This is a genomic window from Sphingobium sp. (genome assembly GCF_032153725.1).
Lineage (GTDB): Bacteria > Pseudomonadota > Alphaproteobacteria > Sphingomonadales > Sphingomonadaceae > Sphingobium.
Genome location: NZ_JALDYQ010000020.1, coordinates 1 through 56934, shown reverse-complemented (window position 1 = coordinate 56934; position 56934 = coordinate 1). Strand labels below are relative to the sequence as shown.

At 61.6% G+C, this 56934-nt stretch carries 53 protein-coding genes and 1 pseudogene (1 of these 54 only partly in view); 29 read left to right on the top strand and 25 right to left on the bottom strand.

Features of this window, described 5'->3' with window-relative positions; translation table 11 throughout:
• The 4 genes in view from RUH75_RS08970 to RUH75_RS08955 are tightly spaced (at most 48 nt apart) and all read left to right on the top strand, a layout consistent with a single transcriptional unit that may run on beyond the window.
• A protein-coding gene (locus RUH75_RS08970; RefSeq protein ID WP_313804687.1) for an acyl-CoA dehydrogenase crosses the window boundary here: on the top strand, window positions 1–587 show its 3' end. Its footprint begins 601 nt before the window's first position; 587 of the gene's 1188 nt are visible here — the last part of the coding sequence; its start codon lies off the left edge, out of view; the stop codon is at window positions 585–587.
• 19 nt (window positions 588–606) lie between these two features.
• Entirely contained in the window at window positions 607–1737 is a 1131-nt protein-coding gene (locus RUH75_RS08965) for an acyl-CoA dehydrogenase family protein (protein ID WP_313804685.1), read from the top strand.
• A 19-nt stretch (window positions 1738–1756) separates the two neighbouring features.
• The gene (locus tag RUH75_RS08960; RefSeq protein WP_313804683.1) at window positions 1757–2248 is read left to right on the top strand and encodes an acetyl-CoA carboxylase biotin carboxyl carrier protein; all 492 of its coding nucleotides are present in this window, start codon (window positions 1757–1759) and stop codon (window positions 2246–2248) included.
• Between the two features lie 48 nt (window positions 2249–2296).
• Window positions 2297–3757 (top strand): pyruvate carboxylase, encoded by a 1461-nt coding sequence (locus tag RUH75_RS08955; RefSeq protein ID WP_313804680.1) that lies wholly within the window; start codon window positions 2297–2299, stop codon window positions 3755–3757.
• 61 nt (window positions 3758–3818) lie between these two features.
• On the opposite strand, the gene RUH75_RS08950 is transcribed toward RUH75_RS08955, so the two are convergent.
• Window positions 3819–4568, bottom strand: coding sequence for a glucose 1-dehydrogenase (locus RUH75_RS08950; protein WP_313804677.1), 750 nt, complete (start codon window positions 4566–4568; stop codon window positions 3819–3821).
• Between the two features lie 185 nt (window positions 4569–4753).
• Here RUH75_RS08950 and RUH75_RS08945 point away from each other — a divergent pair, with 185 nt between their 5' ends.
• Window positions 4754–5986 (top strand): cytochrome P450, encoded by a 1233-nt coding sequence (locus RUH75_RS08945; protein WP_313804674.1) that lies wholly within the window; start codon window positions 4754–4756, stop codon window positions 5984–5986.
• Window positions 5987–6116: 130 nt separating this feature from the next.
• On the opposite strand, the gene RUH75_RS08940 is transcribed toward RUH75_RS08945, so the two are convergent.
• Complete coding sequence (locus RUH75_RS08940) at window positions 6117–6872, bottom strand: TetR/AcrR family transcriptional regulator (RefSeq protein WP_313804671.1); 756 nt, start codon at window positions 6870–6872, stop codon at window positions 6117–6119.
• A gap of 364 nt (window positions 6873–7236) precedes the next feature.
• Between RUH75_RS08940 and RUH75_RS08935 the strand changes: the two genes are divergently transcribed.
• The 10 genes from RUH75_RS08935 to bioB all read left to right on the top strand — a co-directional run bounded on the left by RUH75_RS08935 (window position 7237) and on the right by bioB (window position 17576).
• Complete coding sequence (locus RUH75_RS08935; RefSeq protein WP_313804668.1) at window positions 7237–7614, top strand: nuclear transport factor 2 family protein; 378 nt, start codon at window positions 7237–7239, stop codon at window positions 7612–7614.
• A gap of 40 nt (window positions 7615–7654) precedes the next feature.
• Window positions 7655–8746, top strand: coding sequence for an LLM class flavin-dependent oxidoreductase (locus RUH75_RS08930; protein ID WP_313804666.1), 1092 nt, complete (start codon window positions 7655–7657; stop codon window positions 8744–8746).
• 3 nt (window positions 8747–8749) lie between these two features.
• Window positions 8750–9496: a glucose 1-dehydrogenase gene (locus RUH75_RS08925; protein ID WP_313804664.1), complete on the top strand. Its 747-nt coding sequence runs from the start codon at window positions 8750–8752 to the stop codon at window positions 9494–9496.
• 91 nt (window positions 9497–9587) lie between these two features.
• Window positions 9588–12098: a TonB-dependent receptor domain-containing protein gene (locus tag RUH75_RS08920; protein ID WP_313804662.1), complete on the top strand. Its 2511-nt coding sequence runs from the start codon at window positions 9588–9590 to the stop codon at window positions 12096–12098.
• A 56-nt stretch (window positions 12099–12154) separates the two neighbouring features.
• On the top strand, window positions 12155–12619 hold the full coding sequence (locus RUH75_RS08915; protein WP_313804660.1) for a biotin/lipoyl-containing protein: 465 nt from the start codon (window positions 12155–12157) through the stop codon (window positions 12617–12619).
• The gene (locus tag RUH75_RS08910) at window positions 12619–13986 is read left to right on the top strand and encodes an acetyl-CoA carboxylase biotin carboxylase subunit (protein WP_313804657.1); all 1368 of its coding nucleotides are present in this window, start codon (window positions 12619–12621) and stop codon (window positions 13984–13986) included. Before RUH75_RS08915 ends, RUH75_RS08910 begins: the two co-directional genes overlap by 1 nt.
• Window positions 13983–14399 carry a hypothetical protein gene (locus RUH75_RS08905; protein ID WP_313804654.1) on the top strand — a complete coding sequence of 139 codons (417 nt, stop codon included), beginning with the start codon at window positions 13983–13985 and terminating at the stop codon, window positions 14397–14399. The genes RUH75_RS08910 and RUH75_RS08905 overlap by 4 nt, the downstream gene beginning before the upstream one ends.
• The gene (locus tag RUH75_RS08900; RefSeq protein WP_313804651.1) at window positions 14399–15820 is read left to right on the top strand and encodes a 3-hydroxyacyl-CoA dehydrogenase NAD-binding domain-containing protein; all 1422 of its coding nucleotides are present in this window, start codon (window positions 14399–14401) and stop codon (window positions 15818–15820) included. Before RUH75_RS08905 ends, RUH75_RS08900 begins: the two co-directional genes overlap by 1 nt.
• Complete coding sequence (locus tag RUH75_RS08895) at window positions 15817–16599, top strand: enoyl-CoA hydratase-related protein (protein ID WP_313804648.1); 783 nt, start codon at window positions 15817–15819, stop codon at window positions 16597–16599. Before RUH75_RS08900 ends, RUH75_RS08895 begins: the two co-directional genes overlap by 4 nt.
• Window positions 16596–17576 carry a biotin synthase BioB gene (bioB, locus tag RUH75_RS08890; protein ID WP_313804645.1) on the top strand — a complete coding sequence of 327 codons (981 nt, stop codon included), beginning with the start codon at window positions 16596–16598 and terminating at the stop codon, window positions 17574–17576. Before RUH75_RS08895 ends, bioB begins: the two co-directional genes overlap by 4 nt.
• A 202-nt stretch (window positions 17577–17778) precedes the next feature.
• On the opposite strand, the gene RUH75_RS08885 is transcribed toward bioB, so the two are convergent.
• The 9 genes from RUH75_RS08885 to RUH75_RS08845 all read right to left on the bottom strand — a co-directional run bounded on the left by RUH75_RS08885 (window position 17779) and on the right by RUH75_RS08845 (window position 24247).
• Complete coding sequence (locus RUH75_RS08885; RefSeq protein WP_313804642.1) at window positions 17779–18570, bottom strand: enoyl-CoA hydratase/isomerase family protein; 792 nt, start codon at window positions 18568–18570, stop codon at window positions 17779–17781.
• Between the two features lie 15 nt (window positions 18571–18585).
• Window positions 18586–19224 carry a 3-oxoacid CoA-transferase subunit B gene (locus RUH75_RS08880; protein WP_313804639.1) on the bottom strand — a complete coding sequence of 213 codons (639 nt, stop codon included), beginning with the start codon at window positions 19222–19224 and terminating at the stop codon, window positions 18586–18588.
• A gap of 14 nt (window positions 19225–19238) precedes the next feature.
• Window positions 19239–19919: a 3-oxoacid CoA-transferase subunit A gene (locus RUH75_RS08875; protein ID WP_313804636.1), complete on the bottom strand. Its 681-nt coding sequence runs from the start codon at window positions 19917–19919 to the stop codon at window positions 19239–19241.
• A gap of 66 nt (window positions 19920–19985) precedes the next feature.
• Window positions 19986–20462, bottom strand: a complete 477-nt coding sequence (locus tag RUH75_RS08870; RefSeq protein ID WP_313804633.1) for a flavin reductase family protein — start codon at window positions 20460–20462, stop codon at window positions 19986–19988.
• A gap of 209 nt (window positions 20463–20671) precedes the next feature.
• Window positions 20672–20935, bottom strand: coding sequence for a hypothetical protein (locus RUH75_RS08865; protein ID WP_313804630.1), 264 nt, complete (start codon window positions 20933–20935; stop codon window positions 20672–20674).
• Between the two features lie 169 nt (window positions 20936–21104).
• On the bottom strand, window positions 21105–22232 hold the full coding sequence (locus RUH75_RS08860; RefSeq protein ID WP_313804627.1) for a cytochrome P450: 1128 nt from the start codon (window positions 22230–22232) through the stop codon (window positions 21105–21107).
• 89 nt (window positions 22233–22321) lie between these two features.
• Window positions 22322–22735 carry a DUF3830 family protein gene (locus RUH75_RS08855; protein WP_313804624.1) on the bottom strand — a complete coding sequence of 138 codons (414 nt, stop codon included), beginning with the start codon at window positions 22733–22735 and terminating at the stop codon, window positions 22322–22324.
• A gap of 14 nt (window positions 22736–22749) precedes the next feature.
• Entirely contained in the window at window positions 22750–23106 is a 357-nt protein-coding gene (locus tag RUH75_RS08850; RefSeq protein WP_313804621.1) for a RidA family protein, read from the bottom strand.
• A 19-nt stretch (window positions 23107–23125) separates the two neighbouring features.
• Window positions 23126–24247 (bottom strand): hypothetical protein, encoded by a 1122-nt coding sequence (locus RUH75_RS08845; protein WP_313804618.1) that lies wholly within the window; start codon window positions 24245–24247, stop codon window positions 23126–23128.
• 142 nt (window positions 24248–24389) lie between these two features.
• Between RUH75_RS08845 and RUH75_RS08840 the strand changes: the two genes are divergently transcribed.
• The 3 genes from RUH75_RS08840 to RUH75_RS08830 are packed head-to-tail and all read left to right on the top strand — an operon-like array spanning window position 24390 to window position 29955.
• Window positions 24390–27752, top strand: coding sequence for an indolepyruvate ferredoxin oxidoreductase family protein (locus RUH75_RS08840; protein ID WP_313804615.1), 3363 nt, complete (start codon window positions 24390–24392; stop codon window positions 27750–27752).
• Window positions 27753–27799: 47 nt separating this feature from the next.
• A complete protein-coding gene (locus RUH75_RS08835; RefSeq protein WP_313804612.1) occupies window positions 27800–29206 on the top strand; it encodes a peptide MFS transporter in 1407 nt (468 codons plus the stop codon).
• Window positions 29203–29955 (top strand): creatininase family protein, encoded by a 753-nt coding sequence (locus RUH75_RS08830; RefSeq protein WP_313804609.1) that lies wholly within the window; start codon window positions 29203–29205, stop codon window positions 29953–29955. Before RUH75_RS08835 ends, RUH75_RS08830 begins: the two co-directional genes overlap by 4 nt.
• 2 nt (window positions 29956–29957) lie before the next feature.
• On the opposite strand, the gene RUH75_RS08825 is transcribed toward RUH75_RS08830, so the two are convergent.
• On the bottom strand, window positions 29958–30641 hold the full coding sequence (locus tag RUH75_RS08825; RefSeq protein WP_313804606.1) for an XRE family transcriptional regulator: 684 nt from the start codon (window positions 30639–30641) through the stop codon (window positions 29958–29960).
• A gap of 219 nt (window positions 30642–30860) precedes the next feature.
• Here RUH75_RS08825 and RUH75_RS08820 point away from each other — a divergent pair, with 219 nt between their 5' ends.
• The 7 genes and pseudogenes from RUH75_RS08820 to RUH75_RS08790 form a co-directional block, all read left to right on the top strand.
• Window positions 30861–32048, top strand: coding sequence for an FAD-binding oxidoreductase (locus RUH75_RS08820; protein ID WP_313804603.1), 1188 nt, complete (start codon window positions 30861–30863; stop codon window positions 32046–32048).
• Between the two features lie 31 nt (window positions 32049–32079).
• Complete coding sequence (locus RUH75_RS08815) at window positions 32080–34278, top strand: TonB-dependent receptor (protein ID WP_313804600.1); 2199 nt, start codon at window positions 32080–32082, stop codon at window positions 34276–34278.
• Window positions 34279–34507: 229 nt separating this feature from the next.
• The gene (locus tag RUH75_RS08810) at window positions 34508–36766 is read left to right on the top strand and encodes an alpha/beta fold hydrolase (protein WP_313804597.1); all 2259 of its coding nucleotides are present in this window, start codon (window positions 34508–34510) and stop codon (window positions 36764–36766) included.
• Entirely contained in the window at window positions 36763–38808 is a 2046-nt protein-coding gene (locus RUH75_RS08805; RefSeq protein ID WP_313804594.1) for a serine hydrolase domain-containing protein, read from the top strand. Before RUH75_RS08810 ends, RUH75_RS08805 begins: the two co-directional genes overlap by 4 nt.
• Window positions 38721–40457, top strand: a complete 1737-nt coding sequence (locus tag RUH75_RS08800; protein ID WP_313804591.1) for an alpha/beta hydrolase — start codon at window positions 38721–38723, stop codon at window positions 40455–40457. The genes RUH75_RS08805 and RUH75_RS08800 overlap by 88 nt, the downstream gene beginning before the upstream one ends.
• 88 nt (window positions 40458–40545) lie before the next feature.
• Window positions 40546–41790 carry a diaminopropionate ammonia-lyase gene (locus RUH75_RS08795; RefSeq protein ID WP_313804588.1) on the top strand — a complete coding sequence of 415 codons (1245 nt, stop codon included), beginning with the start codon at window positions 40546–40548 and terminating at the stop codon, window positions 41788–41790.
• A gap of 101 nt (window positions 41791–41891) precedes the next feature.
• Window positions 41892–42776: pseudogene (locus RUH75_RS08790) on the top strand (transketolase); the annotation flags it as partial.
• A 90-nt stretch (window positions 42777–42866) separates the two neighbouring features.
• Here the strand turns inward: RUH75_RS08790 and RUH75_RS08785 are convergent.
• From RUH75_RS08785 to RUH75_RS08765, 5 genes are all read right to left on the bottom strand, one after another.
• The gene (locus RUH75_RS08785; protein WP_313804585.1) at window positions 42867–45254 is read right to left on the bottom strand and encodes a TonB-dependent receptor; all 2388 of its coding nucleotides are present in this window, start codon (window positions 45252–45254) and stop codon (window positions 42867–42869) included.
• A 316-nt stretch (window positions 45255–45570) separates the two neighbouring features.
• On the bottom strand, window positions 45571–46302 hold the full coding sequence (locus RUH75_RS08780) for a TetR/AcrR family transcriptional regulator (protein ID WP_313804582.1): 732 nt from the start codon (window positions 46300–46302) through the stop codon (window positions 45571–45573).
• 177 nt (window positions 46303–46479) lie between these two features.
• A complete protein-coding gene (locus RUH75_RS08775) occupies window positions 46480–47187 on the bottom strand; it encodes a VOC family protein (RefSeq protein WP_313804579.1) in 708 nt (235 codons plus the stop codon).
• The gene (locus RUH75_RS08770; protein WP_313804576.1) at window positions 47184–47867 is read right to left on the bottom strand and encodes a glutathione S-transferase N-terminal domain-containing protein; all 684 of its coding nucleotides are present in this window, start codon (window positions 47865–47867) and stop codon (window positions 47184–47186) included. The genes RUH75_RS08775 and RUH75_RS08770 overlap by 4 nt, the downstream gene beginning before the upstream one ends.
• A 203-nt stretch (window positions 47868–48070) precedes the next feature.
• On the bottom strand, window positions 48071–48472 hold the full coding sequence (locus tag RUH75_RS08765) for a nuclear transport factor 2 family protein (RefSeq protein WP_313804573.1): 402 nt from the start codon (window positions 48470–48472) through the stop codon (window positions 48071–48073).
• Window positions 48473–48617: 145 nt separating this feature from the next.
• Between RUH75_RS08765 and RUH75_RS08760 the strand changes: the two genes are divergently transcribed.
• The gene (locus RUH75_RS08760) at window positions 48618–49112 is read left to right on the top strand and encodes a MarR family transcriptional regulator (protein WP_313804570.1); all 495 of its coding nucleotides are present in this window, start codon (window positions 48618–48620) and stop codon (window positions 49110–49112) included.
• Here RUH75_RS08760 and RUH75_RS08755 read toward each other — a convergent pair.
• From RUH75_RS08755 to RUH75_RS08740, 4 genes are all read right to left on the bottom strand, one after another.
• On the bottom strand, window positions 49077–49535 hold the full coding sequence (locus RUH75_RS08755) for a hypothetical protein (protein ID WP_313804567.1): 459 nt from the start codon (window positions 49533–49535) through the stop codon (window positions 49077–49079). The two genes, RUH75_RS08760 and RUH75_RS08755, sit on opposite strands and share 36 nt — an antisense overlap.
• A gap of 78 nt (window positions 49536–49613) precedes the next feature.
• Window positions 49614–49919: a polysaccharide deacetylase family protein gene (locus RUH75_RS08750; protein ID WP_409592343.1), complete on the bottom strand. Its 306-nt coding sequence runs from the start codon at window positions 49917–49919 to the stop codon at window positions 49614–49616.
• Between the two features lie 31 nt (window positions 49920–49950).
• The gene (locus RUH75_RS08745) at window positions 49951–50079 is read right to left on the bottom strand and encodes a hypothetical protein (protein WP_313804564.1); all 129 of its coding nucleotides are present in this window, start codon (window positions 50077–50079) and stop codon (window positions 49951–49953) included.
• 176 nt (window positions 50080–50255) lie between these two features.
• Window positions 50256–50834 (bottom strand): helix-turn-helix domain-containing protein, encoded by a 579-nt coding sequence (locus RUH75_RS08740; protein ID WP_313804561.1) that lies wholly within the window; start codon window positions 50832–50834, stop codon window positions 50256–50258.
• Between the two features lie 117 nt (window positions 50835–50951).
• Here RUH75_RS08740 and RUH75_RS08735 point away from each other — a divergent pair, with 117 nt between their 5' ends.
• The 3 genes from RUH75_RS08735 to RUH75_RS08725 are packed head-to-tail and all read left to right on the top strand — an operon-like array spanning window position 50952 to window position 53344.
• Window positions 50952–51587, top strand: a complete 636-nt coding sequence (locus RUH75_RS08735; protein WP_313804559.1) for an NAD(P)-binding domain-containing protein — start codon at window positions 50952–50954, stop codon at window positions 51585–51587.
• A 51-nt stretch (window positions 51588–51638) separates the two neighbouring features.
• Complete coding sequence (locus tag RUH75_RS08730) at window positions 51639–52607, top strand: SDR family oxidoreductase (RefSeq protein ID WP_313804557.1); 969 nt, start codon at window positions 51639–51641, stop codon at window positions 52605–52607.
• A gap of 47 nt (window positions 52608–52654) precedes the next feature.
• Window positions 52655–53344, top strand: coding sequence for an NADPH-dependent F420 reductase (locus RUH75_RS08725; protein WP_313804731.1), 690 nt, complete (start codon window positions 52655–52657; stop codon window positions 53342–53344).
• A 283-nt stretch (window positions 53345–53627) separates the two neighbouring features.
• On the opposite strand, the gene RUH75_RS08720 is transcribed toward RUH75_RS08725, so the two are convergent.
• From RUH75_RS08720 to lnt, 4 genes are all read right to left on the bottom strand, one after another.
• A complete protein-coding gene (locus RUH75_RS08720; protein ID WP_313804554.1) occupies window positions 53628–54371 on the bottom strand; it encodes a tRNA (guanine(46)-N(7))-methyltransferase TrmB in 744 nt (247 codons plus the stop codon).
• A gap of 167 nt (window positions 54372–54538) precedes the next feature.
• Window positions 54539–54727, bottom strand: coding sequence for a hypothetical protein (locus RUH75_RS08715; protein WP_313804551.1), 189 nt, complete (start codon window positions 54725–54727; stop codon window positions 54539–54541).
• 168 nt (window positions 54728–54895) lie between these two features.
• Complete coding sequence (metK, locus tag RUH75_RS08710; RefSeq protein WP_313804548.1) at window positions 54896–56104, bottom strand: methionine adenosyltransferase; 1209 nt, start codon at window positions 56102–56104, stop codon at window positions 54896–54898.
• A 58-nt stretch (window positions 56105–56162) separates the two neighbouring features.
• The coding region (gene lnt, locus RUH75_RS08705) for an apolipoprotein N-acyltransferase (RefSeq protein ID WP_313804545.1) at window positions 56163–56934 on the bottom strand (772 nt) is incomplete at its 5' end.

The following is a 56934-nucleotide window of genomic DNA, read 5'->3' as shown; positions in this document are numbered from 1 at the left end:
CGATCCGTCCGCTGCGCCAGATTTCCGGCGAATGCGAGTTCAACGAAACCTTTTTCGACGATGTCGAGGTGCCAGCGGAGAATATCGTCGGCGATGTCAATGACGGCTGGCGGATCGCGATGACGACGCTGGCCTATGAACGCGGTCCTGAGGACGGCCTTGCCCGTCAGGTCCGCTTCAAACAGGAACTCGACAAGCTGCTCGGCATGCTTGATACGCAGGCCGGTCATCATCGCAGCATCGACAATGCGGCGATCCGGCAGAAGCTGGCCCGCTCGATCACCGAGGTGGAGGTGATGCGCCTCAACGCGCTGCGCACCTTCAGCAAATATCTGAACGGGGAGGATCGCGGTCCCGACGCCTCGATCATCAAGCTCTACTGGAGCCACGCAGCCCAGAATATGTATGAAAATGCCATGGATGCGCTGGGGCCGACCGCCCCGATCGCGGGCGGCGACCCGTTGAGCGCGGCGGGCGGTCGCTTCCAGCTCAGCTATCTCCAGTCCAAGGCCTTCACCATCTATTCCGGTTCGTCGGAAATCCAGCGCAACATCATTGGCGAGCGCATGCTCGGCCTGCCACGCTAAGGGGGGAGGGCGGCGACCCATGAATTTCGGCTTTGACGAAGACCAGAAAAGCCTGGGCGACACGGTCGCGCAGATGCTGGGTGATTTTCCCGCGCTGACCGCTCCTGATCCAGCTGACGCCAGGGATGCGGCGGTGTGGAGCGGTCTTGCCGAACTCGGCCTGTTCGCGCTGCTGGTGCCTGAAGAGCATGGCGGCGCCGGGTTGGCGCTGGTCGACGTGGCGCTGGCGGTGGAGGCATTGGGGGCAGGGCTGGCGCCTTTCACCGTCGCCACCACGCTGATCGCCACGGACCTGATCGTGCGCTATGGCACGGATCGCCAGAAAAGCGCCTGGCTGCCTCGGATCGCGGCGGGCCAGCTCAGAATAGCCGTCGCCATGCTGGAACAGGGGCGGGGTTATGATCCTGCCGATGTCGAAACCAGCGTCAGCGGCAATATGATCGGCGGCAGGAAGATATTGGTGCCCGATGCCGTCGATGCCGACCTGTTCCTGACGCTGGCGCTGGTCGATGCCGAGCCGGCACTGGTCATGGTGGAACGCAATGCGCGCGGCGTGGCGCTGCGTCCCCATGCGGACATCGATCCGTCCAGCGGCTTTTGCGAATTGATCCTGGAGGGAGCATCACTGACCGATTGCGCGATCATCGGGCATAAATTCTCCGATGCGCCGGTTCAGCGACTCATTGATCTGGGCGCGGCCCTGCATGCGGGGATGATGATGGGCATTGCCGCGCGCATGCTCGACACGTCGGTCGACTATGCGCGGACCCGCGTGCAGTTCGGCCAGCCGATCGGCGCCTTCCAGTCGATCAAGCATCGCTGCGCCGACATGGCCGTGGCGGTCGAGGCCGGGCGTTCCGCAGCTTATTATGCCGTCTGGGCCGTATCGGAGGATGCCCCCGACCATGCCCGCGCCAGTTCAATGGCCAAGGCCTACTGCGGCGAGATCGCCCGCCGCGCCTGTAATGAGGCGATCCAGATCCATGGCGGCATGGGTTTCACCTGGGAATTGGGCCTGCACCGGTTCCTGCGCCGCAGCAAGGTGATCGAACATGCTTTCGGTGACGAGGCATGGCATTATGAGCGCGTGATTGCCGACACGCTGGCGGGCCAGGCGAACGCCAGCGATCATGGACGGGCCGCGGCATGACGGAGATGGTGACAGGACTATGAGCGAACAGCTTGCACGCGACATCGCCCTGTTGGCCGAGCTGTTCAAGTCCGGCGGCTGGAGCGAGATACGGGTCGAAGGAGAGGGGATCAGCCTGCTGCTGTCCACCAATCCCGACACCGCGCCGCTGGGCGGGCATGGACCGGCGGTGGCCCCGACCGTTAGCACGCCCCCGCCCGCTGCTGCGCAGCCAAAGGCCGTTGCCGCCGATGCAGCAGCCGCGCCGACTGCTGGCGATGTGAACCCCGATTGGGCGCCGGTGGTCGCGCCCAATCTCGGCACCTTCTACCGCTCGCCCAAACCCGGCGCGCCCAGCTTCGTCGAGGTCGGGCAACGGGTGGAGGCCGATACCGAAGTCTGTCTGATCGAAGTGATGAAGCTGTTCACCTCGGTCAAGGCGGGGATAGCGGGGACGGTCAGGCATATTGCGGCGGCGGATGCTGCTCTGGTCGAGGGCGGACAGATACTGCTCTACATCGAACGCGATTGATTGGGATGCGCGCTGTCGCCGACAGCCGCAGCCGGGAGAGGCAAAGACATGGCGCATATAGAATTTCTCGACGAAACAATGCGGGACGGTCAGCAGAGCCTGTGGGGCCTGCGGATGCGGGCGGGCATGGCCCTGCCGGTATCACCGCTGCTGGACCGCACCGGTTTCACGACGATCGATCTGACGGGCGGCGGCATGTTGGATGTGCTGACCCGCTATTGCCAGGAAAATTATTGGGAGGGGCTGGACCTGCTGGTCGAATCCATGCCGCGCACGCCGCTTCGCGCCGGGCTTCGCGCCAATGCCAATGTGACCTTCAGCGTCAGCCCGCGCGCGCTGATGGACCTGTGGGTCCGCCGCCTGTGCGCCCATGGCGTGCGCTCCTTCTGGATATATGACGTGTTGTTCGGCATGGATAACATGCTGCGGCTGGCCAAGGTCGCGAAGGAAGCGGATGCGAAGGTCGCGGCGGCGATCATGTTCGCTTTGTCGCCGGTCCATACCGACGCCTATTATGCCGAAAAGGTGCGGCTGCTCGCGGCCAGCCCGGACGTCGATTCCATCCTGCTCTACGATACGGCGGGCGTGCTGGAGAAGGAACGGCTCCAGACGCTGATGCCCGGCATCGTCGCGGCGGCCAATGGCAAGCCGATCGAATTCCACGCCAACAACCTGCTGGGGCAGACGGCCAAGGCCTATCTGGATGCGGTGGAACTGGGCGTGTCGGTGCTGCACACCGCCAGCAAACCAATGGCCAACGGTCCCTCCGTCCCGGCGACCGAAACCATGGTGCGCAATATCGAGCTGAAGGGGCACAGCCATTCGCTCGACACCAGCCTGTTCCAGCCGGTGGCCGACCATTTCCGCGCCGTGGGCAAGGCGGCGGGCTATCTGGTCGATCAATATGCCGAATATGATATTTTCTCGATCGAGCATCAGATTCCGGGCGGGATGATGGGCACTTTCAAGGCGCAACTCGAAATGCACAAGATGATGGACCGGCTGCCCGATGTGCTGGCGGAGGTTGCGGCGGTGCGCCGTGATCTGGGCTATCCGGGCATGGCGACGCCGTTCAGCCAGCTGGTCGGCATTCAGGCGGTGCTCAACATCGTCACCGGCCAGCGCTATGGCACGGTGCCGGACGAGGTGGTGCAATATGCCGCCGGTTTCTATGGCGATACGGTCGCGCCGGTGGACCCCAATGTGATGGACCGCATCATGGCGAGCGCGCGGGCGAAGGAAGTGCTCGACAATCCGCCCGCCGACCCGTCTCTGGAAGATCTGAAGAAACAATATGACACGGATGACGAGGACGAACTGATCCTGCGCGCCACGGTGCCGCAGGCGGACATCGACAAGATGCGCGCCGCCGGTCCGGTGCGGCGGGACTATCCGCTGCTGTCCTCGCCCGAACTGGAGCAGGTCCGCAAGCTGATGACCGTCGCCACCATGCCGGTGGTGGAGATTCAGTCGGCGGGTCTGAACATCAGTCTTCGTCGAGAAGGCTGATATCTTCCTGTAATTATATTTCGGCCCGGTGATGGAAACCCCATCATCGGGCCGAACTGATTCAAAGCGCGGTCAGCCCGCCGTCGATGATATGCTCGGTGCCGGTGATGAAGCTGGCCTCATCCGAGGCGAGGAACACGACCAGATTGGACACATCCTCGACTTCCCCGACCCGTTTGATCGGCACCGATCCGCTGGCGATCCTGATCTGCTCCTCGTCCAGCGCCTGCGTCATCATCGGCGTGCGGATATAGCCGGGATGGACCGAATTGGCGCGGATATTCTGCCCGCCAAATTCGATCGCGGTCTGCTTGGTGATGCCGCGAACGGCGAATTTGCTGGCGGCATAGGCGACGTTCGGCGTGCCGTAGATCGCGACGATGCCGGAAATGGATGATATGTTCACGATGGAACCGCCGCCGCCCCTGATCATCGAGGGGATGACATGCTTCGTCCCCAGAAAGACCGAGGTCTGGTTGATGGCGCAGACTTTCTCGAAATCGGCTTCCGACAGGTCGGTCGCCAGCGCGCCGGGGCCGATGATGCCCGCATTGTTGACCAGCACCGTGACGGGACCGAAGCGGGCCTCCGCCGTTTCGACCACGTTGCGCCAGTCGGCTTCGCAGGCGACGTCGTGCCGGATGAAGAGCGCGTTTTCCCCCAGCTCCTCCGCCAGCGCCTGCCCGGCCTCCTGGTTGATGTCGGTGAAGATCGTTTTGGCGCCCTCGCGGACGAAGCGGCGGGCATGGGCCAGGCCCATCCCCTGCGACGCGCCGGTGATGATGGCGACCTTGCCCTCGAGTCGGTGCATTTCACTCTCCATATTTTGTGATGTTAATTCGGAATATTTCACCTAAAACTTCAAAATAATCAAGAAAACGGACATTATTTCGAAAAAATCCGACGATTTATCTTTTATTGGAGATGCTGTTCCGATAAAAGCTGAGCCGACAAAAGCGCGAGCGCGAAGATCGGCGCCGCATATGAGAGGTGGCAATGGAAATCGGCATAACGCAGGCTGTGGATCAGAATGTCGCGCGACCGGACAATGTGCCGGCCGATCGTGTCTTCGACTTCGATATTTACCGCGACGTGCCCGAGGGGACGGATTTCCACCGCAGTTGGCGTGCCCTGATGGATGTGGTGCCCTATCCCCTGATGTGGACCCCGCATAATGGCGGGCATTGGGTCGCGATGCGCGGCGACGTGTCCGATGTGGTGATGTCGCAATCCGATCGCTTTTCCAACCATACCGTGCTGGTGCCCAAGGATACGGCGGGCGAGGCCTATCGGCTCATTCCGCTGTCGCTCGATCCGCCGGAGCATCAGCCATTTCGCAAGCTGCTGAACGACAATCTCGGTCCCAAGCCGCTCAAGGCCGTCGAGCAGAAGATCACCGACCTGACCGTCAGTCTGATCGAGGGGTTCCGGGGCAAGGGTCGTTGCGACTTCATGCATGAATTTGCCGAGCAATTGCCGGTCCAGATCTTCATGCATATCGTCGACCTGCCGCTGGCCGACCTGCCCAAGCTCAAGCATCTGGCCGACCAGTTCACCCGTCCCGATGGATCGCTGACCTATCCCGAAGTCGCGCAAATGTTCCGCGACTATCTGATTCCCGTCATCACCGCACGGCGGGGCGGCGATGGTCAGGACATGATCAGCCGCATGGTCAACGGCACGGTCGGCGGTCGCGAACTGACCGATGTGGAGGCGCAGAATATCTGCATGCAGGTGTTGGTTGGCGGTCTGGACACGGTGGTCAATCTGCTCAGCTTCACCATGTCCTATCTGGCGGAGGATCATGACCTGCGCCGGGCGCTGGCAGCCGATCCGTCGCGTATCGATGACGCGCTGCTGGAATTCCTGCGCCGCTTTCCGGTGGTGTCCTCCTCGCGCGAAGTCCGCCACGACGTCGATTTCGAAGGCGTCCGGCTGAAGGCGGGCGACATGGTGATGGCGCCCACCATCGTCGTGACGCTGGATGACGCCTATAATGACGATCCACTCGAATTCCGGCTCGGCCGCGCCGGGCGCAGGCATTCGACTTTCGGCAAGGGATCGCACACCTGTCCGGGCGCGCATCTTGCGCGGATGGAGATGAAGATCGTGCTGCGCGAATGGTTTGCGCGCATTCCCGAATTCCGTCTGGCCGACGAAGCTGGCCTGCGCTTCACCAACGGGATCGTCGGCAGCGTCAAACCCTTCATTCTTGAATGGGACGAGTGAGCAAAACCATCGGGTCATTCACCCTGACGACCGATGCCACGGGGTACGCGCCGCGGGCGTGGACGGCGGGGAAGGTGTCGGAGCGTTCCTCGACAGACGCCCGCCGGATTATCGCGATGCCTGATCCGCGTCAGCCGCGTCCGGCCCCTTCATTCTCCAGCATGCTCAGCAGGCGTTCGGCCATTTCCGTCCCTGCCTTGGTCAGGTTGCGCGGGCGCCGATAGAGCAGCCAGGTGATGATCACCTGGTTGACGCCGCCGACCAGCAGCGCCGCCGTTTCATAGGGATCGCGGTCGGCCGCGAGCTTTCCTTCGCTGATGCCCTGCCGGACGAGGAACAGGATGACCCGCGAGAAATCGTCGATGCTGCGATGCAACTCGGTTTCGCTGACGAACACGCTGGGCCAGATTTCCAGATAGAGCAGCCGCGCCCATTCCGCATGTTCGCGGGCATAATCGGCCGACATGGACAGATACAGCATCAACCGCTCACGCGCCGTTTCCTTGCCGGCGACGGCGTTGCGGTAGCTTTCGAAAAATTCGGCGAGGTGGGACAGCGGCACGTCATAGGCCAGGTCCTCCTTGCTCTTATAATATTCATAGAGGGTGGAAGTCGAAATCCCGGCTTCGGCGGCAACATCGGCAATGCGCGTGCGGGAAATGCCGTCGCGGGCAAAGACGCGCAGGGCGGCTGCGAGGATCTGCTGCTCGGTCCGCTTGCTGCGGTCCTGCTTGCGCTCGGTTGCCCGCTTTGGCCTGTGCGAGATTTCGTCGAGCAGTGCGTCCCAGTCGGAAAGTGGGGGGTGCGCCGTTCGCTCATCCGCCTGCGTGGAAAGCGGTTCCGGTAAATCCGAAAGATTCTTGGTTTTGCCTTTTGTTGCCATCATGTCTTGTCCGCGCAGAGGAGAGCAGAATTCCTGATCCAGAGAATTGAAAAAACTGTTTAGCAGCACCTTACGTGCCGACCAAGTATCGATTTTTTAATAGGCGATGGCAAGAGATGACAGAAAAATCCCATAATTCTGACGTTTCTTGGACGGCAGCGCATATTTTTCCGACAAAAAGTCGAAAAAATATTGACGGGGAAGAGAGCAAGTAGTAGCTCAGAATCATCGAGAAAAGACGGCCGCATTTCGCAAGGCGGCGCAGGACTCGGGAGAGAGTGATGGCGATCAAAGGCCGTTTTTGCGACATCGCGTTCGATCTTTCGCGATTGAGTCGACTCCAATATCGTTCGAAGGTCCGGGTCTGATGGCAGATGTGGCGGCCGCTGCTGAGCGCCTGATCCGGGCCTATAATGCCAAGGATTTCGAAACGCTGGAAGCGTTGATCGCGCCGGACCTCGATTTCGCGCATTATAATCGGGATTTCGCCATGAACAGCCGGGAAGCCCTGCTGGAGGTGCTGCGCGGCTTTGCCTCGACCTATGCGCCGGACCGCCATTTCGAGGCGCCCGAACGGGTGACGGTGGCGGGTGATATTGTCGTGCGGGAGGCATGGTATGCCGGTACCGCGGCGATCGACCTTCCGGGCTTCGGTGCGGCGGGCGAGGCGTTCCGGTTCAAATTCTGTAGCGTCATGCGGTTCGATGATGCGGGCCTGCTGGTCGAGTGGAAGGATCACGGCTGAGCGGCCGCAAGGCGCGGGCCGATAGGATAAGAGAGGTGAGATGATGCAGATTGGGATGTTCCAGACCCCGTTCGTGCGCCCCGAACGAACACCCAAGCAGGTGTTCGATTGGGCCGTGCGACAGGCGGTCCATGCCGACAGGATCGGCTTCAGCGAATATTGGGTGGGTGAGCATGCGACGCTGAACTGGGAGGGGATTCCCAGCCCCGAACTGGTGATCGCCGCCGCCGCCGCGCAGACCCAGCAGATCAAGTTCGGGCCGCTCGCGCATCTTCTACCCTATCATCATCCGGCCACGCTGGCGATCCAGACGGCCTGGCTCAGCCAGATACTGGAGGGGCGCTATATGCTGGGCGTGGCGACCGGCGCCTATCCGACCGACGCGGCGCTGCGCGGCATCACCGACATGTCGAAAAACCATGCGATGATGCTGGAGGCGATCGACATCATGGAACGGGTGTGGAAGGCCGAACCCTTCCAGATGGAGGGCGAATATTGGAAGGCGGGCTTCCCGGAGAATAATCCCAAAAAGCCGCTGCGCGACGTCCGCCCCTGGGGCGGGGAGATGCAGATGGCGATGACGGGCCTCAGCGCGCCGTCGCCGTCGATCGCCTTCGCCGGGACGCATGGTTTCATCCCGGCGTCGGTCTATGCCGGCAATGATTTCCTGCGCAGCCATTTCGCGACCTATCGCGAGAAGATGGAGGAGGCCGGGCGTCCTTCAGACCGCTCCATGCATAGGGTGGTCCGCGACGTCATCGTGGCGGACACCGATGCCGAAGCGCGCAAGCTGGCGATCGAGGGCGGCATCGACCATGCCTGGTCCGAATATATCAAGCCGACCTATGAGCGGTTCGGCGTCCTTCCCGGCCTGCTCCACGATCCGTCGATGGACCCGGCCGATGTCGATGCCGCCTATCTGGCCGAACATGTCTGGATCGTCGGGTCGCCGGAAACTGTGCGGCAGAAGATCGAGACATGGTGCGACGATCTGGGCGGGGCGTTCGGCACGCTGCTGATCTACAGCCACGATTATATCGACGCGCCCGAAGCCTGGGAGCGGTCGATGGAATTGCTGGTCAGGGAGGTTGCCCCGAAAATCGGTCAGGTTTCGCAGACCGCGGTGGCCTGATCCATGGGTCGCCTGTCGGGCAAGGTCGCGATCGTCACCGGCGCGGCGCAGGGGATGGGGGAGGCGCATGCGCGCACCTTCGTCCGCGAAGGGGCCAGCGTCGTCCTGACCGACGTGAACCGGGAGGGCGGCGCCGCACTGGCCGCTGAGCTGGGGGACAAGGCGCTGTTCGTGCCGCATGATGTGGCGAGCGCCGCGGACTGGAGCGAAGTGGTCGGTCAGGCCGAGGCTCGTTTCGGCAGGGTGACGGTGCTGGTCAACAATGCGGGCGTGATCGGCCCGGTTCAGGGGCTGCTTGATTTCGCCGAGGAGGATTTCCTCAAGGTTTGCGCGATCAACCAGCTGGGCGTGTTTCTGGGTATGAAGGCGGTGCTGCCGTCGATGATCGCGGCGGGCGGCGGGTCGATCGTCAACATCTCCTCCATCGCCGGGATGCTGGGGACCAGGGAATCGTCCAACGCGGCCTATTGCGCCAGCAAATGGGCGGTGCGCGGCATGAGCAGGCTGATCGCCGTGCAGCATGGCCGGGACGGCATAAGGGTGAACTCCGTCCATCCCGGCTACATATTGACGCCGATGATGGTCGCCGCGGTCGGTGAAGACGGTGGCGGCGCGGCGGACGTCATACCGCTGGGCCGCATGGCCCAGCCGCAGGAAGTGGCCAATGTGGTGCTCTTCCTGGCGTCGGACGAAGCCAGTTTCGTGTCCGGCGCGGAACATGTCGTCGACGGCGCGATGATCGCCGGCTGACGGCCGAATAACAGCGAAGGCCCTAATAAAGGCACTGAAAAAAACCGAAAAAACAGTCGCGCGACAAGCGCTGACGGGAGGTGAGGATATCATGAGCAAGGCAATATTTTCGACACGCGTTTCCGCGTTGGCGCTGGCGGCTTTGGCCGCGCCGGCATTCGCCCAGACCGCATCGGTTTCCGGGCCGGCTCCGGCGCAGGAGCCGCCGAGCAATGTCGGCACCGCGGATATCATCGTGACCGCCAACAAGCGCGAGCAGTCGGTGAACGATGTCGGCCTGACTATTTCTGCTGCGTCCGAAACCGAATTGTCCAATCGCGGCATTGGCGGACCGGCCGATCTGTCCAAGCTGGTGCCCGGCTTTACCTTCACCCAATCGCTTTATTCGACGCCGGTATATACTTTGCGCGGTATCGGCCTCTATGATGCGACCTTTGGCGCGGCGCCGTCCGTGTCGGTCTATACCGACCAGATCCCCCGCAACGTGCCCGTCATGTCCGATGCGCTGGACCTCGATATCGAGCGGGTCGAAGTTCTCAAGGGGCCGCAGGGCACGCTATTCGGTCAAAGTTCGACGGGCGGCGCGGTCAACTATATCGTCGGCAAGCCCACGCGCGATTTCCATGCCGGTTTCAACGCATCCTATGAGCGGTTCAATCGCGCTGAATTGGGCGGGTTCATCAGTGGCCCGATCGCTGAGAATATGCAGGCCCGTCTGGCGGTGAAGAGTATTTCAGGCGGCGCCTGGCAGCAGAGCCTGTCACGTCCCAACGACGATAATGGCGATGCGCGCAAGCTGATGGCGCGTCTGACGCTCGATATACAGCCGGTCGATGGCGTCAAGGTCGAACTGATGGCGACGGGGGTGCGCGACCGGTCCGATCCGCTGGCGCCGCAATATGCCGGGACGCTGCTCGACATCTACGGATCGCAGGCGGCGCTTGCCGCGTCGGGCAACCCCTATGGCTATGTCGATGCGCAGCGCTATGCCGATCTGACGACGCCGGGCGGTTCGGGCTATGATGCCAGCTTCCTGTCGCGCCAGTCGACGCTCGTGTCGCGCCTGAGCAGCACGAATGCGGCCGTTGCCGCAGGTGCGCGCGCCGTTCTGGGAACGCCGGTCAGCGGCAAGGCCCGCGATGCCGAATGGACCCCGGGCCTGCTCGGCAAGTCGGACAACAGCTATTATCAGCTGGCTGGCCGGGTCGACATCGACCTCAACGACACGATCACGCTGACCTCGGTAACAGCGCTGGCCAAGCAGAAGCTCGACTATGCGCAGGATCTGGACGCCACCGTGGCGCAGGTTGTCGACGTGCCGCTATTCGGCAATGTGCGGTCCTTCAATCAGGAATTGCGCCTTGCGGGTAACAGCGACAGGTTGCACTGGATATTGGGCGCGAGCTACGACAATCTCCGTACCTCTCAGAATAATTATTTCTACCTTGGCGACTATTCCGCCAATGCCGATCTGATCAAGCTGACGCTCAACAACTTTACCTCGCGTCAGCGTTCCTATGCCGCCTTTGCCAATGTGGAAGCTGAAATCATATCGAACCTCACGGTTCAAGGCGGCATCCGCTATACCAAGAACAAGCTTGATGCATCCTATTGCTACAATGATCCGGCGATCGACACGGGGCAGGGTGCGGCCTTCCTGTTCGGGCAGTTCCTCAATATTCCCGCGATCAATATCCAGCCGGGCGAGTGTTTCCCGGTGGACGCGAACTTCCATTCCTCGCTGACGCCGGTTCCGGGCAAGCTTTCGGAAGATAATGTCTCATTCCGTGTCGGGCTGAACTACAAGTTCGATCAGGGCACCTTGCTCTATGCGACCGTCAGCCAGGGGTATAAGGCGGGCATATTCTCCGCCATCGGCGCTTCGGCGCAGAGCCAGTACACACCGGCCGTGCAGGAAAAGGTGATTGCCTATGAAGCGGGTTTCAAAGCGCCGCTGATGGATCGCAAGGTTCAGCTGAACGGCGCCGTCTTCTATTATGACTATTCCAACAAGCAGGTTCGCGGTCGCATTGCCGACCCGATTTTCGGATTGCTGGAGAAGATGCTGAACGTGCCCAAATCCTATATTCTGGGTGTCGAGGGTGAACTGGTCGTCCGCCCGGTGGACGGCCTGACCCTGACGGGCAGCGCCAGTTACCTGAAGACCAGGGTGACGTCGCATTATTCGACGACGCCCGATGGGCAGGCGGTCTATAATGCATCGGGCTATACCGGGGATTTCAAGGGATCGGAACTGCCCTACACGCCCAGGTTCAGCGCCAATGCCGACGCCCAATATGAATTCCCGGTCAGTGCGTCGATCAATGCCTTTGTCGGCGGAACGCTGACCTATCAGGCGCGGCAGAACACGACCTTCCATAATGCGACGCTGCCCGCGAACGAGTTCGAAATCCCCGGCTATGCCCTGGTCGATGCCCGTCTGGGCGTGACCAGCAGCGACGATCGCTGGCGGGCCACGCTGTTTGCGCGCAACCTCACCAACAAGAGTTATGTCACGGCGGTTTCGACCTTCCTCGACACGCTCATCCGCTATCGTGGCAAACCGGCGGTCTACGGGATTTCGCTTTCCTACAAATATTAACTTTTTTCCCCTGGCGCGGTAGCCTGAAGGTTGCCGCGCCATCTTTGGATCGACTGATGAACGAGCCATATTTTTCTGCCACCCTGCAAAGCCTGATGGAGGAATTCTCCCGCTCGGGGGTGCGCGAACTGCATTTGCGCAGTGGCGATTTCGAAATCTATCTGTCCAATGACCCCGCCGCGAGGGGACCGGCGGTATCGAGGCTGGCCCCGGTTGCGCGGCCCCTGGCACCGACGGCGGCTGCCCCATCCGTTTCGGCGCCTGCCGCGCTGCCAGAGGATGCGATCATCATTCGCGCGCCCAATCTGGGCACCTTCTATCGCGCGCCCAAACCGGGCGCCGACAATTATGTCGAACTGGGTTCGACCATTTCGGTTGGCGACGAGGTTTGCCTGATCGAAGTGATGAAGCTCTTCACCGCCGTCCGCGTGGAAGAAGCGGGCACGGTCCATGCGATCCTGGCTCCTGATGGCGCGATGGTGGAGGCGGGCCAACCCCTGTTTGCGCTGGTGAGGAACTGATGGCGATCAAGCGACTCTTCATTGCCAATCGTGGCGAAATCGCGCTCCGCATCGTGCGGGCGGCGCAGGCGCTCAATATCGAAACGGTCGTTGCCGTGTCCGATCCCGACCGGGATGGCGCGGCGGCGCGACTGGCGGATCGCGCCATCGTCATCGGTCCCGCATCGGCGGCGAAATCCTATCTCGACCCGCGCCTGATCGTCCATGCGGCGAAGGAAAGCGGCTGCGACGGGCTGCATCCGGGCTATGGCTTCCTGTCCGAACGCGCCATCCTGCCGCGCCTGTGCGCCGACCATGGCATTGCCTTTGTCGGGCCGGAACCGGACGTCATCGATGCGCTGGGCGACAAGCTGCGCGCGCGCGCCATGGCGAGCGCGGCCGGTGTTCCGCTGGTTCCGGGCAGCGATTGCGTCGCCACCGCCGCCGATGCGCGGCGGGAGGGCGACCGGATCGGCTACCCCGTGTTGCTCAAGGCATCGGCGGGCGGCGGCGGGCGCGGCATGGTGATCGCCAACAATGCGGACGAGGCCGAAGCTGGTTTCCACCGCGCATCGGCGGAGGCGATTGCGGCGTTCGGCGACGGCACGCTGTTCATGGAACGCTTCGTTCCCGAGGCGCGCCATGTCGAGGTGCAGCTGATGGGCGACGGCAAGGGCAAGGTGCTGCATTTCGGCGAGCGCGACTGTTCGGTCCAGCGGCGCTACCAAAAGCTGGTCGAGGAAGCGCCCTGCGCCGCCATGCCCGATCCTCTGCGCGAACAGTTGCACGCTTCGGCGGTCGCTCTGGCCGCCAGCGTCCACTATCGCAATGCGGGTACCTGCGAATTTCTGTTCGATGTGAAGCGGCAGGAATTCTACTTCATCGAGGTCAATGCCCGCATCCAGGTCGAACATCCGGTGAGCGAGATGATCGCCGGTTTCGATCTGGTGCAGGAACAGATCCGCATCGCGGGCGGTGCGCCACTGTCGGTCGCGCAGGATGAGGTGAAGCTGTCCGGCCATGCCATCGAATGCCGGATCAATGCCGAGGATGTGGGGAGGGATTTCCTGCCGAGCCCGGGTCGCATCACGCGCTGGCAGCCGCCGGAAGGGGAGGGGATACGCCTCGACAGCCATATGGCAGAGGGTGCGATGATCCCCCCCTTCTACGATTCCATGGTCGGCAAGCTGATCGTGCATGGCAAGGACCGCGCGGACGCCATTGCCAAATTGTCGGCAGCGCTGGACGGCTTCGTCGTGGAGGGCGTGCCGACCACCATCGAACTGCATCGCGCCATCGTGGCGCATCCCGATTTCGTGGAAAACCGCATCCATACCCGCTGGCTGGAACAGGTTCTCCTGCCCGAACGCGCGAAGAGGGTCGCATGATGGACGATGATGCCGTGACGCGCGCGCTCAACGACGCCCGGGCGCTGCTCGATACGCTGCTGGCGAGCGGCTGGCAGGATATGCATGCGGTGTCGGGCAGGACCGAGATTTTCATTGCCCGGACCGGCGGGCGCGCCAATCCTCTGCGCCGGCAGGCGGTGGTTGCTGAAGTGCCGGTGACGGTCGACGGCCCGCAGACCGCCATTGCCACCGAACATGTCTCCACGCTGGTCGATGTCCTGTCGGTCGGCACGCCGGTCGTTGCGGGGCAGAAGGTCGCGACCGTCCGCGTGCTGGAGGAGGAAATGGCGCTGCTGTCCCCTGTCGTTGGACGGGTCGCTGCATCGCCGGTCCAGCCGGGCACGCTTGTTGAGTTTGGGACGACGATCCTCAGCATCGCCGAGGCGGCATGATGACGGGGGCGCTCACGAAGATTGCGATCTGCGGGGCGGGGGCCATGGGTTCCGGCATCGCGCAGGTCGCGGCGCAGGCGGGGGCGGAGGTGATCGTCTTCGATGTTCAGGACCAGGCGCTCGCGGCGGGCGAAAAGCGGATTGCGGCGTCGATCGATACGCTGGTCGCGCGTGGCAAGCTGACGTCCCCTGAAGCGGTGGCTCTTCGGGCGAGAATGACGTGGACGTCGGACCTCGCCCGCCTTGCCGATGCCGAACTGGTGGTCGAGGCGATCGTCGAGGATGCCGTGATCAAGGGCAGGTTGTTCGAACAGCTGGAAGCCATTGTCGCACCGGATGCCATCATCGCCAGCAATACCTCCTCCCTGCCGATTTCGCGGTTGGCGCGGACGCTGAAAAAGCCTGAGCGCTTTGTCGGCATGCATTTCTTCAATCCGGCGACGGCCATGAAGCTGGTCGAGGTGATCGCTGGCGCCGCCACCGATCCGAAGGTAGCCGATGCCGTCTGGCGGACCGCACAGGCATGGGGCAAGGTGGCGATCCTGGTGGCCGATGTGCCCGGCTTCATCGTCAACCGCGTGGCGCGCCCCTTTTATGCGGAGGCGTTCAGCGCGATTGGCGAAGGGGTTGCCGAACCGGCGGTGATCGATGCGCTGTTCCGGTCGGCGGGGTTCCGCATGGGGCCGCTGGAGCTGACCGACCTGATCGGACAGGATGTCAATCTCGCGGTCGCGCGGTCGGTTTATGATTCCTATTTCGGGCGGGTCCGTTTCGTGCCGCAATTGCGTCAGGCCGCGCTGGTCGATGCCGGGTGGCTCGGACGCAAGACGGGAAGGGGGGTCTATCGCTATGATGATGGTGGGCCATCGGCGGTGGTTCCCGAAAGCGCCGGAGCAGCCGTGCTTGCCGAGCATCGGCGCGTGGCACGCCTGTGGAGTGAGGGAGGGGCGGAGGCCTTTGTCGATTGCCAAGGGGTCAAGATCGGCCGGACGCGCGGCATTTCGGCGCGGGCGGAGTCCGTCGCGCTTGGTAAGCCGGTCGCGTTGCTCGACTGGTTCGCGTTGGACGGGGGCGAAGATGTTGGCTTTGCGGCAACCAGCGACGATGCCGATGCCGCCGCGAGGGGCTTCCTTGCGGCATTGGGAAAAACCGGCCATCGCCTTGCCGACCGTCCCGGCCTGATTGTCAGCCGCACGCTGGCGCAGCTTGCCAACGCCGCCGCCGATGCTGTGCTGGAACGGGTGGCGGATGAAACGGGGGTCGATGCCGCGCTGCGTTTCGGCGCCAACTATCCTTTCGGTTCCTTCGCCTGGGCCGACGCGTTTGGCCGCCGTCGCCTTGTGAGCCTGCTCGATGCCATGGCCGGTGAAACGGGCGAGGCGATATACCGCCCCTCCTTCTACCTCAGGAATTTCGCATGACGGGCATTTCCGACATTCTTCTGATTGAGCGGCCGGCGGAGCATGTGCTGCTGCTGCGTCTTAACCGGCCGGAAAAGCGCAATGCTCTCGCCACCGATCTGTTGGCGGCCGTGGCCGACGCGCTGGATCATGCGGCGGCCGACGAAAGCGCGCGCTGTGCCGTGATCACGGGCGCCGACCGCTTCTTTGCCGCTGGCGCCGACATCAACGAACTGGCGTCGCGTGATACCGGCGGCGCGCTCGCTGATCCCCGCCCGGCGATCTGGGCGCGCATCCGGGGCTTTGCCAAGCCATTGATCGCGGCGGTCGAGGGCTGGTCGCTGGGCGCGGGCAATGAACTGGTCATGTGCTGCGATCTCGTGATTGCCGGGCGGAGTGCGCGCTTCGGTCAGCCGGAAACCAATCTGGGCATCATACCGGGCGCGGGCGGAACCGCCACGCTGCCGCGCCTTGTCGGGCGCACGCGGGCGATGAAGATGGTGCTGCTGGGCGATCCGCTGTCGGCGGACGAAGCGATGCAGGCGGGCCTTGTGAGCGATGTCGTCGATGATGGCGGCGCCTTGTCCGCGGCGTTGGCCATGGCGGGCCGGATCGCGGGACGCGCGCCGCTGGCGATGCAGCAGGGCAAGGCGCTGGTGCGCGCTGCCCATGAAACGACGCAGGCCGCGCATCTGATATTGGAACGGCAGGGCTTTGCCGCGCTGTTCGGCACCGCCGACAAGCGCGAGGGCGTCACGGCCTTTTTTGAAAAGCGCGATCCGGTTTGGAGCGGCACATGAATGAGATGACGGCCATTATTGCCCAGGTAACGCCTGACAAGGCTGAGATCGCCCGCCTGTTCGACCTGCCCTTTCTCGATCTGGTGGCGCGCGCCCATGCGGTGCATGTCGAGCATCATCCGCGCAACGCCGTCCAGCTTTCCACCCTGCTGTCGATCAAGACCGGCGGCTGCGCGGAGGATTGCGGTTATTGCAGCCAGTCGGCCCATCACAAGAGCGGCCTGAAGGCGGAAAAACTGATGACCGCCGATGCCGTGGTCGCGGCGGCGCAGGCTGCACGGGACGCGGGGTCCGGCCGCTTCTGCATGGGCGCTGCATGGCGCGAACCCAAGGACAGGGACATGCCCGCGCTGCTCGACATGGTGCGGCGGGTGAAGGCGCTGGGCCTTGAAACCTGCATGACGCTGGGGATGCTGACTGACGGGCAGGCCGAGAGCCTCGCGGAGGCAGGGCTGGATTATTACAACCATAATATCGACACCAGCCCGGACCATTATGACCAGGTGATCACCACCCGCAGCTTTCAGGACCGGCTGGATACGCTGGACCGGGTGCGCGCGGCGGGCATGGCGGTGTGCTGCGGCGGCATATTGGGCATGGGGGAAAGCCGGGAGGACCGCATCGGCTTCCTGCATGCGCTGGCGATGCTGCCGGCCCCGCCCGAAAGCGTGCCGTTGAACGCGCTGGTGCCGATCGCCGGGACGCCGCTGGGTGACATGCTGGCGGATACGCCGATGGCCCGGATCGATGAGATCGAATTTGTGCGAACCGTCGCGGTCGCGCGCATCCTGATGCCGGCCAGCATGATACGCCTGTCGGCCGGGCGCGAGAGCATGAGCGACAGTAGCCAGGCGCTGTGCTTCATGGCCGGGGTCAACTCCATCTTCACGGGCGACCGGCTGCTCACCACCGGCAATAACGGCGCCGACGCCGACGCGCTGCTGTTCGCCCGGCTGGGACTGATGGCAAATCCTTGACCGCCGCCGTCGTGCGAGCGCTTCCGTGAAGAATCGGACCCATAGCGCATCCCTCCATTCCTGGCTGAATAATGCACCAGCAATGCCGGGACTAAACAGCTAGAGCGCGCCGCGTTAAATCAGACGCAGGCCGCGCGCTCTAATTCTTTGTTGTCGCATCGTTTTAAGCGCAAAACCGGTTCCCACTTTTGCGCACGATGCTCTAGTCCTGCTTACGCTTCCTCTTGCCCTTGAGCGCCGCGAGAATGGCTGCTTCGCTTTCCGGCCGTTCGACCAGCGCTGATGACATTTCCTGCGCTTCCAGATAGGCTTCCATCCATTCTGGCCCCTCCTGCATCAGCGAGGCGAGTTTGCGCGCCCGCAACGCCGGCATGCTCTTGCCCGCAATCTCGGTGGCCAGATCCAGTGCCAGCGGTAGCACCGCGGCCCTTGGCACGACATAGTTGAAGAAGCCGGTCGGCTCCAGTTCCCGCGCGGTGAAGGTGCGCCCGGTGTAAACCATCTCCCGCACTTTCGCCTCCGGCATTTTCAGCATGGCGAACATGCCCGCGCTGCCGCCGACAAGGCCGTAATCGACCTCCGGGCAGGCGAACTGGGCATGTTCGCCCGCCACGCGCAGGTCGCACATGCCCGCCAGCATGACGCCCACGCCGATGGCCGCGCCCCGGATGGCGGCGATCATCGGGCGATCGATCTGGTGAAAGCGGGGCAATTGCGCATTGATGAAGCGATAGCGTTCCTTGCGCTTCTCGACCGTCATGCCCTTGAATTCATGTAGATCCGCGCCGCCGCACCATGCGCGTGCGTTGTCGGGAGCGGTGATGACGATGCACTTTATATTGTCGTCGCCCGCCACATGATCGGCGAAGCGACCGATATCCTCATAGACCGACAGGGACACGGCATTGACCGGCGGGCGGGAAAAAGTGGCGATGGCGACGCCATCCTCCCGTACCTCCAGTGCGAAGGAGCCGAAGCTGCGAAGGATGCTCATGCCTGTCCTGCCAATTCACGATGCATGAAGATCAACGCCGGTCAGTTCTTGCAAGCGCGCGAACGTCATGCCCTCCACCATCTCCACGACCCGCGCGCCATCCGGCCCGACGTCGAAGATCGCGACGTCGGTATAGACGCGCGACACGCAGCCGATGCCGGTCAGCGGGTAGCTGCACCGTTCGACCAGTTTGCTTTCGCCGCTTTTGGTCAGCAGGTCCATCATCACGAAAACCTGCTTGGCGCCGATGGCCAGATCCATGGCGCCGCCGACGGCCGGGATCGCGTCGGGCGCGCCGGTATGCCAGTTGGCGAGGTCGCCCTTCACCGAAACCTGAAAGGCGCCTAGCACGCAAATGTCGATATGGCCGCCCCGCATCATCGCGAAGCTGTCGCCATGATGGAAATAGGCCCCGCCCGCCAGCAATGTCACCGGCTGCTTGCCGGCATTGATCAGGTCCCAGTCGACATCTTCCTCGGCCGGCGCGGGTCCCATGCCCAAAAGACCATTCTCGCTCTGAAGGAAAATGTCCCGCTCATGCGGCAGATAATCGGCGACCTTGGTGGGCAGGCCGATGCCCAGATTGACATAGGCGCCCTCGGGAATGTCGCGGGCAACGCGGGCGGCGATTTCGGTACGGTTCAGAGGCTGCATGGCTTGTCCTTGTTTCAAGCGGCTTGCGCGGGGACTGTGCAGCGGACGATTTTCTGCACGAAGATGCCGGGCGTCACGATCGTTTCGGGGTCGAGATCGCCCAGCGGCACGATTTCGCTCACCTGCGCAATGGTGCATTTGGCGGCCATCGCCATGATCGGGCCGAAATTGCGCGCGACCTTGCGATACACCAGATTGCCCCAGCGGTCGCCCGCGCGCGCCTTGATCAGGGCGAAGTCGGCGTGGATGGGATATTCCAGCACATAATGGCGGCCATTGATCTCCCGCGTCTCCTTGCCCTCCGCCAGCAGCGTGCCATAGCCGGTCGGCGTGTAGATGGCGCCCAGACCGGCCCCGGCGGCTTCGATCCGCGCGGCCAGATTACCCTGCGGGACCAGCTCCAGCTCAATTTCCCCCGCCCGATAACGCGCGTCGAAATGATGGGAAGCGGCTTGCCTGGGAAAGGAGCAGATCACCTTCCGCACCCGCCCTGCCTTGATCAGCGCAGCGATGCCGGTTTCGCCAGCCCCGGCATTGTTGCTGATCACGGTGAGGTCGCCGGCGCCATGATCGATCACGGCATCGACCAACTCGCCCGGCATGCCCGCGTCGCCGAAACCGCTGATCATGATGGCGGCGCCGTCCCGCAAATCGCTCACGGCTTCGCGCATGCTCTGTACGATTTTGTCTATCATTCATTCTTCCTGCTGCGGATGGGCTGGACCGTCGAGCCTCAGTTATTTATCCGACAATTAATCGATTTAATTGGGCATGCTTTCGGTCGGCATGGCAGCCCTGGCAAATCGCCCGTCCAGATAAAGCATGGGATGGGCGTCCTCCCGGCTTCTCATATCCTCCACATGGCCGATCAGGATCGTGTGGGTTCCATAATCGTGGGTTTCGTGCAGGCGACATTCAAAGGCAGCTACAGCGGAGCGCAGAAGGGGTTGCCCCTGCGCGCTTGGACTCCAGCATCCCGGAAGGAAGCGGGCGTCCCCATCGAGTCCCCTTTGCGCGGAAAAAATCGCGACCGTTTCGGTTTCGGTTTCATCGAGCAGGTTCAAGCTGAAGGCGCCCGCCCGCAAGATCAGCGGATGCGCGCTGGCCGAACGGTTGACGCAGACAAGCAGCATCGGCGGGTCGGCGCACAGCGATGTCCAAGCGGTCGCCACAAGGCCGGACCGAGCGCCATCTGCCTGCGTGGCGATAATGGCGACAGCGCCGGGAACCCGTCGCATCTGGCTTAAAAATTTCCCCCTTTTGGCTGCCGCTTCGGTGCCTGCTGGGCCGGTTGCGCCAGGCATGATCATCCTCTCAAATGCGATAATATCCGATAAAATGTCGGATATGACTACTCTTTTGCGATCGCTCCTGCAAGAGAAAGCTTGCGCCGGTTGATATGTTGCGTTTCTGGACCGCAAGAAAGGCGAGTCCGCATTTACCCGGCTCAGGAATCTGTAGTTTGCATTAGGGTATGTGGGGCTTCAGCCCATGATGGGCTGCAAATGGCGGCTTTTGCAGCCGACGCCGTCAGCCGCTCTTTGGTCGCGGCCATGCCGCTATCGAGCCAATCGACCCACAGCCGTCCATCGGCGTTGAGCATGATCTCGGAGATATTACCGTCGTCGAGCCACGCCGCGATCGCCGGCCCCAGTGCGCTCTTCAGCATCGCGGTGCCGCGTGCATGAACGATGGCCGAAGGCTGGGTCACTGAGGCTGTCTCCGTTGACTGGCGAGCCGCATCGCGGCGTCGGAGACAGGTGAAAAATGCGAAATCCGGGCGCTTACAACAGCATTCCACGCGTGTCGTAAGGCCGGCAACGGTCGGATAAAATCCCCGTGCTTGATCTCGTAGCGCCCCTGACAGCTCTGCCGACGCATCACCGTATCGCGACGGGCAGTGTGGCCAGCCCTCTAAGGGTGTTGTTGTATCGACGCTCTGGAGACGCCGTCATTTCCATCGATCTGACGCGCCGGGCGAAGGTCGAAAGCAGCGCTTCCGCTTCGAGCTTCGACAAGAGTTGGCCGACACAAGCATGGATGCCTGCGCCAAAGCCGACATGGCCGATGGTCCGACGCATGATGTCATAGCGATCCGGCGCCGCCCATTGACGGGGGTCACGGTTCGCAGCTCCCAGAAACATAAGAACCTTATCGCCGGAATTGACGGCAATCTCTCCCAGCGTCGTATCCCGTGTGGCGGTGCGGAAGAAGGTCTGGACCGGCGACTCCAGGCGGATCGCTTCGTCGAATGCTGCTCTGGCCAACGATGGATCTTGTCGAAGGAGAAGCCATTGATCAGGGGCCTGCAGCAAGCAATGCAGCGTCGCGCCGAGACCGTTGATGGTGGTGTCGAGCCCGGCCTGCAGCAGTGCCCTGACCAGCATGGCCGCCTTTTCGGGAGGCATGGATTTCCGCTCGGCGGCGTCATGCACCATCATGCCCAAACCGCCAGGCTGGAGCATTTCGCGCCGGCCCTGTTGGTCGACCCACGCAAAATTGGCCTTGTCCGCCGATGCCTGGAACAGCGCGTTTCGTGGCCCGAAAGAGTTGAACAGCATGTCGGCATGCGGAAGAAGTTTCTCGCGCCCGTCGCGGCTCATGCCGATGGCGTCGGGGAAGACGCGGAGGGGATAAGCTTCCGCCAGATCCTTGATCCCGTCGAAAGTTCTACGCTCGAGGAGTTCGGAAACCAGCAGGTCTGCCTCCTCAAAAAACCGCTCGCGCAATGTCTTGAGAACGAGCGGCGACAGAACCCTGCTTAATATGTCGCGTGAAACGGAATGTTCGGGCGGGTCGGCTTCAAGGATCAGGCTCGGCAGGCGGAAGCGGCCATGCACCTCGAAGTCTTCCATGCCGACGCCGCGCGCGGACGAAAAGGTCTTCCAGTCCGCCAGGACGGCACGGACCTGCTCGTATCGTGCGACCGCGCCGATATCGTATCGCGACAGCCACACATAGGGACCCGCGTCACGCAGCGCCGCATGACCCGGCAGAGGGGCGTCCATGAATGGAAGCGAGAACGGGTCAAGATCGAGTATTGGCGCACCGGCCGGCGGCGGCCTGTCATAGAGCGCATAACTCGATTTGACAGGCTTCATTGACGCGCTATCCGGACTTCCTGCGCGCCCTTCCAAAGGGTCCGCTTGCCGAGTATCGGCAATTGCTCCAGCCCCTCAATGATCGTCAGGAAATGATTTCCGGCCAACTGGCCCAGCTTGCTGGCGAAGCGCACGCCGCCATACGCCAACAGGATCTCCGTCTCGCTATAGCCGCCGGGATAGAAGATCATTTGACCAGGCGCGGGGTGGCTCGTGGCGTTCTCGAACCCGAAGGGCATTGCTTCATCGCCCATCGGAACCCAGCATGCTTCGCCGCTCCAACGAACATGAATGAATTTGGTGATGTAGGGCAGTCGCGCTTCGAAATAGCTGCACGTCCGCGGCGCCAATTCGCGTTCGAGGCGCCCGACAAAGCGCAGGTCACCGGTCGTGATAAGCACGTTACTCATTATATCCCCCAATCCTATGCCGCGCCGCCTGCGCGGCAACGGGCGATGACTTCGATCTCGATCAGGGCCGAGGGCACCACCAGGTCGCTCACGACTGTCGAGCGAGCGGGTTTGTGGACGCCGAAACAGTCTGCATAGGCAGCATCGAAGGCAGCGAAATCCGAGGCATTCTTGAGCCACACCGTGGCCTTGACGACGTCGTCCAGCGTCAGGCCTTGAGGCCGAAGCACAGCGATGATGTTGGCGAGAACCTGGCGCGTCTGCCCGTCGATATCGGCGGCGGAGATTGTCCGATCGGCGTCGAAGGGCAATTGGCCAGAGAGGAACAGCAGGGAATCGCTTTCGACAGATGCAACTAGATGAGGCGTCATTTACGAACTCCGGTTGATATTATTGCGCTGTCGCCGCTTGCGGCGATCCACCGTGATCGCGCCGTAGCCGCCAGATGCCGACGGTCAGCAGCGGGAAGATGAAAATGGCGATGAACGCGATGGCGAGCCAACGGTAACCATCGGCGATCAGCGCCACGAGGCCGATCCGGTCGGCAACGACGATCGCGCCGAGGAGAATCCCAACCGTAACGGCTGCGCGGGCCTTATTGGACAGTTCCGTGCCACGTCGCTTGGCGTAGGCAAGCGCAATGCGTTGATTGATGGCATGAACCTGCCCCGTGCCGCTTTCAAGAAGCGCGGCGAAGATCATGATCTGGAAAACATAGCGGAACGCGGGAAAGTCGAGGCGAGCCAGCAGGTAGTCCGAAGGCAACGTCTCATTGGCGATCTGCGGATAGAAGGCGCACATCGCCACGAAGAACAGGATCGCGGGCAACATCGCGAGCGGGCCCGAAAGCAGCCCGGCGGCAAGCGCGTCGCGCGAACCGCGCAAGTGGCGCAAGACCGGCAGAATCAGCACCGCGCCCACGGCATTGTAGCCGGCATAGGTTAGGCCGCCGCTAAACCACCCCGGCTGCACCGGCACCTCAAACGCCTTCGCAATGGGCCCGCTAAACCGCGTGAGCGCAAGGAACAGGAACACGGCATAGGTCGCGTAGAGGAAGAACGAGACGTATTTGAAAAGCTGTTCCACCGACTCGTTTCCGAAGGTGGCGAAGACCGTGATTGATCCCGCGAGCAGGAGCGCCCCGATCATCGACGGCCAGCCGAACAAGGCATGTCCGATCGCGCCGGCCGCTGCGGCAAACACCGCCAGGATGAGAATCATGCCCAGGACAAAGGCGATCTCGAATGCCGGCCAGAGCGGCCCGAGGAGGTGGACGAAGAAGGCGCGATAGTCCCGCGCCCCAACCCGTACCGCGATGAGGAAGGTGAGCACACACACCAGGCTCCAGATCGCGGTCACGACGAGCATCCCGAGAATCCCGCCGGCGGGACCGCTCGGCATGAAGAACGTCGCGAGTTCCCGCCCGGTCGCATAGCCGCCGCCGATGACCACCGCCTTGAATGCGAAGCCTGGAAGCAGAAAGCGGCGGAACCAATTCGACCCTGACTCCATCACGCCGCCCTCTCATGCCTTCAGCAAATTCAGAAATTCTCTATAAAAGAAAATATTTTTCTGCAACGGTATATTTCTCCATTTATGAGAATATGACATTGTGTCAACTGCATCACCGCAATTCGGCCCGAAACGAGAATCGATGTCCGCGCTTCCACCCGCAAGTCTCGACGAAAAATATTGGATCGGCACAGGCCGGGCGCTGGTCGCGGGCCGGCAGGTGCTGGTGCGCCTGCCGATCGTCCAACGTGAGCTCGACAAGCGCCGGGGACTCAATACCGCAGGCTATATCAGCGGTTACAGGGGCTCGCCTTTGGGCGGCTATGACGCCGAGCTATGGAAAGCGGCGGAGGCACTTGCCGCGCAGGATGTGGCCTTCGATCCCGGTTTGAACGAGGATCTTGCCCTTACCGCCGTCGCCGGAACCCAGCAGATCGATTTCGTGCCCGGTCGCACGGTCGATGGCGTGTTCGGCATCTGGTATGGCAAGGGACCGGGCGTCGATCGTTCGGGGGACGCGATCAAGCACGCCAATCTGGCGGGCACGTCGCGACTCGGCGGCGTCGTGCTGATCTTCGGCGACGATCATGCTGGAAAGTCGTCGACGACCGCGCATCAAAGCGACCTGACCCTGGCGAGTTGGGGGGTGCCTATCCTTTATCCCGCCACGGTCGCCGAAGTGCTTCCCTTCGGGCTTGCCGCAATCGCGATGTCACGCTTCTCCGGCGCCCTGGTCGGGCTCAAGGTCGTCAACGAAACCGCCGAATCGACCGGCGTGCTCGATCTTTCATTGCCCCCCGACTTCACGTTTCCAGATGTCGCGCTTCCGGATGGAGGGGTGCATGTGCGCCCAGAGTTTCTCGCCATGCAGCGCCAGGAAGCTCGCCTGCTGCAATACAAGCTGCCTCGTGCACAGGCTTTCGCCCGCGCCAACCATCTCGATCGGATATGCTTTGGTGCGGAGGAGCCGAAGCTGCTCATCGCCACGGCGGGCAAAGCCTATTCGGACGTGCTCGACGCGCTGGCCCTGCTGGGCCTGGATGATGGCAAATGTCGCGAACTTGGCATCGGCGTGTACAAGATCGGCTTGATCTACCCGATCGAGCCCGAAGGTCTGATCACCGCAGCATCCGCCGCAGCCGAAATCCTCTTCGTTGAGGAGAAGCAGGCGCATACCGAGATTCAGGCGAAGCAGATTCTCTTCAACCGCACGATACGTCCCGCGATCAGTGGCAAGACCACATCCGACGGCGCACCGCTATTGCCGTCCGATGCGCCGCTCAACGGCAATATCGTCGCGCGGGCGATAGCATCCCGGATCATGGCCGTCCTGCCAGGCGTTCTTGCCGATCTTCAACCGGACCGGGTGATCGGACCCGCGATCGAGCCGCCTGTGCCTGCCATGGGCAGGAGGCCCGCCTTCTGTGCCGGCTGCCCGCACAATGCGTCGACCAAAGTGCCGGTGGGATCGATGGGGGCTACGGGGATCGGGTGCCATGGCATGGCCGTCTTCCATCCGGACCGGAACCCGCTGCCCATGGGCCAGATGGGCGCGGAAGGCGCCAACTGGATCGGGCTCTCCCGCTTCACGACAACATCGCACATCTTCCAGAATCTGGGCGACGGCACCTATAATCATTCGGGCTCCCTCGCGGTACGCGCCGCGGTCCAGGCCGGCGTCAACATCACATTCAAGATCCTGTTCAACGATGCGGTGGCGATGACCGGCGGACAGCCCGTGGAGGGACAACTCTCGGTAAGCGCCATCGTTCGCCAGGTTTCGGCGGAAGGCGTGAAGCGCGTCGTGGTGCTCTCGGAGAATCCCGATCGGTTCGCCGACGAGCCGCTGCCGCCGGGAACGGATCTGCGCCATCGCGACGAACTCGAAGTCGTGCAGCGGTTGCTGCGCGAGCAACCCGGCATCACGGTGCTGATCTACGACCAGGTATGCGCGGCCGAGAAACGCCGACGCCGCAAAAGCGGCAACTTCCCCGATCCCGACAGGCGCGTCTTCATCAACGCGGCGGTATGCGAGGGTTGCGGCGACTGCTCGGTCCAGTCGAATTGCCTGGCTGTCGAGCCGCTCGATACCGAACTGGGTCTTAAGCGCCGCATCGATCAATCAGCCTGCAACAAGGATTTCTCGTGCCAGAAGGGGTTCTGCCCCTCCTTCGTCACGGTCGAGGGGGCCAAGGGGCACATGCGCCCCAGCGCCGATGCCCCGACGGGCGAACTTCCCATGCCGCAAATTCCGGCGATCGCGCAGGTGTTCGACATCCTCATTGCCGGCATCGGTGGCACCGGCGTCGTCACGATCGGCGCCATTCTCGGCATGGCGGCACGGATCGAGCGGCTGGGCGTGAACCTCTTCGACATGACCGGGCTCAGCCAAAAGGGCGGCGCCGTTTTCAGCCATGTCCGCCTGAGCCGGAACCGTGATGCGGTCCTGTCGGCGAAGATCGGGCCGGCGATGTCGGCGACGGTGATCGCCTGCGACATGATCGCGGCCACCCAGCCTGAATGCCTGGAGACGATAGCGCCAGACACGCTGATCGTGGCCAACGGCGACGTGATGGTCACCGCGGCGTTCCAGTCCGATCGGGAGGCGGTCCCTTCGGCAGCCGGGCTGGCGGAAACGCTTGCCCGATCCTGTGAGCGGGAACCGGAAATTTTCCCGGCGACGAAACTCGCCGAACGTCTGTTCGGCGACGCCATCGCGGCCAACATGATGATGCTTGGCTATGCCTGGCAGCGCGGCGGCATTCCGCTCTCGCTCGATGCCATAGAGCAGGCGATCGCGGTCAACGGCAAGGCGGTATCCGCGAACTTGCGGGCCTTTGCCGCGGGGCGATCGGCCGCGCTGACAGAGGTGGCGACGGCGGCAGACGCGCTGGACGTGGATGCCTTCATAGCGGCTCGCATCGTCGACCTCTCGGCATATTGGAACCGCGCCTACGCAAAGCGGTATGCGGACCTGCTGACGGCAACCCGCCGCGCCGCGGATGGCCTGGAAGCGGGCGAGGCGCTGGTCTGGGCCGTCGCGCGCGGCGCGTACCAGCTGATGGCATACAAGGACGAATATGAGGTTGCCCGCCTCTATTCCGATGGGCGGTTCCGCGACGCGCTGGCGCATGAATTTGGCAGCTACCGGGCGATCAAGGTGCATCTCTCGCCCCCGCTGCTTGCTCGCCGCGATCCCAACACCGGCCGGCCGCGCAAGTACGCCTTCGGGTCCTGGATTTTTCCGGTGTTCAGGTTTCTCGCATCGCTTCGATGGCTTCGCGAAACGCCATTGGACATCTTCGGCCGATCGCTCGACCGGCGGATCGAGTGCGAACTGCGCGATGCGTATCTGGCGGCGGTTGGCCGTCGCATCGATGATCTCGCTGCGCAGGATGTGGCCGCGGTGATCGAGCTTGCGAACGCGCCCCTCGCGGTCCGTGGCTTCGGCCCCGTCAAGGAAAGCGCCGCGCGGGCGCTTCTCAAGCGATTGGCGACGCAATGAACCGCCGCTTCGTCTCCTTGGCGACCAGCATGACAGAGTCCTGATCCATGGCGACCACCACCACTTCGCAGACGAATATCCTGGGCCATCCGCGCGGTCTTGTCGTGTTGGCTGGGACGGAATTGTGGGACCGGATCTCGTTCAGCGGCATGCAGGCGATTCTGGTCCTCTACATGGTCGAGCAGTTGTTCGCGCCGGGACACCCCGCTAACGTCGCCGGCTTTGCCTGGGTCAAGGCGGCGATCGAAGGCGTTTTCGACGACCTCACCACCCAGGGCCTGGCCACGCAGATATTCGGACTGTATGTCGGGTTCAGCTATCTCACTCCCTTGTTCGGCGGCCTGGTCGGCGATCGCTGGCTTGGCAGGAGGCGCGCCGTGATGCTGGGCGCGCTCTTGATGACCGCCGGCCATTTCTGCATGGCCTTCGAGGCGAGCTTCCTGCTCGCGCTGGCGCTGATCATCCTGGGCGCGGGCTTTCTGCGCGGCAATCTCGCGCCGCAGGTGGCGGAGCTGTACGCCCCCGAGGACAGCCGCCGCGCCACCGCCTTCCAGGTCTATGCCAGCATGGTTGCGATCGGCGCGTTCGTCTCGCCGCTCATCACGGGCTGGCTCAGCCAGGCATATGACTGGCATGTCGCATTCACCTTTGCCGGCTTCGGCATGCTTGCCGGGTTGATCTGGTACGCTGCGGGCCAGTCATTTCTGCCGCCGGGAGACGTCGTCGTTGCGCAGAGCGCGTCGGAGCCGCTGACCAAGCGGGAATGGCGCGCGCTCCTCGCCCTCGCTTCCCTCGTACCGTTCTGCACCCTGTTCTGGGTGGCACAGGCCCAGATCTGGAACAGCTATAATCTGTGGGTGCGCGATCATGTCGATCTCGCGGTCGGCGGATGGACCGTGCCGGTGCCCTGGCTTCAGGCGTTCGACGGGCTTTCCCCCTTGCTCGCCCTGCCCCTGCTGCTGCTGTGGTGGAAAAGGCGCGAGCAGGCCGGGGTCAGGTCCGACGAGATCGTACGCATGGCGATAGGGTGTTTCATCTTCGCGGCGGGGGTATTGTTGCTGGCCGCGAGCGACAGGGTAGTGAACGATCAGGGCAAGGTGCTGCTGATCATGCCGATCGCGTTCCACCTCATATCCAATGTCGGCTGGCTCTATTTCTCACCCAACGCCAACTCGCTGTTTACCGGAGCTGCACCCCGGGGAACCCGCGGTACGATGGTCGGCATCTACACGCTGTCATATTTCTTCGGGAGCGTGATCAGCGGCCGGTTGGGCTCGCTGTACGAACATTGGCCTCCGGCGGATTTCTGGCTGCTCCACGCTGCCCTGGTCGGCGCGGCCGGCGTCGCGCTCATGGGCGTCGCATCATGGGTGCATCGCATGACGCGGAGGGCAACGTCGGATGGCCCGGTCGGGAGCGAGCTGGCCGGCCCGCTGCCGGAGCCGATTGCATGATCCTGCACCTGTCCACCTGGCCCGAGATAGAGGCCCAGCTTCGCCGCTCGCGAACGATCGTCATTCCGATCGGTTCGACCGAACAACACGGGCCGACCGGCTTGTTGGGAACTGACTGGCTTTGCCCGGAAATCATCGCACACCGCGCCCAGGCGAGTTGTGCCGGGATACTCGTTGGTCCGACCTTCAATATCGGCATGGCGCAGCACCATCTGGGCTTTCCCGGGACGATATCGCTGCGCCCGTCGACGATGATCCTCGCGTTGCGCGACTGGGTTGCCTCCCTCTCATTGCACGGGTTTGAAAAGATCTATTTTCTGAACGGTCACGGTGGCAACATCCCCACGATCGAGGCCGCTTTTTCCGAAATCTATGCCGAGGCAAGCTATGTGCGGCACCGTGCGGGCCTGGCGTTGATTCTCCGCAACTGGTGGCAACTGCCCGGGGTGGAAGCACTGGCGCGTCGGCAATTTCCCAGGGGCCATGGCAGCCATGCCGAACCCTCCGAGATCGCAGTGACCCAGGCGGTTTATCCGGACTCGATCAAGATCGCCGAATGCAAACCGCGTATCGCGCCGACGGGTCCCATTCGCGACGCTGTGGATTTCCGCGCTCGCCATCCTGACGGACGCATGGGATCAAATCCGCTGCAGGCAACCGCCGGCCATGGCGAGGAATTGATCGCGCTGGCCGCGGAAGGCCTGGCGGCGGAGGTCGAGAGGCTGGCGGCGGCAACCGGCCGGGGCTGAATTCAGCTCTTCGGTTTGCGGGAAACGACGGGCCTGGCCTTCTTCCCGTTGCGGCTGGACGCTGCCTCCGGTTGGACATTTTCCACCGTGCTGATCAGCTTGGATTCATCGCCTGAACAGATACACAGCACTCGGAGCGGCTCCTCGCCCACCGAAATATAGGCGTGACCCATCCCGCTGTCGAAATAGATCGAATCGCCCGCTTCCAGAATCGCGGGAGCGTATAGTTCGGTGTGGAACTCCAGTGTCCCTTCAAGGACATAGCAGAACTCCTCGCCCTGATGGCGGATCATCTCGCCGAACTCCTCGATCGAGGTCGCGAAACCTTCACCATAGATCGGCACAAACCGCTTGTTGAGCAGATCGGTTGCAAGGAAACGGTTCAGATAGGACCGCGTTCTGATGTTGCGCCCTTCGCCCTTCCGAATGATGCTGCGCCGTCCGCTGGAGGTGATCTGCGACCCGCCCGGATCCTCGCCGGCACCGGCAAAGAAAATGCCGATATCGACGTCCAGCCCCTTACTGATTCGGGCCAGCTTGTCATAGCTCAACGAGACTTGACCCTTCTCGATCTTCGAAAGCGTCGAAATGGGGAAGCCTGTGCGTTCCGAAACGTTCGCCAGGGTCCACCCGCGTTGCGCCCGAAGTCGTTTGAGGATGGTTCCGGGTTGGGCTTCGTCGCTCATATTGCAATTGCTCGGTTGATAGGGATGTGCCCTGATCGCCAATTTTCTCCCAACTGGCAAATCTTTCCGTCAGTACGCTTGGCGCGCGCCTCGTGAGCAATGCGGCTTTCGCACACCAACCGTCCAGATATCGTCCATACCGAGAAAATTCCCCATGACATATAATTTTTATGTGTTTATGATAATTTTATATCGATTCCAGGTAGGTTGCATCGATTCATGAGCGACAAAGATTTCGACATTCTGGTTATCGGCGGAGGGATCGCGGGAACCGCGCTCGCCGCCCAAGTCGCCGGCTGCAAGCGGGTCGCCGTTTTGGAAATGGAGGCGCAACCCGGCTATCATTCGACAGGACGCTCCGCCGCGCTCTTTGCGGAAACTTACGGCAACCCGATCATACGGTCTTTGACTCGTGCGAGTCGGGACTTCTTCTTTTCGCCGCCGCCGGAATTTACCCAGGACCGATTGGTAGCGCCTCGCAGGGTGATGATTTTTGGATGCGAGGAAAAGCGAGAGGCATTCGAGACGTATATCGCTGCGGAGCTGCCAGGCTCCAATCTCGACTTGATCGATGCGGCAGCCGCGCTCGCGCTTTGTCCCGTCTTAAAACCGGAAGGACTGCTCGGCGCGGTCGTCGATTCCGCGTCGGCCGATATCGAGGTTCACACGCTGCACCAAGCCTATGTCGGCCAATTGAAGCGGAATGGCGGACTGCTCGTTCTCAGCGCTCGGGTCGAAGCGATCAGCTATGATTGGGGGACGCGGCGCTGGAGCGTGCAAACGTCGGCAGGATGCTATCGTGCATCGATCCTTGCGAACGCGGCGGGTGCGTGGGCGGATCATATAGCGAGCCTGGCGGGAATAAGGCCGGTCGGCCTCGAACCGCGCCGTCGGACGGCGGCCCTTGTTGATGTGCCGGAGGGCTTGGACGCCCATGATTGGCCGATGATCCTCGATGCCGAGGAATCGTTCTACATGAAGCCCGATGCGGGCTTGATGCTGATCTCGCCGGCGGACGAGACGCTGTCCGAGCCCGAGGATGCCCAGCCGGAAGAACTCGACATCGCGATCGCCGTGGATCGGGTCGAGACATACACGACCATCGAAGTGCGGCGCATCAAGAGCAAATGGGCGGGGCTTCGGACCTTCGTGAAGGATCGGTCACCGGTTGTTGGGTTCGATCCAAGCCAGCACAGCTTTTTCTGGATGGCGGCCCTAGGAGGGTATGGGATTCAAACGGCTCCGGCGCTTAGCAGTCTCGCAGCGAAGCTTCTCCTTAAGTTGTCGGTGAGTGCTGATCTGGAAGCGATGAAAATCGAGGAAAATGATTTTTCGCCCGCGCGCCTTTTTCGTGCGCTCGCACCGATCGGACAAGACCGATTCAAGCAGAACAAAATAACGGGGTAATAACTGAGCAATTTTAACAAGGGGAATGGCTATGCATATGCCTTACAAATATCGTTCCATTTTGCTGACGGCAACGGCCAGCGCTCTTGCCTTGGCCATCCCTTTTGTCGCTCACGCTCAAACAGCAGGCGCAGCCGCGGAGACGGACGAAATCATCGTGACGGCCAACAAGCGGTCCGAAAACATTCAGATCGTTGCGCAGGCCGTAACCGCAGTGTCGGGTGAACTGCTCTCGGATACCCAGGTCAAGTCCCTGACCGACATCGGCGGCTATGTCCCCGGTCTGCAAATAGATTCGGCCGGAACCCCTGGTCAGACCATGATCAGTATTCGCGGCGTTGCCCCCGTCGGACCAGGCGCTACGGTTGCTACCTATATAGACGACACGCCCGTCGGCAGCAGCAGTGCCCATGCGGGCGCCGTCTCCTTCATGCTCGACCTGTTGCCCTACGACCTCGATCGGCTCGAGGTGCTGCGAGGGCCGCAAGGCACGCTCTATGGTGCGAGTTCGATGGGTGGCCTGATAAAATATGTTCTCAGCGAGCCGTCATTGTCCAAATTCAGGGCTCAATTTGGTGTTGGCGGCTCCACCATGGCTCACTCGGACGGTATAGGCCGCGGTGCTCGTGGGCTGATCAGCGGGCCGATCATTGATGGTAAGCTCGGCGCAACGGCGAGCTTGGCCGTCGAGCACACCCCAGGCTACATCGACAACCCGCTATTGGGGACAAAGGACCAGAACGGCTATAATCAGATCAACGGGCGAATTGGCCTGCTGTGGGAGCCGGCCGATAATCTGAAGATCAAGTTCAACGCTCTCTACAATCGCATCCGGTCGAAGGGTAACGCAAATGTCCCTCTCGACCCGGCCACCCTGCGACCGCTGGTAGGCAAATGGGCGGATAACAATCAGCGTCCGCAACCGTTCGAGAGCAAGATTCAATATTATTCGGGCATGATCAATTATGACGTTGCGGGCGCCGAATTCGTCTCGGCGACGAGCTATTCGGATACAAGAACGCACCAGGCCATTGATGAGACCTACATCTTCGGTATCGCTTACCCGCTCCTCGGTTTCCCGGCGGGTACGTCGCAAAGCCATTACAGGCTGCATCTCAAAAAATTCACGCAGGAGGCCCGCCTGCAGTCTTCGCCTGGGGCCAAGCTGGAATGGTTGATCGGCGGCTTCTTCACCAATGAGAAAGCCACCAACTTCCAGCGCCCGGATGCGCTCGCAGCGGACGGGACGCCGCTGCCTTTCGATCCGATTTTCGACGCCGCGCTCCCGTCATCTTACACCGAATATGCAGCGTTCGGCGACCTGACCCTTCACCTGAACGATCAAATCGAGATTGCAGGGGGAGTCCGCTACTCGAAGAACCATCAAAAGTTCAGCGAGATCGCTACGTCCGCATTGATTGGCGACCAGCTGCTATTAGACCAGAAGTCCCGTGACAGCGTCACGACTTATTCCGCCAGCGCCAAATATCGCTTTACCGATAAGATCATGGCTTATGCGCGCGTCGCCAGCGGCTACCAGCCCGGCGGCCCGAACATAGCGTTATTCGGCGCGCCGCCGACCTTCAAGCCGGACACCCTCACCAACTACGAAGCGGGTCTTAAGACGCAATTTCTGGACGACCGCGTATTGCTCGACCTGGCAGCCTTCCACATTGACTGGAAGGATATTCAGCTGATCGCTTCGAATGGAGGGATAAGCTTTGTCGCAAATGGTGGAAAGGCGAAGAGCGAAGGGTTCGAGGGCAATGTCACGCTGCGACCAGTAGAAGGGCTGCAGTTCGACGGCACCATCGCTTATGTCCATGCCGTTCTTACCCAGGACGCCCCTCCGATCGACGGTCTCAAGGGCGATCATTTGCCCTATATCCCCAGCTGGAGCGGCTCGGTGCGGGCCTCTTATACCCATCCGGTTTCAAGTGAATGGGATGCCAGCCTCGGCGCCGGACTGCGGCTGGTCGGCAAACGGATTTCGCAGGTGAACAGTTCACCATTGTCGTTCCCCTTGGGCGGCTATGCCGCGCTGGACGTGAATGCGAGCCTTTCGAACGATCGCTATACCGTCAGGTTGTTCGCCAAGAATCTGACCGATCGCCACGCCTACCTGTCGTACAATGTGCTCCAGAATGGCTTAACGAATGCCGTATCGCAAATATCGTCGACTGTGCTCCAGCCACGGGTGATCGGCGTCGCTTTCGACGCCAAGTTCTAAATAATCCAGGGACGGAGGAGAATTTTCTTCCGTTCCTTCTTATTCAAGGGAACACTCTCCGATGCGTTTGAAAATTGCCATCACTCTATTGTTTGGTACAGTTCTTTCGGTCACCGCAATTGCTGCCCCAGCTCCCATAAAAACGGCTAACGCCGCCACCGTCACAGCCGACACCCGCATCGTTGAACGCGATGGGCGCAAGATCGCGTTTCACGTCATTCCGGGGAAGTTGCCAGCCATCGTGCTTGATGCGGGCGGTGGAAATGATTCGTCTTATTGGTCGACTTTCGTGCCCGAACTCGCCAAGCAGACAGGCGCACAGATCATCACTTATGACCGCGCAGGATTTGGCGGGAGCGAAGAAGCGCCGGGTCCGTGGAGTCTCACCGGCGCTATCGACGATCTGGAGGCCGGCCTGCGGGCGTTGGGTGCTACGCGCGGCACTATATTGGTTTCGCATTCGCTGGCGGGTGAGATCGCCACCGGCATAACCGCACGGCATCCCGATTGGTTCGCTGGCGCCGTCATGGTCGATGCGAACGTACCCGAATTTTACACGGACGAGATGATTGCGCGGCAGATCAAGGTCTATGCGCCATTGATGGAGGAAATGCGTAAGGCGCCGCCTACGCCAGCAAGCCGACAGCTTTTGGCGCTGGGCGCATCGTTCGAGTCGGTTTCCCGTGCCTTCTACAAGATGGAGTGGCCGGCCTCGGTTCCCGTGGCGGTGATCGTCGCCGAGACGCCACCTCAACCCGATCCCGCCGATGCCCAAGCCTGGCGTAACGCACATGCGCTGTTCGCGAGCAAGGCCCCCAATCGCACATTGATCGTTGCCGACAAGAGTTCGCACGAAGTCGCGCATGATCGCCCGGATGTCATCCTGAGCGCGGTCGCCGCAATAGGCCGGGGACAAACGGCGGCCGCGACGGGCGCAACCTATGATGTGGTGATCCGCAACGGCAAGGTCCTCGATGGCAGTGGAAATCCGTGGGTCCGCGCGGATGTCGCGATAAAGGACGGACGCTTTGTGCGGATCGGCACCGTCGAGGGACGCGGCGCGCGGGAAATCGACGCTGCTGGACAATTCGTAACGCCCGGATGGATCGACGATATGGATCAATCCGGCGACAGCCTGCTTCAGGACGGTCGAGCGGAGAGCAAGCTACTCCAGGGCGTCACGACGGCAATTGCAGGCGAAGTCGGTGCGCCGGTCGGATCGGCCAAGCTTGCCGATTATTTCGACCAGCTGCAGAAAGGGGGCATCTCGCTAAACTTCGGTACGCTGTATGGCGCGAGCCAGGCCCGGGTCGAGGTGATGGGGGATGTCGACGGCCTTCCCACGTCCGCGCAGCTGGATCGGGAGCGCGCGCATGTTGACGAAGCGATGCGCGCCGGCGCCATGGGGCTTGGCACTGCCCTCATCTACGCCCCGGCAAGCTACCAGCAGACACCGGAGCTGGTGGAACTCGCAAAGGTCGCCCACCGATATGGCGGCATTTATGCCAATCACATGCGCGACGAGGGTGAAAAGCTGCTCCCGGCGGTGGCGGAATCGATCGCCATTTCCGAACAGAGCGGCATCCCGGTCGAGATTTACCATCTGAAGGCGGCGTTCGCGCCCGGCTGGGGCAAGCTCATGCCGGCCGTCGGGAAGCTGATCGACGATGCACGCGCGCGGGGCGTCGACATCGCCGCCGACATGTATCCCTACACCGCCGGGGGAACCGGGCTTGATATCACCGTTCCGAACTGGGTCTGGGCCGAGGGCAAGGAAAAGGGATTGGCCAAGCTCGCCGATCCTTCGATCCGTAACAAGCTTAAACAACAAGTGGCGGCAGGATCGATGCCGGGGTGGACCAACCTCCTCACCGCTTCGGGCGGATGGCGCCATGTCGTTCTGGTTGCCGCTTACAACGCGAAATATGACCAGTATCGATTCAAGGACATGGTAACGATCGGCCGCGCGCTCAAACGCGACCCTGCCGATGTGGCTTGGGACATCGTTATCGCAGGCGCGCCACACCGGCCGATCGCGCTCTATTTCGGGATGAACGAAAAGGATATCGAAACCGCGCTGCGCTTTCCCTGGACCAGCATCGGCAGCGATGCGACGGCAGCATCGGGTGATCAGGAAGTGGATGGCCACCCCCGCGCCTACGGCACCTTTCCGCGCATCATCTCCGAATATGTGCGCAACCGGCGAGTGTTGACACTGGAAGACGCCGTTCGGAAGATGACGTCCTGGCCTGCGGCACGATTCAAGCTGTACGACCGCGGCGCCATCCGCCTCGGACTGCGCGCCGATGTCACCATCTTCGATTATGACAAGATCAAGGATCTTGCCACATATGAAAAGCCGACGGCCCTTCCTCAGGGCATCAACTATGTGCTCGTGAACGGCACCGTCGTCGTTGACGGTGGGCGCCATACCGGAGCCAAGCCCGGAATGGTCCTGCGAGGGCAGGGCTGGAATCCGGCCAAATGAACCTGATCCGCACCGGAGGTGCGCTGCTTGCGGTCACTGACCATCGCGATTGCCTGAATTTGGAGATGACCGTGAAACGAATAATAATGATTTTCGTCAGTCTACTGCTGTCGATTTCGCCTATTACTTCAGTTTTGGCCCAGCCTGCTCGCGCTTTAATCTTGTCCTCGAGGGTGACGGCGCCAGCTTTGGCGTCCACCGCGCCAGCATCCGGCAACACCAGACACGACCTCTCCAAGACTGACGCTGACGCGTGGCTCGATGGATTCCTGCCCTATGCGCTACAGCAGGCCGATATTGCCGGCGCGGCGGTGGTGATCGTCAAGGACGGTCAAGTCCTGACCGCGCGCGGTTTCGGCTATGCCGACGTGGCGGCGCGTAAGGCCGTCGATCCTGATCTCACACTTTTCCGTCCTGGGTCCGTCTCGAAACTATTCACCTGGACCGCGGTGATGCAGCTGGTGGAACAGGGCAAGATCGACCTCGACGCCGATGTGAACCGCTATCTCGATTTCAAGATCCCGCCCTTTCGAGGCCGTCCTATCACCATGCGGGATCTTATGACCCACACGCCCGGCTTCGGTGACGTCTTCAAGGATGGGATCAGATCGACCGGCGACGTTCCTCCATTGGGCGCGGTGCTGAGGAGGATGCTGCCCGATCGGATATTTGCCCCGGGGACTACGCCTGCCTACTCGAACTACGGCTGCGCATTGGCGGGGTACATCGTGGAGCGGGTATCCGGAATGCCGTTCAACATTTATGTTGAACACAACATATTTTGGCCGCTCGGCATGGCGCATTCCACCTTTCGCCAGCCGTTGCCGCCTAAGCTCGCGCCTTTCATGTCCAAGGGCTATGTGATCGCGTCCCAGAGCCCCCAGCCGTTTGAGCTCGTGTCCATACCTCCGGCGGGCGGGCTATCAGCCTCAGCCAGTGACATGGCAAAGTTCATGATGGCCCTGCTCAACCATGGCGCAGGCCTGATGCGGCCGGAAACCGCACGCCAGATGCTGGCGCCGACCAACGTCGTGCTGCCTGGACTCAATCGCATGGCGCTCGGCTTTTATGAACAGCAGGTCAATGGACTAAGCGCCGTCGGTCACGCGGGGGATCTGAATCGCGCCCACGCCTATCTGTGGCTGCTCCCGGCTCAGAATACCGGGGTGTTCGTGGTCATGAACAGTGCGGGCGCGACGGAATCGGAAAGCTTCGATATTCGGCTTGGCTTGTTCCAGGCTTTCGGCGACCGCTATTTTCCTGTTCCCGCGCGGGCCCCGCTGGAACTGTCCACCGCTAAAGCCCATGCCAAGCTGTTGGTCGGCAACTATTCCTTGAGTCGCGGATCCTTCACCAACTTTATCGATGCCGCGAACTTCCTCCGACAGACCCATATCGGCTTAGATGAAGATGGGCGCCCGCAAGTGCCCTATGATTTCAGCAGCCGCCCCCATAAGTGGATCGAGATCGCGCCGTTCCTGTGGCAGGACGCCTACGGCCCCCAGCGCCTCAGCGCCAAGGTCGAGAACGGTAAAGTGGTGCGCTGGAGCGTCGATGCGGTGTCCCCCTTCATGGTTTGGGAACCCACGCCATGGACCCGAAATATAGCCTGGCTGATGCCGGCCTTTCTGGCGGGCCTTGGGATTATCGCGATAACCGCGTTGGGTTGGCCGGCGGGCGCCATTGCTCGACGGAGATACGGCGCGTCTCTGGGCCTGACGGGCATCGACCTCACTCTGCACCGGTTGATCCATGGCCTCTCGTGGTTGGCGTTGGCGATTCTCGGTGGGTGGATGCTGCTCTTCCAGTCCCTCGGCGCCACCGACGCCAGCCTGGACGCATGGATATGGCTTCTCGAAATCACGAGCGCCATCGGATTCGCGGGTCTGGCGGCTTGCGCTCTCTGGATTGCCTACCGCTCCTGGACGCGTCCAGGGACCTGGTTCGCCCGAGCATGGCCGACGCTGCGTGCTGCCGCAGCGCTATCCATCCTTTGGGTGGCTGTAGCATTTCATCTCACCAGTTTCGGCGCAAACTATTGAACCTGCGGATGCGCGCTAGCCCTACCACTGACAGTCTTGGCAAGAGGTTTTCCATGCTCAAGAACCTGATCGCCGCATCTCTGGCCAGCGTCCTGCTGGTCGGTGCGGTGCAGGCGGCCACGCCTTCCCCCCTGCTGCTACGGGTCACACTCAGCGACAAAGCGCCCGCAGCCGAATCCGGCCGCCTGCTGGTGTTCGCCGAGCCCTGGGACGAGGCGGTGGCTGCCAATCATGGTCAACCACCGCCGGCCGTGGATATCAACATCCGCAAGGTCCTTGATGTGCATGTTGCTGCTCAGGAAACCAGTCGCATCGTTCCCGGCGGGAGCCGGTGGATCGATCTCGATCGCCTGGCGTTTCCAACACCATTTTCGGCGCTCAAGCCGGGTAGCTATGCCGTGCAGGCGCTGTTGGATGTAAACCACGACTATAATTATCTCGGGCGCACCGCCGAGGATGCGACCTCGCCGGTGGTCAAGCTGGAAATCGGCGCAGGGAACGCACCGCCCGCTCTGGTGCTGACCCTCGGTCATCCTGATCGCGTTCCACTCGATCCACCATTGAGCGCCTCGCCCGACGAACGCGCCGCCTATGCCGCCGCGCGTGCAGATATCGACACTTTGGACTTTGTCAGTCCCTCGCTCAGCACCTTCTGGGGCCGGCCAATCCATATGCGCGGCTGGGTGCTGCGCCCGCCGGGCTATGATCCGGCCGGCCATGTGCGTTATCCGGTGGTCTATGTGACCCACGGCTTCGGTGAGGATTCGCGCACCCTGGCTAGTTGGGCCGTGCGTTTCCGCCAGAGGATGGCGTCGCGCGAAACCCCGCCGATGATCTATGTGCTGCTGGATGAATCCGGTCCGACAGGCACCCACGAATTCGCCGACTCGGTCAACAACGGTCCCTGGGGTCAGGCCCTGACTACTGAACTGATCCCGGCCCTCGAACAACGCTACCATATGGACGCGCGGCCAAGCGGCCGTCTGCTCACCGGCCACTCCTCCGGCGGCTGGGCGACTTTGTGGCTACAGACCCGCTACCCCAAGGTGTTCGGCGGAACATGGTCTACCGCACCTGATCCCACCGACTTCCACGATTTCGTCGGGATCGATCTATATGCACCCGGAGCCAATGTTTATCGGCGGCCCAATGGGGCACTCTATCCCTTGGTGCGCCATGACGGCCAGATTCTGGCCACCTACGAGCAGTTCGCCAAATTGGAGCGGGTCCTGGGTCCTTATGGCGGGCAGCTGACCTCCTTCGAATGGGTTTTCTCGCCCAAAGGGGCGGATGGCCGCCCGATGCCCATGTTCGACCGCGACACCGGCATGGTCGACCAGGACGTTGCAATCTACTGGCGCGACCATTTCGACATCGCATGGCGCGTGGCCAATAACTGGCCGGCGCTGAGGCGCGATCTGGACGGCAAGCTCCACATCGTCGTCGGCACTGCGGACACTTATTATCTCGACGGTTCGGTTCATCGATTGAAGGCCGTCCTCGACAGCCTTGGCGCAAAGTCCCAGGTGACCTTCATCGATGGCCGCACCCACGCGAACCTCTACCGCATCGGTGACGACCCCTATGGTCTGGAAAAACAGATCGCCTGGGCCATGTGGGCAGTAGCGCGGCCGAACCGCCCAAAATAGTTCTGGTGCTGCTACAGCACCAATTCAGTTGAGGCAATATTCTTCTTCGAAATGCGAGCAGTGTTATGAAAAAGGAAAGTAAAAATATATGCCATCGCCCCTAACATCTTCCTCGTCGGCAGGAAACGCTCCAATCCTTCACTTTCATAACCCCAATGCGAACCCGTCCGCTCCTTATGACGATGAGCTGCAGTCAGTATTGAACGAGCAAGGCGCCGAGGATGCCAAAAAAATCATTCGGCAGTTGCCTTGGTACAACCCAACTCCTCTGCGCGAACTCGAAGGCCTGGCAAAATCCATTGGAGTCGGCCGCATTTTCCTGAAGGACGAAAGCACGAGATTTGGACTGAAGGCTCTCAAGGGAGTGGGCGGAGCTTATGCCATCTACCGCCTGCTTGCAGAAAGATTGCGGGACACCACCGGCGCGGCGGAAATACCCGTAAGCGACATCCTAAATGGTGTTTACGCAGACGTCATCGAAACCGTCACCGTGGCATGTGCCACGACCGGAAATCATGGCCGTTCCGTCGCTTTCGCCGCCAAGTCGTTCGGGTGCCGATGCAATATCTATGTGCCGTTGCAGACAAGTCCAGGGCGTGTCGATGCGCTGCAGCAACTTGGGGCAAATGTTGTGCGGATCGAGGGGAACTATGATCTGGCCGTCAAGGCGGTCGAAGCGGATGCGAAGAAGAACGGCTGGTATATCATATCGGACACCTCCTACGAGGGTCACGAAGATACGCCGCGCGATGTCATGCATGGCTACCAGCTTATAGCCGACGAGATCGTAGGCCAGCTTCCGGCGGGAGTCCTCCCGACGCACGTGTTCGTACAGGCCGGCGTTGGCGGAATCGGCGCGGCCATGTGTTCACACTTCTGGCAGGCGTGGGGACGTCAGCGTCCCAGGTTCATTATTGTCGAATCCAAGGAAGCAAACTGCCTCTACCGCAGCGTGGAGAGTGATAAGCTTGTGATCGTCGAAGGCGCCCATAACACGCGGATGTATGGTCTCGCAGCGGGTAAGCCCTCTCTGAATGCGCTAAAAATCCTGAGAAAGGGCGCCGATGATTTTCTCGCGATCGACGATGCGGAATCATTCGAAGCGATGCGGCGGCTGGCAAATCCGGTCGGCGCTGATCCCGCGCTCACCATCGGCGAAGCAGGCGGCGCCGGAGCGGGGGCGCTTCTCGCGGTGATGGAGGATAGCGACGGAAAGCTGCGATCCGAGCTTGGTTTGACGACTGACAGCGTCGTCCTGCTGTTCGGGACCGAGGGAGACACGGATCCAGAGAGCTATCTCGACATCATCGGCACCGCCACGGCTAACAGCTGAATTTGAATCGCTCTATCGTGTGAGACGAGGCTTCTCGATTTGGTGTCGCGGCAGCGAGATGGATCGAGCAATCAGCGGCGATGCGGCGGCAGGAATTCTATATGATTGCACTTGAAGAACGCCGGGCCGCCACCATCGCCAATCTCTCCTTGCTGGACGAGCGCCTGCGGTGGCTTTCGTCGTGGATGATTCACAATGCCAATCACTTGCGCGACAGCCGCGACGGGCTGAAGGTCGGCGGCCATCAGGCGAGTTGCGCGTCGATCAGCACGATCATGACCGCGCTATATTTCCATGCGCTCGGACCCAATGACAAGGTCGCGGTCAAGCCGCACGCCGGGCCGGTGTTGCACGCGATTCACTATCTGCTCGGCAATCAGAGCCTCGACCAACTTCAGCGCTTTCGCGGTCTGGGTGGCGCGCAAAGCTATCCGAGCCAGACCAAGGACATGATACCCGTCGACTTCTCCACCGGCTCGGTGGGCCTGGGTGTAGCGATCACCGCCTTTGCCAGCCTGGTCCAGGACTATCTGGTAGCGCATGGCCAGCTTGTCGAGGCTGATACGGGGCGGATGATCGCGCTCATGGGCGACGCGGAGCTCGATGAGGGCAATATCTACGAGGCGCTGATCGAGGGTTACAAGCACGACATCCGTAATTGCTGGTGGATCGTCGACTATAATCGGCAGTCACTCGACGCCACCACTGCGGATCGCATGTTCAACCGTTTCGACGACATTTTCCGGACGTGCGGCTGGCGGGTGATCACACTCAAATACGGCAAGCTGCAGCACGAGACTTTTCGGCGGCCGGGCGGCAAGGCAATCGCCGACTGGATCGACAATTGCCCCAATGTCGATTTCGCGGCTCTCACCTATCAAGGCGGCAGCGCCTGGCGCACGCGGCTGAATGCTGATCTGGCGCGCATTCCGCAGACGCTGAAGCTGATCGCATCATTCGACGACGACAATCTCGCCGCGATCATGCCTGTATCCCTTCGCTTTTCAGATGGCGGCGGGACGGCGCTCGGCCGGCGCGACCTTGTCCGTGGACGAGATCGCGCCGGCGCGGCAGGCTCAGTATTTGTAGCTTAAGGTAATTCCGTAGGTCGCCCCCATTCCGGTCGACCGACTGATCGTATCTCCGCCTCGAAGGATTGCCGTCAGATAATATTTGTTGAACAGGTTTCGGCCCCAGACTTGCGCGGACCACTTGCCAGTGGAGCTTTCGATTTCCGCGAAGGCATCCACAACCGTATAGCTATGGATCACATAGTCCGGATCGTTGCCGAATGTCGCATTCGACGAGGTCTGATAGCGGGCGCTCGCACCAAGACGGAAGTCAATCGCCGACGACATCGGGACGGTATAATCTACACCGCCCTGTAGCTGCCACTTCGGCGTCGTAGGTAACTGCTCGCCGCGAACATCGACCTGGGCTCCGCGAGGGTTGGGGAGCAGGAATGAAGACACCACCTTGGAATTGACATAGGTCGCCGCGGCGCTGAGTCTGAGCTCCCTTGTCGGGCGAACCGTCGCATCGAGTTCAAAACCAGAAATGCGTGATTTTGGAATTGAGACAAGCGCCAGTGTCGGACCGATCGCCGCATTGGGCACGATGCCTACCAGCTGCTTGTTCTTGTAATCATAGTAAAAGCCCGCACCATTGAGCTGTATCATGCGATCTGCGAGAGCAATCTTGAAGCCAGCTTCATAGGCAAGGACCGACTCCTGTCCGATGGGATTGAACTGGTCCGAGACGATGGCCACAACGCCGGGGAAGCCCCCGGACTTATAGCCGCGAGTAACATTGGCGTAGACCATGTTATCGGGCGAAACCTTCCAGCTCAGACCGGCTCGCCACGAAATATTGTTCTGCTTGAGCGACTTCCTGATTGTGGCCGGCACCGCAAAGGTTGGCGGCGACGGCACTAGCGTTATGCACTGGCCAGCCTGAAGGGCAACCGGGGGATTGGCTCCAAGAACGTTGTTTGCAAGCGCCTGAATCGCCGCTGCCCACAGACCGTTCCCCGGATCGCGTAGACAGCCGTGGAAATTGTCCTCGTATTTTGTGTAGCGAGCCGAACCTTGCGCCGTCAGATCAGGCAGGATTTCATATTGCACGTCACCAAATGCCGAGACGGTGTTGACCCGCTGCGACATATCCTGCTGCCCGGCGGTAAAGCGTACCCCTATAAGGGTGGAATTGCTGCCAGCGAGATCGTAACGTTCGGTTTCGTCCACCGAGTCATGGGAATAATTGCCACCGACCATCCACTTGAACTTGTCCATGTCGCCGGCCAGACGCAGCTCCTGGAACATATTTTCGATGTCGCCGGTAATGCGGAAGTTGATACCCCAGAACTGGGTCGCATCGGTGTCGAGCGGGCTATCCTGCTTGTAGTGTGAATATGCCGAGATCGACGTCAAACTTATTGCGTCCGCCAGCTGAACTTCGCCCTTTAGCGAAACCTGTACGAAACTATTGTCCTTGTGCAGATCGGAACTCGGAACCGCCCCCAGATAGACCGCGGGCAAGCCGGGTTGAAGCTGGACACCCCAGTCCGCCAGACGCGGGTTTCTGGCCGCCGGCTGCGTGTAGATGGCCGCAGCCGCCGTAACGAACTCGGTGGCGCCACCTACCGCAGCAGGAGACTGTGGCGACAGCTCTTGAAATTGCTGCGCCTGGGTTTCGCTTCTATCGCGCCAGCCGTTGACGTTGAGTTCGAATTTCAGGGTATCGCTCGCGTCCCAGTCGAGCAACGCCCGTGCCTGGGTGAAATCCCGAACCCCGAGGCGGTCGTCGGGGCGCGTCTGGCTGACCTGCCAGCCATCGCGCGACTCATGCCGTACCGCAAGGCGGCCGCGTAGTGTGCTGGTTATCGGTCCGCTGACAAAAGCTTCGATGTCAGCCTGATTGAAGCGCCCGTAAGTGAAGCTGCCGCCAGCCTGGAAATCATTGGTCGGCTTTGCCGCGATGAAATTGACCGCCCCGCCCGTCGAGTTCTGCCCGAACAGCGTGCCCTGCGGCCCTTTCAGCACCTCGACGCGTTCGAGATCGAAAGCGGCCCCCGACGCTTCGACGAGATAAGGCAAAGGCACCTGATCCACATATACGCTTACTGCGGGGGTGATGCCCAGCGAACTGTCGGTCACGCCGACACCGCGGATGATGAACGACGGCGCGCCCCACAAGGTTCGCGTGTAGGAAAAACCCGGCACTACTTTAACGAGATCTTCCGGAGCCACCACGCCAGCGCTTTTCAACTGCTCGCCAGAGGCCGCCGTGATCGAGAGCGGCACGTCGTTGAGTCGCTCGCTGCGCTTCTGCGCAGTCACGATGATGTCACCGATTCCCTGATCCTGCGAAGCCTGTGTGGTCGGTGGAACCGACTGAGCCAGAGCCGGCATGGCGACCGACAATGCTGCGGAACTCGCGCAGCAAATAGAAAATGCTCGTTTCATAATCCCTCCTCTGTCCAACTTTATTCTTTATCTTCCCAGCAGGCCTTGCTTTTTCGCCATGACCGGTTGCCGCAAAAAATCCTTCACGATCTGGATATCCTCTCCAGTTCATCGAGGTTTCTCTATTTTCTGAAAATTGGCCGTATCCGTTTTAATCGCATACGTTATAAATAATCTCGCGGCCGGGGCAGGTCAAGCGCTTCCGATTTAATAGGATGAGATTTATATCGGCAGCGGCTACAACGCCCGGGGAAGCCATGACCCGTTCCCAAAAGGCTGAAGCCAAAGGCTGAAAAACGCGTTTAGTTGGCACTGTTTACTTGTTGGCGAGTCGCGCCCTCGATTTCCGGAGGCCGGCCACGCCTTTCTCGACGGGCATAGGGATCGGATTGGCCGTTCGCATTGCCGCTATGCCCGCAAGGAGCGCGCGCAAGTTGAACTCGAATCTCTCATCTTCCGATTCTTCCATGCGCTTCGTCGAGATAGACCGCATCAACGGCGCTTCCCCTGGTGGAAATTCCCGCACGACACGCCTGAGCGACATTTGACAGCTTTTCCCGGTACGCCCGGTAAGCGCTTCGCGAATCTCCACTCTATGATACCAGGAGAAGACAAATTCCTGGATCGCTCGCGTGGCCCACCAGGCCGTCTTTTCATCAAAGCCGGATTTCAGGGCGAGCCGTACCGACTGCTCCAGACGCGGGATGGCCGCATTAATCGTACGCTGCACAGCCACTTGTGCCAGGCCGGGGAACCTCTCGTAGATGGACCGCTGCGAGTAGGCGAAAGTGTGAGCCCAATGAAACCAGTCGCCCGTGCCATCAGGCGAAAGCGGATAATCGACGATAATGGTGTTCGCGACAAACTCAGCAAGTTCGTCCCGATCCTTGAAATACTTATAAAGGGCCGCGAGGGAGACTCCGAGCGCCTTGGCAACCCCGCCGAGGGTGAGGTTCGGCAGTCCGATGGTAACCGCAGCATCGAGAATTTGCTGGTTGGTAAGCTTAGCCGGACGGCCGCGGCGTTCCCGCTTGTTGCTCTCGTTCATCATGATCGTCCGGTGAGGGTTGCAGCTTCGCCGTAAGCCGACGTGCCTTTCTCAGGCGTTGGATGCATGGCCGTTATTTGATGAGGTCCTGGATAGCGAAGGCTCGGTGGCCACTGATCTTCGAGATGAGGACCAGCTGGTCCGACTGACCGTCCTCGAACTCTTTGGCCCGTACGTTCATTCATGCTCTCCCCAGGCAACGACTCTCTGTCTGTCCCCGTGCTCGGCCAGCCATTTGGCGAGGACCTCGTGGGCGTCATCCTGCTCCATTGTATCGGCGCAGAAGGGCGCGGGACGAGCGATCTCGAACCAGCCGCCGTCAGGCTCGGTGATGTAGGCCGAGGTGCAGTTGGGATGCTCGACGAGGAAGTACGGGATGTTCTCGGCCTTCACCCGCTCGACGGTCGCCCAAAAGGTCTCGTCGTCCCGGACGGTGACGGCGCAATGGTCCATGTAGCTGGGCTTGCGCTCGAAATAGGGATATTTGTCGTTGTTGTACTGGAAGAACGCCAGGTAGCTGCCGTCGGCGAGTTCGAAGAAGGTATGAATATAGTGCGAGGGCGAATTGTCGATGGGATCGACGTCCACGACTTCGCATCCGATGAGCGGGACGCCGATCACGTCCTCGTAGAAGTGCTGGGTGCGCTCCATGTCGGCGACACGGTAGGCGTTGTGGAAATATTGCATGACGTCGGTCTTCGCCTGGCGTAGCCGCCGCTGCGCGGCTTTCTCACGCGATGGCGTGATTGTGAGTGCTGTCATATCTGCCAAAGCGTCTCTCCCAGATTCGGGGCCGATCTTCATGGTTTTGTTCACAGCAGTTTCTCCAATTTCATTGGGTGCTGCCACGTTTGCGTGGCGCAAGCCGAGCAGCGTGTCGATCAAGCATTGTGCAGGGTCCCGACGCCCACGGTTGCGCTGAAGAAGGCTTCCATATGCTTGTCCTCCGGGAACGGGGCGGGGATGGTCAGACCCTTCTGAACCGCCGGGCGGGCGAGTACGCGCTCCAGCCATGCGGCCAGGTTTGGGTTCGTCCTAAGCGGCAGATCGGACGTGAACGGGACGATCGAGCCGTTGCGGATCCAGGGCAGGAATGCCATGTCGGCGACGGTATATTCGTCGCCGGCCATGTATAGTTGCCCTTCAAGGCGCTTGTTCAGCACGGCATAGATACGGCTGACTTCTACGAAATAACGATTGCTGACCTCGGGCGCCTTGTTCTCCCAAGAGCCGCGGAACACGAAAAGCTGCCCGAGCATCGGCCCGAGTGAGGACATCTGGTTAAATACCATCTCAATTGTCCTGATCCGTCCTTTCGGGTCTTTTGGCAGGAATTTACCTGTCTTTTCAGCAAGATAGATCAGGATGGCGCCGGATTCGGTGACTACGAGGCCATCATCGACCAGTACCGGAATCTTGTTGTTGGGGTTGAGCGCCGTGAATTCGGAGGTCAGCTGCTCGCCGCCGAGCCAAATCCGGTGGACGTTGTAGTCGAGACCCATTTCTTCGAGGGCGATCGAGACCTTCTGGCCGTTTGCCGTCGCATCCGTATAAATGTCGATCATGTTTCCAGCTCCTTCGTGCGCGCTGGTGAATTCACGCGGTGAGCTCGCGAACCTGTTCGTGCCGAGACCAGGGGCCGTGCCTAAACCTTCGGAACGAGTGTGGCACATTTTTACGGTTCAGAAGGCATTGTCGCTGCTCGACGCAGGGGAGGCTTTACCAGCCTCTTCGTGCGGAAATGGTCTCGACATGCCAGTGCCTGGGCTCACGATATCCTGGAGGCTTCCGCAAGCGCCTGTGTGTCAATATACTCCCGAATACATGTGATCTTGCCGTCTCGAACGGTAATGGCGAAGACCCAATCATCCTCGAACGCCTTGTTCGTGGCCAGGATTTTCCCACGAGCGTAGCCGACGACCATTACCCGGTCTCCCTGCGCTATGAATTCGCGAGTCTCTATGAAGGAAGTTTCCACCCCATCTTCATGGGCCTGAAAATGATCCTCCAAACCCGCGTGCCCGCGGCGCGTGCCGGCCAGCGGCCAATCCTTTCCGGGAAGAATCCACTCGATATCTTCGGCAGCCAACGCCAACAGGCCTTGCTTGTCGCCGCGGCCGATTGCCGCAAAAAAATCCTTCACGATTTGGACATTCTCGTCGGTGCTCATCGAGATCTCTGCTCTCCTACATATTAATCGTGCACGCTTTAATCGAATACGCTTCAAATAAACCCGCAAATGGAGCAGGTCAAGCACTTCCGATTTAAGCGGATGAGATTTATACAGGCGATGACCACAAACTCTGGAGGGATTCATGACCCGTTCCCCAAAGGCCGAAGCCAAAGACCGAACACTCTCAAATTTCCTGTGCTTTGCGGTCTATTCGGCCAATCTGGCCGTGGGCCGTGCCTACAAGCCGATTCTGGACGCGGTTGGCCTGACCTACACCCAATATATCGCGATGGTTGCCCTGTCGGAGCAGGGCGACCAGACCGTCGGCGCGCTCGGCGAGAAACTGTTCCTGGAATCCAACACGCTGACGCCGATCCTCAAAAAGCTGGAGCAGAGCGGCTATATCAGCCGCATCCGCGACCCCGCCGATGAGCGGCAGGTGAGGGTGAGCCTGACCGCAGCCGGCCGGCGCCTGCTCGAGAACGATCCTGGTGAGGCACTGATCGAAGCTTGCGGCTTGGGTGACGAGTTCTCTGTCGTGCAGAAGAGCGTCATCAGGCTGCGCGATAATCTGCTGCGCAACACCGGGCGCAAGCAGGCTCTAGGCAACATCACTCCGCCAGCAGCGCGCCCTTGAAGAATACCGCGGATCCCAATGATCAAAGCCGCTGTCCAGTATTTCAGGCATATCGTGCTTTAGCATCCACTCGGCGGCTTCAACGCAGGTCGGATGCCAGAGGTGATCGTCTGCTATCGTCATCTCGACGATCCGACGAAACGCATCACGGCGCTCGATGCTATCGAGCGGCGTTGTCACATGGCAAATCGGTGACTGAATGCCACCATGTTCGACAATATTGTCCAACATCCTTCCACGGGCATCGACAAAAACGGCACTGTTGGTCGTGCCTCTGGCGGCGGGATCGCGGAATGGGCGGAACGCCTTTGCGTAATAACTCACGTCCGCGTATTCCGGACGGGTGGGCAGGACAGCCAAGCCGTTTTGAACGCCAAAACCCCCGCGTACCGGCGAAATATAGGCATAACCCAGTTCGGCCATCAGCGCTTCCGTCGCGGCGGAGCTGATTCCGCCGGGAGGCCGAAATCCACGCGGTTGCACGCCTATGCTCGCAAATCGTTAATGCGCGAGCCGGAGCGTAGCGATCTGCCGGTCTTCGGGTAGGGCAAACCAACTTTCGTGGCGGTAACCGTGGTTGCCGATCTCATGGCCGGCATTGGCAATCGAGCGCACCGCCTCGGGATAGTGATCCACATTCCAGGCTTCGAGGAAGAACGTAGCTCGCAAGCCATATTCTGCCAGAGTGCCCAAAAGGAACGGTAATGTCTCATGGACCGATTTGTGGCGGCCTACAGGCTCGTCCTCTGGCCAAACGCCCGTTTCCAGATCGGCGGCCTCACCCATATTGTCGAAGGAAAGGAGCACTGCTCCCTGCTTCTTGTCCGGACCCCAACCATCATAAATCTCCAGCTTCAGGCCTGTCGGCCTGTATCAGCGTGCCCCCCGCCAACTTGTCGACCTTGCCGGTGACGGTAAGCGGCACCTTGGCGCTGGCGTGTTTTTCTAATGGTGTCGAAATATACAAGTCAACGGTCCGCGTGGCATCAAGGCAAATTATCACTTCGGATATGACTTATCCCGCCGCAGAGGGCGTAACCTGCAGGACCCTCATGAATCGCCGACAGCGTCGCCGACATCGTTATCCATCTTGGATGTCGAGGAGCGGGGGATGACCTCGGGCGCTCCGATCGGCGATCTGGTTCAACACGCTGCCCTTTCGGCAATGTTCCTCGACGGATTTGTCAGAATGGCGCTCGCGATGATGTGAAAGAGATGATCGGCGCGTGTCGCGAATGAGGGTAGGTCGACGACCCAGCCGAGCGCCGCCATCAGGCCGAACAAATCATCCCCATTCATGTCGGTGCGCGCCGTACCGTCGGCCTGGGCACGCAGCAACAGCCGCGCGCTGGCCGAATGTACCGCTGCACAGGAAGCATAAAGCGCGGAGTCCGGGTTTGTGTGGGCCGCCGCCATCAAGGCGACCACCCCCTTATAGCTTTGGGTAAATGCCACCCATTCGCGAAACCAGGACACGAGCGCTTCGTCAGGTGAATTCGACGTTTCGAGTACATCTGCCTTCTGCGTCAGTGCGTCCAGATTCGTACACAGTAACGCTTCAAACAAGGCTTCTCGTGTCGGGAAATGACGGAGCAGCGTGGCCAATCCGACACCGGCGCGACGGGAGATATCCCGCATCGACGCATCGGCACCATGCTCGGTGATAACCTCGCGCGCGACCGCGAGGATGTGGCTGTGATTTTTTTTAGCGTCGGCCCGCATGGACTGCCTTGATAAGTGGATCGGTGATCCATATATGTGGATCGGTGATCCATTAGATATATCGCCTTTATGCAAAGGACAACAGAGGCACTGCTCCACAGCCCACAAGGAACGGACATGAGTACTATCAGCATCATCGGATCAGGCGGTATGGCCGCAGCGATCGGCGGCCTTGCCGCCAGGGCCGGACACACCGTCGAGGTAATGAGTCGCGATGCCACCAGGGCGCAGGCGCTGGCCGAGCAGATCGGAGCCGGCGCGAAGACAGGAACCTTCGGTGCCGTTCCCGCCGGGGACATCGTCATTCTGGCGGTTCCTTACTCCGCCGTTCTCGACGTGGTGAAGCAGTATGGCGACAAGCTGGCGGGCAAGCTCCTCGTCGACATCGCCAATCCCATCAAATCCGACTTCTCGGGGTTCTTGAGCCCTGAGAATAGTTTCGGCGCGCAGGAGATCGCCAAGGTCGCCCCGGCCAATGCGGTTATCGTCAAGGCGTTCAACACCCAGTTCTCACACGTTCTGGTTGCCGGTCCGGTCGAGGGCAATCCACTGGACATCTTCCTCGCCGGGGACGACGCGTACGCGAAGGCGCGCGTCTCCGCGTTCGTCGAGAGCCTCGGGCTGCGCCCCATGGATGCCGGGCAGCTGTTCATGGCGCGCACGCTGGAGCACGCCTGCATGCTTACGCTGGGTCTCCTCACCCACTCCGTAAAGCACACCAACTTCGCACTCGGCATCAGCTTTCGCGGCTGAGCGCGCCCGCCCACCACGTCTCACACCCCATCATTCAAAGGGAGCAATAATATGCGCGTTTTCGTTGCTGGCGGGACCGGTCATTCCGGTCCGTACGTCATTTCCGACCTCATCGCAGCCGGCCACGAGGTCATAGCCCTGGCCCGGTCGGACTCGGCCGCGGCGGCGGTGTCCGCGCTCGGGGCGACGGCGCGTCGCGGCAGCCTTGAGGATCTCGACGGGCTCAAGGCGGCGGCCGCGGACTCGGACGGCGTCATTCACGTCGCGCACAGGCAAGACCTGCTTCCGTCCGGCGGGATCGACGCCGTTGCCGCCGCCGAACTCCAGATTATGCTCGCGTACGGCGAGGCACTAGCCGGCACCGGAAAGCCGCTGGTCGTGTCGGGGAGCATTGGTTCGCCCACGAACGAAGGCTGGCCGGCCCCAAGACCACACTTCCTGGGCCGACCGGCGACCGAGGAGGACCAGGCCCTTCCCCCCGCTGGCGATGCCTACAAGGGTTCCCTGCGGGCTCGCAACATCGTGGAGCTCACGGTAACCGGTCTCGCGGAGCGGGGCGTGCGGTCTTCGATCGTGCGAATTCCTGAAATCATGCACAGCACGTCCGATAAAGCCGGCTTCCTCCCGACCCTGATCGGGCTCGCGAAGGAGAAGGGCGTTGTCGGCTTCCCCGGCGACGGCTCGAACCGGTGGGCGGCAGTACACGCCCGCGACCTCGCCTCCTTGTTCCGCCTGGCGCTGGAGAAGGGCCAAGCCGGCAGAAATTGGCACGCGGTTGCCGACGAGGGGATACCGTTCCGCGAGATCGCCGAGGCCATCGGCAGCCGTTTGAACCTGCCGGCCGTGCCCATTCCCGCGGACGTGCTGATGGGGCCGGGTTTCTTCGGGTTCCTCGCGAATCTGGTCACGTTGGACACCCCCGCGTCGAGCGCAATCACGCGCCAGACCCTGGGCTGGGAACCTAAGCAACCTGGCCTGCTCGCCGATCTGGACAACGGCCATTACTTCCCTGCCGGCTGATGAGACGACCATAGGAAGCTGGATCGCAACGAGTCCGGTGGACAGAAATCTCGCGATCGCCGCGTCCTTGCCCACCGCAACCACGAGCAAAACGCCAACTCTTCAGGAGACTGCATATGAGTACTATCAGCATCATCGGCGCAGGAGGTATGGCCACGGCAGTCGCCGGCCGTATCGCCAAGGCCGGACACACCGTCGAGGTGGCCAGCCGCGACGCTTCCAAGGCGCAGTCGCTGGCCGACCAACTCGGAGCGGGAGCGACCATAGGGACCTATGGCGCCGCGCTGGGGGGAGACATCGTCATCCTTGCCGTGCCGTACACCAGTGCAGCGTCGGTGGTGGCCGATTATGGGGACGCGCTCGACGGCAAGGTGATTATCGACATTACCAACCCGGTCGCCCCCGACCTTTCGGGCCTCGTCAGCCCCCCCGGCAGCTCCGGTGCGCAGGAGATCGCCAAGGGCCTCCCCGCCGGCGCACATGTCGTAAAAGCCTTCAACACCATCTTCGGTCATGTCCTCGCCAAGGGTGAGCGCCTCGACGCGTTCATCGCAGCCGACGATGCAGAGGCGAAGGCGCGGATCTCCACCTTTCTTGAAAGTCTCGGGCTGCGTCCGTTTGATGTCGGCGGCCTTCAGATGGCCCAGACACTCGAGGCGCTCGGCCTGATGATGATCGGCCTGGCCAAAAACGGCGCCGGCACCTGGGATTTCGCCTTGAATGTTGATCTCGGCTAATCACCGGCGCAACGCCCTCACCGGCGGGTCCACGACGCTACCGGGAACAGGCCTTCTTTCACGCTGTCTCCGTCTCAGCCAATTCCTCTGAGCTGCGAATTTTTACAATCACGAGCTTACGATCGGCTTTTCCAAGCACCATTCTAAAATGGGACTGGTACAAGGTAAAAACCTCATGTCTCCCTCGCAAATTGTAATCACGAGATAATCACCGAGGAAAGTAAATTTGCTTTTTACTATAGTAGCTTAGCGTAGGGGGGCGGGAAATTAGGGCTTTAGCGCATTATCGGCGCCGATAGGTCATATACCAGACTTCGTGGCCGAGGCGGCGAGCCTTGGCTTCGTAGCGGGTTTCGGGCCAGCCGCCGGGACGGAGCTGGAAATTTCTTGGCTCGCTCGCCAGCCATTCGAAATCGGGATGGCCGTTCATCACCATCAATGCCCAGCGCAGATAGATCGGGTGATCGGTGCCGAAGCGGAATTCGCCGCCGGGTTTCAGCTTCTTCGCGATCATCGCGACCGGACCGGGGTTCATCATGCGGCGCTTGGCGTGGCGCGCCTTGGGCCAGGGATCGGGATGGAGGAGATAGACGAAGCTGAGCGCGCCGTCTGGGATGCGGCGCAGGACCGACAAGGCGTCGCCCATATGGAGGCGGATGTTGCCCAGTGCCTGGTCGCGAACATGGCCAAGCGCGGTGACGACGCCGTTCAGAAAGGGTTCGCAGCCGATGAAGCCATGGTCGGGCAGCAGGTCGGCGCGATAGGCGAGATGTTCGCCGCCGCCAAAGCCGATTTCGAAATGCAGCGGGCGATCGTAACCGAACAGGTTCGCCGCCGTGATCTCCCCTTCTTCCGGAACGGAGAGGGCGAGCAGCAGCGTGTCGACCAGTTCCTGCTGGCCCGCGCGCAGCTTGTGCCCGGACTGGCGGCCGTAAAGGCGGTTGAGCGTGGTGGGGTCGCCGGATTGATGTCCGGATTTATCCCCGGATTCGTGCCCGGAATCATGCCCAGAATCATGTGCTGTCATGGCCGCGCCGATAGCGGGCGGCTGCGATCGGGGCAAGCGGGGATGATGGGGTGCCTCCTGCCCCCGTTGTTGAGGAGATGGGTGCCGGGGGCAGGAGGCAGGGAGCCACAGCGCCGGGGCTTGCGGCGCTGGGCCATGCTGGAGGAAAGGGGGAAGCTCGGTTCAGCTTATCTGCATTTGGTGAAGCGGCCCTTGGCATCCTTGCACGGGCCTTTCTTGACGACCGGCTTGGGCGGGCATTTCACGAACTTGCCCTTGGCGTCCTTGCAGGGGGCGGCGAGGGCCGGAGCGGCGCTGCCGGCCAGGAGGGCAAGGCCGAGAAGGGCGGAGGTCAGCTTCCGGAACGCTGAAGTCATCGCATGTCCCTTTCAAGAGAGGGAGTTGCCGGACCCGACAGGGGTGCGGGTCCGACGCCCTGCTTATGGGCGTTTTCCGGGGCTGAAGCCAATGAACTTTTCGTCATGTTGCCGCCATGGGGGGCGGCCGTTCCCCCCCTCCCGCAAGCGGGAGGGGAGGGATGGGCATCAGGCGATGGCGGCCTTGAGCTTTTCCACCAGATCGGTGCGTTCCCAGGGGAAGAAGTCGCCTTCGGCCTTACGGCCGAAATGGCCATAGGCGGCCGACGGCTGGTAGATCGGCTTGTTGAGGCCAAGATGGGTGCGGATGCCGCGCGGGGTCAGGCCGCCCAGTTCCTTGATGTCCTTGATCGCCTGCTCGATCCGGTCGTCGCCGATCGTGCCGGTGCCGTGGGTGTCGACATAGAGCGAAAGCGGCTCCGACACGCCGATGGCATAAGCGAGCTGGATCGTGCAGCGGCGGGCAAGGCCGGCGGCCACGATGTTCTTGGCAAGATAGCGGGTGATATAGGCCGCCGAGCGGTCGACCTTGGTCGGGTCCTTGCCGCTGAACGCGCCGCCGCCATGGGGCGAAGCGCCGCCATAGGTGTCGACGATGATCTTGCGGCCGGTGAGGCCGGCGTCGCCGTCAGGCCCGCCGATTTCGAAGCTGCCGGTCGGATTGATGTGATAGACGGTTTCGTCCGAAAGCAGGTTGGCGGGCAGGATTTCCGCCACGACGCCCTTCACGTAATTTTTGAGTTCCGCTTCCTTCGCGCCTTCGTCATAGCCCGGCGCGTGTTGGGTCGAGACGACGATGGCGGTGGCGGCGGCGGGCTTGCCGTTTTCGAAGCGCAGGGTCACCTGGCTCTTGGCGTCGGGTTCCAGGAAGGGTGCGCGGCCGCTGTGACGGTCAGCGGCCATCTTCGCCAGGATCTTGTGGCTGTAATCCAGCGTGGCGGGCATGAGGTCGGGGGTTTCATCGCAGGCGAACCCGAACATGATGCCCTGGTCGCCGGCGCCTTCATCCTTGTTGCCGGCGGCGTCGACGCCCTGCGCGATATGCGCGGACTGGGCGTGGAGGTTGTTTTCAAAGCGCAGGCTTTCCCAGTGGAAGCCGTCCTGCTCATAGCCGATGCGCTTTACCGTTTCGCGGACGGCGCGTTCGATCTCTTCCTGCGCGCCGGGTGCCCATGCGCCATTTTCATAGACGCCCTTGCAGCGGATTTCGCCCGCCAGAACCACGAGCTGGGTCGTGGTCAGCGTTTCGCAGGCGATGCGGGCTTCAGGATCTTTCGACAGGAACAGGTCGACGATGGCGTCGGAAATCTGGTCCGCGACCTTGTCGGGATGGCCTTCGGAAACCGATTCCGAGGTGAAGAGATAATTGTTGCGCATGGGACTCCCGTTAGCACGCTTGGGCATGAGGCGACATAAAGAAAAGTTTATGTGGCTATTAGCGGGTCGTTCCGCGGGTGGCAATGGCCAGCGCGACGAGCAGGATCAGGAAGACGAATGGCGCCCGGTTGCCGAGGCGGGAGAAGAGCGTCGGCGGCAGGGACGGAGGCAGCGCGGTGTCGAGGAAGCCGGCGCGGTGATGGCCGATGCTGCTGAGGACATGGCCGCGGGCGTCGACCACGGCGGAGATGCCGGTGGGGGTGGAGCGGATGATGGGCAGGCCTTCCTCCAGCGCGCGGAGGCGGGCCTGCGCCAGATGCTGGACCGGACCCCAGCTGCCGAACCAGGCATCGTTGGAGGGGTTGAATAGGAAGGCGGGGCGATGGGCTTCATCCACCACCTGCCCGGAGAAGATGATCTCATAGCAGATCTGGACGCCCATTTTGAGTTCGGGGCGGCCCAGGGTCGCGGGCAGGGTCAGGCTTTGGGGACCGGGGCCGGGCCAGTAGTCGACGTCTCCGGGAACGAGGCGGGACAGGCCGATGGGCTGGAGAATCTGGCGCATCGGCAGATATTCGCCATAGGGGACGAGGTGCGACTTGTCGTACCGGCCGAGCAGCCCGGCGCCGGGGGTGACGATCCAGAGGCTGTTGTTCGCCCCGGCGAGGGCGTTTTCGATGACGCCGCCCTTTGCCACCTGCTTGAAATAGACCTTGGTCGCGCCAGTCATGAGGAGGTCGCCCGGGCCGAGCAGCGATGCGAGGCGCGCGCGCCAGTCCGGTTCCAGGTCGAGATAGGCGGGGATGGCGGCTTCGGGCCAGAAGATCAGG

Bases quoted from the DNA above. Each gene is read 5' to 3' on its own strand.
- RUH75_RS08965 (WP_313804685.1), top strand. From the start codon at position 607: ATGAATTTCGGCTTTGACGAAGACCAGAAAAGCCTGGGCGACACGGTC.
- RUH75_RS08960 (WP_313804683.1), top strand. From the start codon at position 1,757: ATGAGCGAACAGCTTGCACGCGACATCGCCCTGTTGGCCGAGCTGTTC.
- RUH75_RS08955 (WP_313804680.1), top strand. From the start codon at position 2,297: ATGGCGCATATAGAATTTCTCGACGAAACAATGCGGGACGGTCAGCAG.
- RUH75_RS08950 (WP_313804677.1), bottom strand. From the start codon at position 4,568: ATGCACCGACTCGAGGGCAAGGTCGCCATCATCACCGGCGCGTCGCAG.
- RUH75_RS08945 (WP_313804674.1), top strand. From the start codon at position 4,754: ATGGAAATCGGCATAACGCAGGCTGTGGATCAGAATGTCGCGCGACCG.
- RUH75_RS08940 (WP_313804671.1), bottom strand. From the start codon at position 6,872: ATGATGGCAACAAAAGGCAAAACCAAGAATCTTTCGGATTTACCGGAA.
- RUH75_RS08935 (WP_313804668.1), top strand. From the start codon at position 7,237: ATGGCAGATGTGGCGGCCGCTGCTGAGCGCCTGATCCGGGCCTATAAT.
- RUH75_RS08930 (WP_313804666.1), top strand. From the start codon at position 7,655: ATGATGCAGATTGGGATGTTCCAGACCCCGTTCGTGCGCCCCGAACGA.
- RUH75_RS08925 (WP_313804664.1), top strand. From the start codon at position 8,750: ATGGGTCGCCTGTCGGGCAAGGTCGCGATCGTCACCGGCGCGGCGCAG.
- RUH75_RS08920 (WP_313804662.1), top strand. From the start codon at position 9,588: ATGAGCAAGGCAATATTTTCGACACGCGTTTCCGCGTTGGCGCTGGCG.
- RUH75_RS08915 (WP_313804660.1), top strand. From the start codon at position 12,155: ATGAACGAGCCATATTTTTCTGCCACCCTGCAAAGCCTGATGGAGGAA.
- RUH75_RS08910 (WP_313804657.1), top strand. From the start codon at position 12,619: ATGGCGATCAAGCGACTCTTCATTGCCAATCGTGGCGAAATCGCGCTC.
- RUH75_RS08905 (WP_313804654.1), top strand. From the start codon at position 13,983: ATGATGGACGATGATGCCGTGACGCGCGCGCTCAACGACGCCCGGGCG.
- RUH75_RS08900 (WP_313804651.1), top strand. From the start codon at position 14,399: ATGACGGGGGCGCTCACGAAGATTGCGATCTGCGGGGCGGGGGCCATG.
- RUH75_RS08895 (WP_313804648.1), top strand. From the start codon at position 15,817: ATGACGGGCATTTCCGACATTCTTCTGATTGAGCGGCCGGCGGAGCAT.
- bioB (WP_313804645.1), top strand. From the start codon at position 16,596: ATGAATGAGATGACGGCCATTATTGCCCAGGTAACGCCTGACAAGGCT.
- RUH75_RS08885 (WP_313804642.1), bottom strand. From the start codon at position 18,570: ATGAGCATCCTTCGCAGCTTCGGCTCCTTCGCACTGGAGGTACGGGAG.
- RUH75_RS08880 (WP_313804639.1), bottom strand. From the start codon at position 19,224: ATGCAGCCTCTGAACCGTACCGAAATCGCCGCCCGCGTTGCCCGCGAC.
- RUH75_RS08875 (WP_313804636.1), bottom strand. From the start codon at position 19,919: ATGATAGACAAAATCGTACAGAGCATGCGCGAAGCCGTGAGCGATTTG.
- RUH75_RS08870 (WP_313804633.1), bottom strand. From the start codon at position 20,462: ATGCGACGGGTTCCCGGCGCTGTCGCCATTATCGCCACGCAGGCAGAT.
- RUH75_RS08860 (WP_313804627.1), bottom strand. From the start codon at position 22,232: ATGGACGCCCCTCTGCCGGGTCATGCGGCGCTGCGTGACGCGGGTCCC.
- RUH75_RS08855 (WP_313804624.1), bottom strand. From the start codon at position 22,735: ATGAGTAACGTGCTTATCACGACCGGTGACCTGCGCTTTGTCGGGCGC.
- RUH75_RS08850 (WP_313804621.1), bottom strand. From the start codon at position 23,106: ATGACGCCTCATCTAGTTGCATCTGTCGAAAGCGATTCCCTGCTGTTC.
- RUH75_RS08845 (WP_313804618.1), bottom strand. From the start codon at position 24,247: ATGGAGTCAGGGTCGAATTGGTTCCGCCGCTTTCTGCTTCCAGGCTTC.
- RUH75_RS08840 (WP_313804615.1), top strand. From the start codon at position 24,390: ATGTCCGCGCTTCCACCCGCAAGTCTCGACGAAAAATATTGGATCGGC.
- RUH75_RS08835 (WP_313804612.1), top strand. From the start codon at position 27,800: ATGGCGACCACCACCACTTCGCAGACGAATATCCTGGGCCATCCGCGC.
- RUH75_RS08830 (WP_313804609.1), top strand. From the start codon at position 29,203: ATGATCCTGCACCTGTCCACCTGGCCCGAGATAGAGGCCCAGCTTCGC.
- RUH75_RS08825 (WP_313804606.1), bottom strand. From the start codon at position 30,641: ATGAGCGACGAAGCCCAACCCGGAACCATCCTCAAACGACTTCGGGCG.
- RUH75_RS08820 (WP_313804603.1), top strand. From the start codon at position 30,861: ATGAGCGACAAAGATTTCGACATTCTGGTTATCGGCGGAGGGATCGCG.
- RUH75_RS08815 (WP_313804600.1), top strand. From the start codon at position 32,080: ATGCATATGCCTTACAAATATCGTTCCATTTTGCTGACGGCAACGGCC.
- RUH75_RS08805 (WP_313804594.1), top strand. From the start codon at position 36,763: ATGAACCTGATCCGCACCGGAGGTGCGCTGCTTGCGGTCACTGACCAT.
- RUH75_RS08800 (WP_313804591.1), top strand. From the start codon at position 38,721: ATGGCCGACGCTGCGTGCTGCCGCAGCGCTATCCATCCTTTGGGTGGC.
- RUH75_RS08795 (WP_313804588.1), top strand. From the start codon at position 40,546: ATGCCATCGCCCCTAACATCTTCCTCGTCGGCAGGAAACGCTCCAATC.
- RUH75_RS08785 (WP_313804585.1), bottom strand. From the start codon at position 45,254: ATGAAACGAGCATTTTCTATTTGCTGCGCGAGTTCCGCAGCATTGTCG.
- RUH75_RS08780 (WP_313804582.1), bottom strand. From the start codon at position 46,302: ATGAACGAGAGCAACAAGCGGGAACGCCGCGGCCGTCCGGCTAAGCTT.
- RUH75_RS08770 (WP_313804576.1), bottom strand. From the start codon at position 47,867: ATGATCGACATTTATACGGATGCGACGGCAAACGGCCAGAAGGTCTCG.
- RUH75_RS08765 (WP_313804573.1), bottom strand. From the start codon at position 48,472: ATGAGCACCGACGAGAATGTCCAAATCGTGAAGGATTTTTTTGCGGCA.
- RUH75_RS08760 (WP_313804570.1), top strand. From the start codon at position 48,618: ATGACCCGTTCCCCAAAGGCCGAAGCCAAAGACCGAACACTCTCAAAT.
- RUH75_RS08755 (WP_313804567.1), bottom strand. From the start codon at position 49,535: ATGGCCGAACTGGGTTATGCCTATATTTCGCCGGTACGCGGGGGTTTT.
- RUH75_RS08740 (WP_313804561.1), bottom strand. From the start codon at position 50,834: ATGCGGGCCGACGCTAAAAAAAATCACAGCCACATCCTCGCGGTCGCG.
- RUH75_RS08735 (WP_313804559.1), top strand. From the start codon at position 50,952: ATGAGTACTATCAGCATCATCGGATCAGGCGGTATGGCCGCAGCGATC.
- RUH75_RS08730 (WP_313804557.1), top strand. From the start codon at position 51,639: ATGCGCGTTTTCGTTGCTGGCGGGACCGGTCATTCCGGTCCGTACGTC.
- RUH75_RS08720 (WP_313804554.1), bottom strand. From the start codon at position 54,371: ATGACAGCACATGATTCTGGGCATGATTCCGGGCACGAATCCGGGGAT.
- RUH75_RS08715 (WP_313804551.1), bottom strand. From the start codon at position 54,727: ATGACTTCAGCGTTCCGGAAGCTGACCTCCGCCCTTCTCGGCCTTGCC.
- metK (WP_313804548.1), bottom strand. From the start codon at position 56,104: ATGCGCAACAATTATCTCTTCACCTCGGAATCGGTTTCCGAAGGCCAT.